General features: G+C 73.7%; 52 protein-coding genes (1 of these 52 only partly in view). 30 read left to right on the top strand and 22 right to left on the bottom strand.

Features of this window, described 5'->3' with window-relative positions; all coding sequences use genetic code 11:
* From ACH9EU_RS11005 to ACH9EU_RS10985, 5 genes are all read right to left on the bottom strand, one after another.
* Positions 1–1,265 carry the 5' portion of a selenium-binding protein SBP56-related protein gene (locus tag ACH9EU_RS11005; protein ID WP_396413976.1) on the bottom strand. 202 nt of this gene lie to the left of the window's left edge, so only the first 1,265 of its 1,467 coding nucleotides appear in the window; the start codon lies at positions 1,263–1,265; its stop codon lies beyond the left edge, outside the window.
* A gap of 75 nt (positions 1,266–1,340) precedes the next feature.
* Positions 1,341–1,673, bottom strand: a complete 333-nt coding sequence (locus ACH9EU_RS11000; RefSeq protein WP_396413975.1) for a carboxymuconolactone decarboxylase family protein — start codon at positions 1,671–1,673, stop codon at positions 1,341–1,343.
* Between the two features lie 46 nt (positions 1,674–1,719).
* Positions 1,720–2,274: an NAD(P)H-dependent oxidoreductase gene (locus ACH9EU_RS10995; RefSeq protein ID WP_396413974.1), complete on the bottom strand. Its 555-nt coding sequence runs from the start codon at positions 2,272–2,274 to the stop codon at positions 1,720–1,722.
* Between the two features lie 233 nt (positions 2,275–2,507).
* Positions 2,508–3,068: a YetF domain-containing protein gene (locus tag ACH9EU_RS10990; RefSeq protein ID WP_396413973.1), complete on the bottom strand. Its 561-nt coding sequence runs from the start codon at positions 3,066–3,068 to the stop codon at positions 2,508–2,510.
* 36 nt (positions 3,069–3,104) lie between these two features.
* Positions 3,105–4,352 (bottom strand): cation:proton antiporter domain-containing protein, encoded by a 1,248-nt coding sequence (locus ACH9EU_RS10985; RefSeq protein ID WP_396413972.1) that lies wholly within the window; start codon positions 4,350–4,352, stop codon positions 3,105–3,107.
* 151 nt (positions 4,353–4,503) lie between these two features.
* Here ACH9EU_RS10985 and ACH9EU_RS10980 point away from each other — a divergent pair, with 151 nt between their 5' ends.
* The 3 genes from ACH9EU_RS10980 (at position 4,504) to ACH9EU_RS10970 (ending at position 8,930) form a co-directional block, all read left to right on the top strand.
* Positions 4,504–5,379 carry an ion channel gene (locus tag ACH9EU_RS10980; protein WP_396413971.1) on the top strand — a complete coding sequence of 292 codons (876 nt, stop codon included), beginning with the start codon at positions 4,504–4,506 and terminating at the stop codon, positions 5,377–5,379.
* Positions 5,380–5,484: 105 nt separating this feature from the next.
* Entirely contained in the window at positions 5,485–7,245 is a 1,761-nt protein-coding gene (locus tag ACH9EU_RS10975) for a dynamin family protein (protein WP_396413970.1), read from the top strand.
* Positions 7,242–8,930, top strand: a complete 1,689-nt coding sequence (locus ACH9EU_RS10970; RefSeq protein ID WP_396413969.1) for a dynamin family protein — start codon at positions 7,242–7,244, stop codon at positions 8,928–8,930. The genes ACH9EU_RS10975 and ACH9EU_RS10970 overlap by 4 nt, the downstream gene beginning before the upstream one ends.
* 60 nt (positions 8,931–8,990) lie before the next feature.
* Here the strand turns inward: ACH9EU_RS10970 and ACH9EU_RS10965 are convergent, their stop codons facing one another.
* Positions 8,991–9,803, bottom strand: coding sequence for an IclR family transcriptional regulator domain-containing protein (locus tag ACH9EU_RS10965; protein WP_396413968.1), 813 nt, complete (start codon positions 9,801–9,803; stop codon positions 8,991–8,993).
* Between the two features lie 112 nt (positions 9,804–9,915).
* On the opposite strand from ACH9EU_RS10965, the gene leuC reads away from it, so the two are divergent.
* The 6 genes from leuC to ACH9EU_RS10935 all read left to right on the top strand — a co-directional run bounded on the left by leuC (position 9,916) and on the right by ACH9EU_RS10935 (position 16,498).
* The gene (leuC, locus tag ACH9EU_RS10960; RefSeq protein ID WP_396413967.1) at positions 9,916–11,400 is read left to right on the top strand and encodes a 3-isopropylmalate dehydratase large subunit; all 1,485 of its coding nucleotides are present in this window, start codon (positions 9,916–9,918) and stop codon (positions 11,398–11,400) included.
* Between the two features lie 31 nt (positions 11,401–11,431).
* Positions 11,432–12,031 carry a 3-isopropylmalate dehydratase small subunit gene (leuD, locus tag ACH9EU_RS10955; protein ID WP_396413966.1) on the top strand — a complete coding sequence of 200 codons (600 nt, stop codon included), beginning with the start codon at positions 11,432–11,434 and terminating at the stop codon, positions 12,029–12,031.
* Positions 12,032–12,188: 157 nt separating this feature from the next.
* Positions 12,189–13,505, top strand: a complete 1,317-nt coding sequence (gene murA, locus ACH9EU_RS10950) for a UDP-N-acetylglucosamine 1-carboxyvinyltransferase (protein ID WP_396413965.1) — start codon at positions 12,189–12,191, stop codon at positions 13,503–13,505.
* A 13-nt stretch (positions 13,506–13,518) separates the two neighbouring features.
* A complete protein-coding gene (locus tag ACH9EU_RS10945; protein WP_396413964.1) occupies positions 13,519–14,265 on the top strand; it encodes a 1-acyl-sn-glycerol-3-phosphate acyltransferase in 747 nt (248 codons plus the stop codon).
* On the top strand, positions 14,262–15,383 hold the full coding sequence (locus ACH9EU_RS10940; protein ID WP_396413963.1) for an NAD(P)H-dependent glycerol-3-phosphate dehydrogenase: 1,122 nt from the start codon (positions 14,262–14,264) through the stop codon (positions 15,381–15,383). The genes ACH9EU_RS10945 and ACH9EU_RS10940 overlap by 4 nt, the downstream gene beginning before the upstream one ends.
* The gene (locus ACH9EU_RS10935; protein WP_396413962.1) at positions 15,380–16,498 is read left to right on the top strand and encodes a D-alanine--D-alanine ligase; all 1,119 of its coding nucleotides are present in this window, start codon (positions 15,380–15,382) and stop codon (positions 16,496–16,498) included. The genes ACH9EU_RS10940 and ACH9EU_RS10935 overlap by 4 nt, the downstream gene beginning before the upstream one ends.
* 19 nt (positions 16,499–16,517) lie before the next feature.
* On the opposite strand, the gene ACH9EU_RS10930 is transcribed toward ACH9EU_RS10935, so the two are convergent.
* Together ACH9EU_RS10930 and ACH9EU_RS10925 are read right to left on the bottom strand one after the other, a co-directional pair.
* Positions 16,518–17,120 (bottom strand): sortase domain-containing protein, encoded by a 603-nt coding sequence (locus ACH9EU_RS10930; protein ID WP_396413961.1) that lies wholly within the window; start codon positions 17,118–17,120, stop codon positions 16,518–16,520.
* An 81-nt stretch (positions 17,121–17,201) separates the two neighbouring features.
* Positions 17,202–18,494 (bottom strand): hypothetical protein, encoded by a 1,293-nt coding sequence (locus tag ACH9EU_RS10925; RefSeq protein WP_396413960.1) that lies wholly within the window; start codon positions 18,492–18,494, stop codon positions 17,202–17,204.
* A gap of 470 nt (positions 18,495–18,964) precedes the next feature.
* Here ACH9EU_RS10925 and ACH9EU_RS10920 point away from each other — a divergent pair, with 470 nt between their 5' ends.
* Both ACH9EU_RS10920 and ACH9EU_RS10915 read left to right on the top strand, forming a co-directional pair.
* Positions 18,965–19,729 (top strand): ATP-binding cassette domain-containing protein, encoded by a 765-nt coding sequence (locus ACH9EU_RS10920; RefSeq protein WP_396413959.1) that lies wholly within the window; start codon positions 18,965–18,967, stop codon positions 19,727–19,729.
* Positions 19,726–21,003, top strand: a complete 1,278-nt coding sequence (locus ACH9EU_RS10915) for an FtsX-like permease family protein (RefSeq protein ID WP_396413958.1) — start codon at positions 19,726–19,728, stop codon at positions 21,001–21,003. The genes ACH9EU_RS10920 and ACH9EU_RS10915 overlap by 4 nt, the downstream gene beginning before the upstream one ends.
* 64 nt (positions 21,004–21,067) lie before the next feature.
* On the opposite strand, the gene ACH9EU_RS10910 is transcribed toward ACH9EU_RS10915, so the two are convergent.
* The 3 genes from ACH9EU_RS10910 to ACH9EU_RS10900 all read right to left on the bottom strand — a co-directional run bounded on the left by ACH9EU_RS10910 (position 21,068) and on the right by ACH9EU_RS10900 (position 22,735).
* Positions 21,068–21,373 (bottom strand): DUF4193 domain-containing protein, encoded by a 306-nt coding sequence (locus ACH9EU_RS10910; RefSeq protein ID WP_396413957.1) that lies wholly within the window; start codon positions 21,371–21,373, stop codon positions 21,068–21,070.
* Between the two features lie 175 nt (positions 21,374–21,548).
* On the bottom strand, positions 21,549–21,971 hold the full coding sequence (locus ACH9EU_RS10905; protein WP_396413956.1) for a hypothetical protein: 423 nt from the start codon (positions 21,969–21,971) through the stop codon (positions 21,549–21,551).
* 269 nt (positions 21,972–22,240) lie between these two features.
* On the bottom strand, positions 22,241–22,735 hold the full coding sequence (locus ACH9EU_RS10900; protein ID WP_396413955.1) for a DUF3515 family protein: 495 nt from the start codon (positions 22,733–22,735) through the stop codon (positions 22,241–22,243).
* Between the two features lie 63 nt (positions 22,736–22,798).
* Here ACH9EU_RS10900 and thiL point away from each other — a divergent pair, with 63 nt between their 5' ends.
* From thiL to ACH9EU_RS10875, 5 genes are all read left to right on the top strand, one after another.
* Complete coding sequence (gene thiL, locus ACH9EU_RS10895; RefSeq protein ID WP_396413954.1) at positions 22,799–23,890, top strand: thiamine-phosphate kinase; 1,092 nt, start codon at positions 22,799–22,801, stop codon at positions 23,888–23,890.
* A complete protein-coding gene (locus ACH9EU_RS10890; protein WP_396413953.1) occupies positions 23,880–24,857 on the top strand; it encodes a DAK2 domain-containing protein in 978 nt (325 codons plus the stop codon). Before thiL ends, ACH9EU_RS10890 begins: the two co-directional genes overlap by 11 nt.
* A 12-nt stretch (positions 24,858–24,869) precedes the next feature.
* Positions 24,870–27,155 carry a helicase-related protein gene (locus tag ACH9EU_RS10885; RefSeq protein ID WP_396413998.1) on the top strand — a complete coding sequence of 762 codons (2,286 nt, stop codon included), beginning with the start codon at positions 24,870–24,872 and terminating at the stop codon, positions 27,153–27,155.
* Between the two features lie 34 nt (positions 27,156–27,189).
* Positions 27,190–27,792, top strand: a complete 603-nt coding sequence (gene rsmD / locus ACH9EU_RS10880) for a 16S rRNA (guanine(966)-N(2))-methyltransferase RsmD (RefSeq protein ID WP_396413952.1) — start codon at positions 27,190–27,192, stop codon at positions 27,790–27,792.
* 89 nt (positions 27,793–27,881) lie between these two features.
* Positions 27,882–29,216, top strand: coding sequence for a nucleotide sugar dehydrogenase (locus ACH9EU_RS10875; RefSeq protein WP_396413951.1), 1,335 nt, complete (start codon positions 27,882–27,884; stop codon positions 29,214–29,216).
* A 220-nt stretch (positions 29,217–29,436) separates the two neighbouring features.
* Here ACH9EU_RS10875 and ACH9EU_RS10870 read toward each other — a convergent pair whose 3' ends face one another.
* Entirely contained in the window at positions 29,437–30,666 is a 1,230-nt protein-coding gene (locus ACH9EU_RS10870; protein WP_396413950.1) for an aminotransferase class I/II-fold pyridoxal phosphate-dependent enzyme, read from the bottom strand.
* Positions 30,667–30,741: 75 nt separating this feature from the next.
* Here ACH9EU_RS10870 and coaD point away from each other — a divergent pair, with 75 nt between their 5' ends.
* From coaD to mutM, 5 genes are all read left to right on the top strand, one after another.
* Positions 30,742–31,209 (top strand): pantetheine-phosphate adenylyltransferase, encoded by a 468-nt coding sequence (gene coaD / locus ACH9EU_RS10865; RefSeq protein WP_396413949.1) that lies wholly within the window; start codon positions 30,742–30,744, stop codon positions 31,207–31,209.
* Between the two features lie 158 nt (positions 31,210–31,367).
* Positions 31,368–31,877, top strand: coding sequence for a YceD family protein (locus ACH9EU_RS10860; RefSeq protein ID WP_396413948.1), 510 nt, complete (start codon positions 31,368–31,370; stop codon positions 31,875–31,877).
* Between the two features lie 2 nt (positions 31,878–31,879).
* Positions 31,880–32,083: a 50S ribosomal protein L32 gene (rpmF, locus tag ACH9EU_RS10855; RefSeq protein WP_031282896.1), complete on the top strand. Its 204-nt coding sequence runs from the start codon at positions 31,880–31,882 to the stop codon at positions 32,081–32,083.
* Positions 32,084–32,088: 5 nt separating this feature from the next.
* A complete protein-coding gene (gene rnc, locus ACH9EU_RS10850; protein ID WP_396413947.1) occupies positions 32,089–32,787 on the top strand; it encodes a ribonuclease III in 699 nt (232 codons plus the stop codon).
* A 14-nt stretch (positions 32,788–32,801) separates the two neighbouring features.
* Entirely contained in the window at positions 32,802–33,743 is a 942-nt protein-coding gene (gene mutM, locus ACH9EU_RS10845) for a bifunctional DNA-formamidopyrimidine glycosylase/DNA-(apurinic or apyrimidinic site) lyase (protein WP_396413946.1), read from the top strand.
* 55 nt (positions 33,744–33,798) lie between these two features.
* On the opposite strand, the gene ACH9EU_RS10840 is transcribed toward mutM, so the two are convergent.
* The 3 genes from ACH9EU_RS10840 to ACH9EU_RS10830 form a co-directional block, all read right to left on the bottom strand.
* Positions 33,799–34,950: an SDR family NAD(P)-dependent oxidoreductase gene (locus tag ACH9EU_RS10840; RefSeq protein WP_396413945.1), complete on the bottom strand. Its 1,152-nt coding sequence runs from the start codon at positions 34,948–34,950 to the stop codon at positions 33,799–33,801.
* Complete coding sequence (locus ACH9EU_RS10835; protein WP_396413944.1) at positions 34,947–37,694, bottom strand: alpha/beta fold hydrolase; 2,748 nt, start codon at positions 37,692–37,694, stop codon at positions 34,947–34,949. Before ACH9EU_RS10835 ends, ACH9EU_RS10840 begins: the two co-directional genes overlap by 4 nt.
* A 72-nt stretch (positions 37,695–37,766) precedes the next feature.
* Positions 37,767–38,792: a 3-oxoacyl-ACP synthase III gene (locus ACH9EU_RS10830; RefSeq protein ID WP_396413943.1), complete on the bottom strand. Its 1,026-nt coding sequence runs from the start codon at positions 38,790–38,792 to the stop codon at positions 37,767–37,769.
* A gap of 234 nt (positions 38,793–39,026) precedes the next feature.
* Here ACH9EU_RS10830 and smc point away from each other — a divergent pair, with 234 nt between their 5' ends.
* Complete coding sequence (smc, locus tag ACH9EU_RS10825) at positions 39,027–42,752, top strand: chromosome segregation protein SMC (protein ID WP_396413942.1); 3,726 nt, start codon at positions 39,027–39,029, stop codon at positions 42,750–42,752.
* Positions 42,753–43,202: 450 nt separating this feature from the next.
* Here smc and ACH9EU_RS10820 read toward each other — a convergent pair whose 3' ends face one another.
* The 5 genes from ACH9EU_RS10820 to ACH9EU_RS10800 all read right to left on the bottom strand — a co-directional run bounded on the left by ACH9EU_RS10820 (position 43,203) and on the right by ACH9EU_RS10800 (position 45,959).
* Positions 43,203–43,589 (bottom strand): hypothetical protein, encoded by a 387-nt coding sequence (locus ACH9EU_RS10820; RefSeq protein ID WP_396413941.1) that lies wholly within the window; start codon positions 43,587–43,589, stop codon positions 43,203–43,205.
* A 248-nt stretch (positions 43,590–43,837) separates the two neighbouring features.
* Positions 43,838–44,533, bottom strand: coding sequence for an HAD-IA family hydrolase (locus ACH9EU_RS10815; protein WP_396413940.1), 696 nt, complete (start codon positions 44,531–44,533; stop codon positions 43,838–43,840).
* Entirely contained in the window at positions 44,530–45,249 is a 720-nt protein-coding gene (locus ACH9EU_RS10810) for a UTRA domain-containing protein (RefSeq protein ID WP_396413939.1), read from the bottom strand. The genes ACH9EU_RS10815 and ACH9EU_RS10810 overlap by 4 nt, the downstream gene beginning before the upstream one ends.
* 6 nt (positions 45,250–45,255) lie before the next feature.
* A complete protein-coding gene (locus ACH9EU_RS10805; protein ID WP_396413938.1) occupies positions 45,256–45,732 on the bottom strand; it encodes a glucose PTS transporter subunit IIA in 477 nt (158 codons plus the stop codon).
* Positions 45,729–45,959, bottom strand: coding sequence for a glucose PTS transporter subunit EIIB (locus tag ACH9EU_RS10800; protein WP_396413937.1), 231 nt, complete (start codon positions 45,957–45,959; stop codon positions 45,729–45,731). The genes ACH9EU_RS10805 and ACH9EU_RS10800 overlap by 4 nt, the downstream gene beginning before the upstream one ends.
* Before the next feature lie 195 nt (positions 45,960–46,154).
* On the opposite strand from ACH9EU_RS10800, the gene ACH9EU_RS10795 reads away from it, so the two are divergent.
* From ACH9EU_RS10795 to ACH9EU_RS10780, 4 genes are read left to right on the top strand one after another with little or no spacing between them, the layout of a single operon-like run.
* Positions 46,155–47,429 carry a PTS transporter subunit EIIC gene (locus ACH9EU_RS10795; RefSeq protein ID WP_396413936.1) on the top strand — a complete coding sequence of 425 codons (1,275 nt, stop codon included), beginning with the start codon at positions 46,155–46,157 and terminating at the stop codon, positions 47,427–47,429.
* Positions 47,419–48,645: an amidohydrolase family protein gene (locus tag ACH9EU_RS10790; protein WP_396413935.1), complete on the top strand. Its 1,227-nt coding sequence runs from the start codon at positions 47,419–47,421 to the stop codon at positions 48,643–48,645. The genes ACH9EU_RS10795 and ACH9EU_RS10790 overlap by 11 nt, the downstream gene beginning before the upstream one ends.
* Before the next feature lie 9 nt (positions 48,646–48,654).
* Complete coding sequence (gene nagB, locus ACH9EU_RS10785; protein ID WP_396413934.1) at positions 48,655–49,425, top strand: glucosamine-6-phosphate deaminase; 771 nt, start codon at positions 48,655–48,657, stop codon at positions 49,423–49,425.
* Positions 49,426–49,475: 50 nt separating this feature from the next.
* The gene (locus ACH9EU_RS10780; protein ID WP_396413933.1) at positions 49,476–50,318 is read left to right on the top strand and encodes a protein phosphatase 2C domain-containing protein; all 843 of its coding nucleotides are present in this window, start codon (positions 49,476–49,478) and stop codon (positions 50,316–50,318) included.
* A 26-nt stretch (positions 50,319–50,344) separates the two neighbouring features.
* On the opposite strand, the gene ACH9EU_RS10775 is transcribed toward ACH9EU_RS10780, so the two are convergent.
* Positions 50,345–50,485 (bottom strand): riboflavin kinase, encoded by a 141-nt coding sequence (locus ACH9EU_RS10775; protein ID WP_396413932.1) that lies wholly within the window; start codon positions 50,483–50,485, stop codon positions 50,345–50,347.
* Positions 50,486–51,115: 630 nt separating this feature from the next.
* On the opposite strand from ACH9EU_RS10775, the gene ACH9EU_RS10770 reads away from it, so the two are divergent.
* Positions 51,116–51,304: a hypothetical protein gene (locus ACH9EU_RS10770; protein WP_396413931.1), complete on the top strand. Its 189-nt coding sequence runs from the start codon at positions 51,116–51,118 to the stop codon at positions 51,302–51,304.
* Between the two features lie 348 nt (positions 51,305–51,652).
* Here ACH9EU_RS10770 and ACH9EU_RS10765 read toward each other — a convergent pair whose 3' ends face one another.
* A complete protein-coding gene (locus ACH9EU_RS10765; protein ID WP_396413930.1) occupies positions 51,653–52,885 on the bottom strand; it encodes an MFS transporter in 1,233 nt (410 codons plus the stop codon).
* Between the two features lie 77 nt (positions 52,886–52,962).
* Here ACH9EU_RS10765 and ftsY point away from each other — a divergent pair, with 77 nt between their 5' ends.
* The 3 genes from ftsY (at position 52,963) to ACH9EU_RS10750 (ending at position 56,042) form a co-directional block, all read left to right on the top strand.
* Positions 52,963–54,108, top strand: a complete 1,146-nt coding sequence (gene ftsY / locus ACH9EU_RS10760; RefSeq protein WP_396413929.1) for a signal recognition particle-docking protein FtsY — start codon at positions 52,963–52,965, stop codon at positions 54,106–54,108.
* A gap of 230 nt (positions 54,109–54,338) precedes the next feature.
* Positions 54,339–55,652 (top strand): ammonium transporter, encoded by a 1,314-nt coding sequence (locus tag ACH9EU_RS10755; RefSeq protein ID WP_396413928.1) that lies wholly within the window; start codon positions 54,339–54,341, stop codon positions 55,650–55,652.
* 51 nt (positions 55,653–55,703) lie between these two features.
* On the top strand, positions 55,704–56,042 hold the full coding sequence (locus ACH9EU_RS10750) for a P-II family nitrogen regulator (RefSeq protein WP_396413927.1): 339 nt from the start codon (positions 55,704–55,706) through the stop codon (positions 56,040–56,042).
* Positions 56,043–56,064 lie beyond the last annotated feature (22 nt).

Here is a 56,064-nt window from a genome sequence, read left to right as displayed (position 1 = left end):
AGGGAGTTGGTCACGTACACGCGTGCCCCGTCGCGGCTGGTCTCGACCATCTGCGGACCCCCGGCCAGACGCTGCCCCGGCGCCGAAGGGTGCGGCACCCGGCCGGCCACGCCCCCCAGGCGCACCGAGCCGGTCTCCCGGGGACGGGCCGGATCGGACACGTCGTACTGCTTGAGCTCCCCGGTGCCCCAGCAGGAGACGTAGAGCCATCGGTCGTCCACGGACAGCGAGATGTCGGTGACCAGCGGCGGCACGGCCCCGAACGGGCGCAGGGCCGGGGGCAGGTCCTCCTCCGCGGCGGGTTCGGCCGGGATGCTGATGACCTTCTCCACGGCCCACGTGCCGTCCTCCTCGCGCCACCAGCGGAAGACGGCGGCGGAGAGGTCCTCGGTGGAGACGACCGAGTCCACGAAGCCCCAGCTCGCCGCGGGGTCGTGGGCCGGGCGCAGCTCCAGGACCATCTGGTGCTCGGGCCCGCACTCGACGCGCTGCAGGTGCTTGCCCTCGGCGAGGTCCCAGAAGTGCACGGCGTGCCCGTACTCCTGGTTCAGCAGCTGCTCGGGGACCAGGCCGTTCTCGACCATGGCGGGCGTGCCCCACTCGCTGGTGACGAGGGTGTTCTGCATCAGGTGCCACCACGCGTCGTAGGACAGGTGCTGCGGGCCCCGGTCGGTCTCCCACCTGCCGACCACGTCGAAGGTGTCGTGGTCCAGCACCGCGATGCCGCCCGGCCCCCCGTCCCCCTCGGCCGTGCCGAGGCAGGAGAGGTAGATCCCGTCCGGGCCGCAGTGCAGCGTGTGGGGGCGGGAGTACCCGGCCTTCCGCGCGAGTTCCCCGGCGGTGATCGTCTTGACCACCCGGGGGTTGCGGGGGTCGGGGTGGGTGTCGGCGACGTGCACGTTGGAGGACCGCAGTCCCGGCAGCAGGAGGTAGCGGCGAGCCAGTCCCTCCATGTCGTGACCCTCGTGCATGAGCGCGCTGCTGCAGGCGTTCCAGCCGAAGTGGTGCAGCTCGTCGCCCGTGGTGGGCATGTCCGCCCAGCCCACCACGGTGCCGTAGGACTCCGAGGCCGGGTCGAGGTCGACGACCGTGAGGGCGTCGGGCCGTCCCGCGGCGCGGTCGAAGGCCACCACGTAGGCCAGTTTCTCCCGCGGCGCGGCGGCGGCCTCGGCCGGGGAGCGGTAGAAGGTCGGGTCGGGCGGCTCCGTGCCGGCGGACCCGGCTCCGTGGTCGTGGTCGTGGTCGTGGTGGTGCTGGGAGTGCATGGCGTCTCCTGGTCTCGCGGTCGCAGGCTCGGACGTGGTGCCGGGCCGGTGCCCGGGCGGGGCACCGGCCCGTGGTCAGGACTCGTCGTAGATCCGGAAGGCCATGGTGCCGTGGGTCACGGCGGCCCCGGCCCCCAGGGCCGCGGCGACCAGGGTGGCCTCGGCGATCTGGGCCTTGCTGGCCCCGGCCTTCTTGGCCTGGATGACGTGGATCTGGATGCAGTACGGGCACTGGGAGGAGATGGCCACGCCCACGGCGATGAGCTCGCGGTGGAGGTGGTCGATGGCTCCGCCCTCGTGGCCGAGGGTGCCGTCGAACTTGGCGAAGGCCTGGAACTCGTGCGGGGCGAGCTCCTTGAACTCGGCGAGCCGCTCCAGGTCCTGCGGGGTGTGGTAGTGCTTCGTCACGGTGCTGTCCTCTCGGGTCGGTGGGACGGAAGGCGGTGCTCGTGGGTCAGCCGCGCAGGCTCCGCAGGGCGCCGGCCCAGGCGACGACCTGGTCGAAGACCGTCTCCAGGTCCTGTGCGGCGGCCTCCGTGGGCGCGAAGTAGTTCCCGTCGAACTCCGAGCCGAACGGCAGGAACACCTGGGCCCGGACGTCGGCCATCTGCAGCTCCGCGGCGACCAGCCGCCAGGCCTCCACGGCACGCGTGCCCCCGGCGCTGCCGTAGCTGACGAAGCCGATGGACTTGTTGTTCCACTCCGCGTAGAGGTAGTCCACGGCGTTCTTCAGCGCCGCCGGGACGGAGTGGTTGTACTCCGGGGTGACGAAGACGAAGCCGTCGTAGGACGCGATCTTCTCCGACCAGGCCTTCGTGTGCTCGTTCGCGTACCGGCCCATGGACGGGGGCACCGGCTCGTCCAGCAGGGGCAGGCCCTGCTCGGCGATGTCCACGAGGTCGTACCGCGCATCGGGGCGGCGCGACGCGTGCTCGTGCACCCAGCGCGCCACGTCCTCCGCATTGCGGTTCGGGCGGGTGCTGCCGACGACGATCGCTATGCGGGTCATGACGTGCCTCCTCCGGTCTCGGCTCGTGCCGGCCCCGGTCGGGGGGAGCGGCCGCGGACCGCGCGGGACAGTGGTGCCGCTCTCAGGGTACTGAGAGGACCGGCGGGGAGGACACCCCCGGGCCCCGTTTTACGGACGACGGTGCACGTCCGGCGGCCCGGGTGATCAGGCGGCGTCGGCGCCTGCTGGGGGCGTCCCGTGCGCACGCGGGTCGACGACGCACTGCCCGGTGCTCAGCCCGGATCCCGCCCCCGGCCGGGACCGTCCCTGCGGCCGCCGTGGGCGTCGTGGCCCCGGAGCTCCGCCAGGGCGGATCCGTCGCCGTACCGGTCGCAGGTGATGACGCTGAGCTTGCCGTTGGTCTCGAGCACGACGGCCCGCACCCGGGAGAGGTCGCCGATGCCTTGCATGCGCACGGCCTGGCGCAGCTCGGACGCGGTGAGCCGGTTGCGGTGCAGGGCATCCCAGCGGATCTCGCCGTCCCCGAGCAGCAGCGCAGGTTCCGAGGTGAAGACCCCGCGGGCGCGTGGCCACCGGGCGGAGATCCAGGCGACCAGCAGCTGGAGTCCGGCCAGCAGGGCGAGCGCGGTGAGGCCCTCCGACCAGGAGACGTCCGAGCTCAGGAAGATCGTGGCCAGGGTCGAGCCCAGGGCCACCGTCACCACGAAGTCGAAGACGTTGAGCTGTCCCAGGGTGCGCTTGCCCGAGAGGCGGAGCACCACGACGAGTGTGGTGTACGAGGCTGCCCCGACGAGGACGATGCGCAGGATGTCGGTCCAGGAGTCGAACCACATGGGCGTTTCCCTTCGTGATGGCGGGCCGGCGGCAGTTCAGACGACCGCGTCGTGCTCTTCCTTCGGCTCCGGCTCCCGGTGCCGCAGCCAGGCGCTGAGGGGCGCGGAGGTGAGGCCGTGCAGCAGCACGGAGGCGGTGATGGCCAGGGTGGTCAGGACGAAGATCTCGTGGTTCCCGGTGTGGCGCTCGGCCATCGTGGCGTAGAACAGGGCCGAGACCCCCACCGGGGCGAACCAGCTGAGGAAGAACGTCTCCGGGCGGTCGTGGAGGTCCTTGATGAGCGGGCGCAGGGCCCACACGGTCACGAGCCGGCGCACGAGCACGGCGGCGGCCACCACCACGGCAGCGGGCCAGCCGAGCCGCGCCCACTCGACGATCGGCAGGGCCATCCCCAGCAGCACGAAGACCGGCAGCAGGAAGAGCCGGGCGACGGCGTCGTGGACCTTGTCCTCCTCCGCCTCCTCCCGCTGCGGAATGACCTGCCCGAACACGGCCACCCCGACGAACACCACGAGGATGTCGTCGGTGCCCAGCAGCTTGCCGACCCCGAGCAGCAGCAGGGCGAGCGGCACGATGAACGCGAGGTACGAGCTCTCCTCCATGAGGCCGTGCCTGCGCACGAGCACGAACAGCTTGCCCAGCCCGAAGCCGGCCACGAGACCGATGCCGGCGGCGCCCAGGACCTCCCACAGCAGCACCGTGGTCAACAGCTCGTGCCACGCCCGGTCCGGCTCGGTGAGCAGCAGCACGGGCAGCATGACGAACAGGTAGCCGAGGCCGTCGTTGAGCCCGCTCTCGGCGGAGAGGTTGTGACGGACCCGTTCGGTCACCCTCTCCTCGGCCAGCGACCCGGTGACGATCGGCGTGGTGACCACGGGGTCGGTCGGTGTGACGACGGCGGCGAGCAGCAGGGCGGCCACGAACGGCAGCCCCAGGCCCCACCAGAGGACACCCGTGGCGACGACGAGCATCAGAGCCATGCCCACGCCGATGATCGCCAGCAGCCACCGCACGTTGTCGCGCCAGTAGCCGTGCGGCAGGCGCAGCGCCACCCCGGCCAGGCCCACGCCCAGGGTGATCCGGGCGGCCTCCTCCAGGAGCGTGCCGGCGGGCACCCGGAAGTCCGCGATCCGCAGCAGGTCGAGGGCGTGGGGCCCGATCAGGACCCCGAAGGCCAGGCACAGCAGGGGTCCGGGAAGGCTCGCCCGCTGCAGCACCGTGGAGAAGGCCGAGAACACGAGCATCGCCCCGGCGAACAGCGCCAGGACCAGGTTGATCTCCACGGGGTGCTCCCTCCTCCGGATCCGCCGGGGCGATGGTTCGTGACTCCTCGGTCCCTACCGTAATCCTGCTGATGGTAGAACGGACAAGGGCGAGGACCGCCGCAAGGGCCGCGCCGGACGGGCGCGGAGGCCGGGAAGAAGGGGGAACGGCGTGGACGTGGTGCTGACACTCGCGGGGATCGCCCTGATCGTGATGGGGCTGCTCGACATCTTCCACGGCCTGCTGCACCCCAGCGGCAAGGGAGCGCTCGGCCACGCCGTCCTGGTGGGGGCGTGGCGGCTCTCGAAGGCCACGGGCCACCGGGCCGGCTCCGTCGTCGGTCCGGCGGCGATGGTCGCGGTCGTCCTCGTGTGGGTGGGGCTGCAGGCGCTGGGGTGGGCCCTCGTCTACCTTCCGCACGTGCCCGGCGGGTTCAGCTACTCTCCGGGGGTCGACGCGTCCGACTACGGGGACCTCGCCGAGGCGCTCTACATCTCCCTCGTCACACTCGCGACGCTCGGCTTCGGCGACGTCGTGGCCGTCGATCCCGTCCTCAGGCTCGCGTCCCCGATCGAGGCCCTCACCGGGTTCGCCCTGCTGACCGCGGCCCTGACCTGGTTCACGCAGGTCTACCCGCCCCTGTCCCGGCGCCGCTCGCTGGCCCTGGAGCTGAAGTCCCTCGCGGACGAGGGCTGGGCCGGATCGATCCCGCAGCTGGATCCGGTGGCGGCCGCAGGCGTCCTCCACACGCTCGCCGCCGAGGTGGACAAGGCCCGCATCGACCTGACCCAGTACAACGAGAGCTACTACTTCCAGGAGGAGGACCCTGCGCTGTCCCTGGCACGGCAGCTGCCCTGCACCCTGCTCCTGCGCGACGCGGCGGCAACCGCACCCACGGCCGACGTCCGGCTCGCCGGAGCCCGGTTGGGCGGCGCCCTCGAGCAGCTCGCGCACAAGCTCCGGAAGGACTTCGTGCGCTCCGGTCCGTCGCCGGAGGAGGCCTTCGCCGCCTACGCGGAGGACCACCGGCGCCATGGCCGCCGCTGAACGCCCGACCGGACGGCCCACCAGGTCCTCGGCCGGCTCGTGGACCGGGGCACCGGTCGGTCGACAGCACGCTGACTGGGACAAGCCGGCTGGCACAATGGGCACGTGACCGACCAGACCGAGATCCTCAGCGCCCTCCAGGACGTGCGGGCGCTGCTCGCGGCGTCGAGCCTGCCGCTGTCCACCACCGACGTCCTGCGCGAGCGGGAGGAGATCGGCCGGGCCGTCGCCCAGCTCGACGACTACGTCCTGCCGCGCGTGCGCCGCCTCGACGCCCCGCTCCTCGCGGTCGTCGGCGGGTCCACCGGGGCGGGCAAGTCCACGCTCGTGAACGCGGTCGTGGGGCACCCGGTGACCCGGGCCGGGGCCATCCGCCCCACCACCCGCCAGCCCATCCTGATCCACCACCCACGCGACGCCGAGGCCTTCGCGACGCAGCGGGTGCTCCCGCACCTGAGCCGGATCCACGCGCAGAAGGTCCCGGGGGCGGCCGTGGCGGGCAGGGCTCCCGCCCCGGCGGCGCTGCCCGGCACGGCGGACGGACAGGCCCTGGTGCTCCTGGCGGAGGAGCGCATCCCCGAGGGCGTCGCGCTGCTCGACGCCCCGGACGTCGACTCGATCTCGGACGACAACCGCCGGCTCGCCGGCCAGCTGCTCGCGGCCGCGGACCTGTGGCTGTTCGTCACGACCGCCAACCGCTACGCCGACGCCGTCCCGTGGCGGCTGCTCGTCGAGGCCGCCCAGCGGGAGATCACCGTGGCGGTGGTCCTCGACCGCGTCCCGCAGGGTCTCGAGGGGGAGATCGAGGAGGACCTGCGGCGGATGCTCGCCGACCGGGGGCTCGGCGAGGCCCCGGTGTTCGTGGTCCCGGAGTCCCCGCTCAACGAGACGGGCATGCTCCCGCCCCACGTCGTGGCCCCGGTCGCCGACTTCCTCGCCGAGCTGGGCCGGGACGCCGCCGCCCGGTCGGAGATCGCCCGGCGCACCGTCGGCGGGGCGGTCCGCGCCGTGGCCGACCGCACGGATGCCGCGGGGGACGCGGTGCTCGTGCAGCAGCGCGTCGCCGCGCAGCTGCGCACCGACGTCGAGCGGGCCTTCGACGAGGCGCTGGAGGCCGTCGTCGACTCCACCCGGGACGGGACGCTGCTGCGCGGAGAGGTCCTGGCCCGCTGGCAGGACTTCGTGGGCACCGGGGAGTTCTTCCGCGGCCTGGAGTCCGGGATCGGGCGGGCACGGGACCGCGTCACCGCGTTCTTCACCGGCAGGCCGGCGCCAGAGGTGCAGGTCGAGGAGGCCATCGAGACCGGACTGCAGACCGTCGTCGTCGAGGAGGCCGCCCGCGCCGCGGAGACGGCCGAGCGGCGCTGGCAGGACGAGCCCGCCGGCCGGGTGCTGCTCGGGGGCAGCGACCTCGGCTCCCTGCCCCCCGACTTCCGGGAGCGCACCGCGGAGCAGGTCCGGGCCTGGCAGGGCGACCTCATGGAGCTCATCCAGCGCGAGGGCGCCGACAAGAGGACCCGCGCCCGGGCCCTGTCCCTGGGACTCAACGGCCTCACCGTGCTGCTCATGATCGGCGTCTTCTCCATGACCGGCGGGCTCACCGGGCTCGAGGTCGGCATCGCCGGCGGGTCCGGCGTGGTCGGCACCAAGCTGCTCGAGGCCGTCTTCGGCGAGGACGCCGTGCGGCGCATGGCCGAGGACGCCCGGAGGAACCTCGAGTCCCGCATCTCCACCCTCATGGACCAGCAGGCGGCCGTGTTCCTGCGGCGCCTCGACGTCCTGGACGGGCACCCCGAGGCCCACGAGCTCAAGGCCGGGGCCCAGCGCGTGCGAGCCGCGGCCGGGAGCCTGGGGGAGGGCCGGTGACCCCCGCCCGCCAGGCCGCCCCGACGCTGTCCGAGCGCCTGGCCGCGCTCGCCCGGGCCACCGACCTCGCGGCCGGCCGGCTCGACGACGACGCCGTGGCCGCGTCCCGCAGCGTCCTGGACCGGGCCGCCGAGCGCCGCGCCCTGTCCGCTGACCACACCGTGGTCGGGTTCTTCGGGGCCACCGGGTCCGGCAAGTCCTCGCTGTTCAACGCGGTGGTGGGCCGGGAGATCGCCCGTGCGGCCCCCCGCCGGCCCACCACCTCCGAGCCCCTGGCCGCGGTGTGGGGCGAGCCCGGCAGCGAGGCCCTGCTGGACTGGCTCGGCGTCGCCCAGCGCCACCACGTGGACACGCCCCTGCCCTCGGGCCAGGAGGAGCCCGGCCGGTGGACGCGCGTCAAGGACCGGATCACGGGCGCGAGCGCGCCCGAGGGGCCGGGCGGCCTCATCCTGCTCGATCTGCCCGACTTCGACTCCGTGAGCCTGCACCACCGCACCATCGTGCAGCGCCTGGTGGGAATGGTCGACGTCGTGGTGTGGGTCGTCGACCCGCAGAAGTACGCCGACGCGATCATCCACCAGGAGTTCATCGCGCCGCTGGCCCGGCACGGGGCCGTGACCATGGTCGTGATGAACCAGGTCGACCGGCTCCCCGCGGCGGAGGTGCCCGCCGTGATGGCCTCCCTCGAACAGCTCGTGACCCAGGACGGGCTGCCCGTCTCGGGGCTGTCGAAGCCCGTGGCCGTCTCGGCCGTGACGGGGCAGGGGGTGGAGGCGCTGCGCTCGCGGATCCGTCAGGTGGCGGACTCCCGGGCCGCCGCCGGGGCGCGGCTCGACGCCGACGTCACCGACGCCGCCGAGCTGCTCGCGGCCGCGTCGGGCGAGACCCGGCCCGCCGGGATCACCGAGGAGGCGCAGGAGCGGCTGGCCGGGGGGCTGGCGCAGGCGGCGAACGTTGCCGGCATCGCGCGCGCCGCGGGCAGGTCCTACGCCCTCCACGCCGCCGGGCACACCGGATGGATCGCCACCCGCTGGCTGCTGAAGTTCCGCAAGGACCCGATGCGCCGGCTCAACCTGGACCGCGGGGACTCCGTCGCCCCCGAGGTCAACCGGACCTCCCTGCCGCCGATGGGCGCGGCCCAGCGGGCCGCCGCCGACTCCGCGGTGCGCACGTTCGCCCACGACGCCGCCGCCGGCGCCTCGGAGCCGTGGACCCGGTCGGTGCGCCAGGCCGCGCGGACCCACCAGGAGAAGCTGCCGGACGCGATCGACCAGGCGATCGCCCGCACGGACTTCCGGGCCCGCAGGAACTCCTGGTGGTGGCTCGTCTTCGACGTGCTGCAGTGGATCGCGATGCTCGCGGTGGTGGCCGGCCTCCTGTGGCTGCTCGGGCTGTTCCTGCTGGAGTGGTTCCAGGTTCCCGTGCCCCCGCCCCCGTACGTGGAGGGCTTCCCGCTGCCCGTGCCCACCCTGCTCGTGCTCGCCGGCGTGGTGAGCGGAGTGTTCCTGGCGCTGACCGGGCGCGTCCTCGCGGGCTTCGGCGCCCGGATGCGGGAGCGCTCCGTGCGGCGGAGGCTGCGCGTGTCGGTCGCCGAGGCGGGTCGGCGCACCGTCGTCGAGCCCGTGCGGGCGGAGCTCGAGACCTTCGCCGCCTTCCGGGAGGCGCTCGCCGTCCTGCGCGGCTGAGCGCGACGGCCGCAGGCAGCCGTGGCCGGGGCGGACCGCCGCGCCCTCGTGCGGACGGGACTACTGCGCGGTCGCGCGGACCGCCTCCGTGAGCTGCCGCGCCGCCTGCACCACGACCTCGGCGTGCAGGCGCCCGGGCTGGCGGGTGAGCCGCTCGATCGGGCCGGAGATCGACACCGCCGCGATCACCCGGCCGGAGGGTCCGCGCACGGGAGCGGAGACGGAGGCGATGCCCGGCTCGCGCTCGCCGAGCGACTGCGCCCATCCGCGGCGCCGGACCCCGGCCAGCACGGTCGCGGAGAACCGGGCGTGGCGCAGGCCCTCCAGCAGCCGGTCGTGGTCCTCCCAGGCCACCAGCACCTGCGCGGCGGAGCCCGCCTTCATGGACAGCTGGGTGCCCACCGGGATGGTGTCCCGCAGCCCGATGGGCCGCTCCGCGGAGGCGACGCACACGCGCCACTCGCCCTGCCGCCGGAAGATCTGGGCCGACTCCCCGGTCGCGTCGCGCAGATTGACGAGCACCGGGCCGGCGGCGGCGATCAGCCGGTCCTCGCCCGCGGCGGAGGCCAGCTCCACGAGCCGTGAGCCCAGCACGAAGCGGCCCTGGATGTCCCGGCCCACGAACCGGTGGTGGGCGAGGGCCACCGCCAGCCGGTGCACCGTCGGGCGGGCCAGCCCTGTGGCGCCGACCAGCTGGGCGAGCGTCGCGGGGCCGGCCTCGAGGGCGTCGAGGATCATCGAGGCCTTGTCGACCACCCCCACGCCGCTCGGGGAGGAGGCGGGGTGCAGTTCGAGCGCCTCACCCGTCCCCTGCCCGCCCAGGGGGGTGCCCAGCAGGGCGCCGGACGGGTCCATGTGTCCAGATGTGTCCATGTTTCGATACTGCCGTCTCAGAATGTGAGAAGCAAGCCGAAAAGCTGGCCTCCGCCGAACGCGTGCGACGACCATGGACCAAAGACCGACAGGCAGCACGGAAGGATCCGCCATGCCGGACTACCAGTCCACGACCCCCTCCACGACTCCCGCGGCGCCCCGGGCCGGTGGGCGCACGCTCGCCGAGAAGGTCTGGGCGGACCACCTCGTTCGCCAGGGCGAGGACGGACGACCGGATCTGCTCTACATCGACCTGCACCTGCTCCACGAGGTCACCTCCCCGCAGGCCTTCGAGGGGCTGCGTCTGGCGGGCCGGCGGCTGCGCCGCCCCGACCTCACGATCGCCACCGAGGACCACAACACGCCCACGCAGGACATCTTCTCGCGCATCGCCGACGACACCTCGCGCAAGCAGATCGAGACCCTCCGCGCCAACTGCGAGGAGTTCGGCGTGCGCCTGCACCCGCTGGGCGACGCCGAGCAGGGCATCGTGCACGTGGTCGGCCCGCAGCTGGGCCTGACCCAGCCGGGCACGACCGTGGTGTGCGGTGACTCCCACACGTCGACACACGGCGCGTTCGGGGCCCTGGCCTTCGGCATCGGCACCTCCGAGGTCGAGCACGTCATGGCGACCCAGACCCTGCCGCTGGCCCCCTTCCGGACCATGGCGATCAACGTCGAGGGCACGCTGCGCCCGGGCGTCACGGCGAAGGACATCATCCTGGCCGTCATCGCCAAGATCGGCACCGGCGGCGGGCAGGGCTACGTCCTGGAGTACCGCGGCTCGGCGATCCGGTCGCTGTCCATGGAGGCCCGGATGACGATCTGCAACATGTCGATCGAGGCCGGCGCCCGTGCGGGCATGATCGCCCCGGACGAGACCACGTTCGACTACGTCCAGGGCCGCCCGCACGCGCCCGAGGGCGCCGACTGGGACGCGGCGGTCGAGTACTGGCGGACCCTGCGCACCGACGACGACGCCGTCTTCGACGCCGAGGTCTTCCTGGACGCCGACGAGCTCGAACCGTTCGTCACCTGGGGCACCAACCCGGGGCAGGGCGTCCCCCTGTCCTCGGCCGTGCCCGACCCCGAGGACCTGGGCGACGAGAACGACAAGGCCAACGCCCGCCGGGCCCTCGAGTACATGGACCTGGAGCCGGGCACGCCGATGAAGGAGATCAGGGTCGACACGGTCTTCCTCGGCTCCTGCACGAACTCCCGGATCGAGGACCTGCGCGCCGCGGCGGAGATCGTCAAGGGCCGGACGAAGGCCGAGAACGTGCGCATGATGGTCGTGCCCGGCTCCGCGAAGGTCCGGCTGCAGGCCGAGGCCGAGGGGCTGGACCGGGTGTTCACGGAGTTCGGGGCGGACTGGCGCTTCGCCGGGTGCTCGATGTGCCTGGGCATGAACCCGGACCAGCTGGCCCCGGGGGAGCGGTGCGCCTCGACGTCCAACCGCAACTTCGAGGGCCGGCAGGGCAAGGGGGGGCGCACCCACCTGGTCTCCCCGCTCGTGGCCGCGGCCACCGCCGTGCGCGGCACCCTGTCCTCCCCGTCCGACCTCGACGCCCCCGGCGCCGTCGCCGCGGCGGCCTGACCGGCGTCCCGAACCCCAGGAAGGCCCTCCCATGGAGAAGTTCACCACGCACCGGGGCGTCGGCGTCCCGCTGAAGCAGTCCAACGTGGACACCGACCAGATCATCCCCGCCGTCTACCTCAAGCGGATCACCAAGACCGGTTTCGAGGACGCGCTCTTCGCCGCGTGGCGCAAGAACGAGGACTTCGTGCTGAACCAGGAGCCCTACCGCCACGGCACGGTGCTCGTGGCCGGTCCGGACTTCGGGACCGGCTCCTCCCGCGAGCACGCCGTGTGGGCGCTGCGCGACTACGGCTTCCAGGTGGTCATCTCCTCCCGGTTCGCGGACATCTTCCGCGGCAACTCCGGCAAGCAGGGCCTGCTGGCCGCGCAGGTGGACCAGGCCGACGTCGAGCTGCTGTGGAAGCTGATCGAGGAGCACCCCGGCACCGAGATCGAGGTGGATCTCGGGACCCGGACCGTGACGTGCGACACCGTCACCGTTCCGTTCACCATCGACGACTACACCCGCTGGCGGCTCATGGAGGGGCTCGACGACATCGGGCTCACGCTCCAGCACGAGGCCGAGATCGAGGAGTTCGAGGCCTCCCGGCCCGCGTTCAAGCCGACCACGCTGCCCGCCCGCAGCTGAGCCCCTCCGGTCCGGCGGCGCCCGCCCGGCCCGCCGGACCGTGCGCTGTCCCGGACACGCACGACACCGTGCTGTCCGGAGCTGCCCGCCGGGGAACCTACACTGTACGGGTGCCGTTCCCGCCCGGGGCGGTCCGGCAAGAGCAGATCGGAAGGTCATGAGCAGCGCACTGCACATCACGGGCGGCGTCCCCCTGTCCGGGCAGGTCACCGTGCGAGGGGCGAAGAACCTCGTCCCCAAGGCCATGGTCGCCGCCCTCCTGGGGTCGACACCGTCCGTCCTGGCCAACGTGCCGGAGATCAAGGACGTCCAGGTGGTCACGGACCTGCTGTCCCTGCACGGCGTGGAGGTCTCCCGCGAGGACGGCCGCCTGGCCCTGGACCCCTCCAACGTGACCACGGCGCGGCACGCCGACATCGACGCCCACGCCGGGGACTCCCGCATCCCGATCCTGCTGTGCGGACCTCTCCTGCACCAGATCGGGGAGGCGTTCATCCCCGACCTCGGCGGCTGCCGGATCGGCGACCGGCCCATCAACTACCACCTCGACGTGCTCCGCCACTTCGGGGCCCGCGTGGAGAAGCTCGAGTCCGGGATCCGGATGAGCGCACCGCACGGCCTGCACGGGGCCAAGGTGGAGCTGCCGTACCCGTCGGTGGGCGCGACAGAGCAGGTGCTGCTCACGGCGACCCGCGCCGACGGCCACACCGAGCTGCGCGGGGCCGCGACCGAGCCCGAGATCCTCGACCTCATCGCGATCCTGCAGAAGATGGGGGCGATCATCACGGTCCAGACGGACCGCGTGATCCGCATCGAGGGCGTTCCCGAGCTCACCGGCTACCGGCACCGGGCCATGCCCGACCGCATCGAGGCGGCCTCCTGGGGCTCCGCCGCGCTGGCCACCGGCGGCGACATCTTCGTGTGCGGCGCCCGCCAGGCCGACATGATGACCTTCCTCAACACCTTCCGGAAGATCGGCGGGGGCCTGGACATCGCCGACGACGGCATCCGCTTCTACCACCCGGGCGGCGACCTCAACCCCCTGATCGTGGAGACCGACGTGCACCCCGGTTTCATGACCGACTGGCAGCAGCCGCTCGTCGTCGCCCTGACCCAGGCGAAGGGCGTGTCCATCGTCCACGAGACGGTCTACGAGAACCGCTTCGGCTTCACCGGCGCCCTCAACGGGATGGGCGCGACGATCCAGCTCCACCGCGAGTGCCTCGGCTCCGTGCCGTGCCGGTTCGGGCAGCGCAACTTCGTGCACTCCGCCGTGATCTCGGGGCCGACCCCGCTGCGGGCCGCCGAGATCAACATCCCGGACCTGCGCGGCGGCTTCTCGCACCTGATCGCCGCCCTGGCCGCCGAGGGCACGTCCCACGTCACGGGCGTCGAGCTCATCGAGCGCGGCTACGAGCGCTTCACGGAGAAGCTCGCGGGTCTCGGGGCGTCGTTCGAGCTCGACGGCGCGTGAGCCGGGCCCGCCGATGAGCCGTACCTCCGACCGCAGCTTGTTCCGCGTGCTCGCCGGGATCGTGAAGCCGGCCTACCGGCTGGTGGCCCGGCTGCGCTGGACGGGGGAGGAGCACTTCCCCGCGGAGGGCGGGTTCATCGTGGTGCCCAACCACCTGACGGAGCTCGATCCCCTCACGGTCGCTCTCGTGCTCTACGACAACGGGGTCATGCCCCGCTTCCTGGCCAAGGCCTCCCTGTTCCGCGTTCCGCTCCTGGGGTCCACGCTGCGGGCCACCGGCCAGGTGCCCGTACTGCGGGGAACGGCCGACGCCGCCGCCGCCCTCACCGCCGCCCGCGCCGAGCTGGAGTCCGGCGGGGCCGTCGTCGTCTACCCGGAGGGCACCCTCACCCGGGACCCCGACCGGTGGCCCATGTCCGGGCACACGGGCGCGGCCCGCCTCGCGCTGGCCACGGGCCTTCCGGTCGTCCCGCTGGCCCACTGGGGCGACCAGGAGGTCCTGGACCGCGGGCCCTCGGGCCGGCGGTCGTTGAGCCTGTTCCCGCGCAAGGACGTGCGCGTGCGGATCGGCGCGCCCGTGGACCTCACCCCGTGGCGCGGCCACGTCACCGACCTCGCCCGGCCGGTGGGCGGCGAGGCGGAGGCGCTCGAGGAGGCCACGGACGCGATCATGCGGGCCGTGAGCCGCGAGCTGGCCGCGCTGCGCGGCACCGAGGCCCCTGCCCGCCTGTGGGACCGCCGCCGAGGAGGCCGCCTGTGACACAGCCCCTGACCGCGCCCGGAACCACACCGGCACGGGACCCCTCGGGACCACGCAAGGTCGCCGTCCTCGGCGCCGGCTCCTGGGGCACGACGTTCGCGAAGATCCTCGTCGACAGCGCCCGGGAGACCGCCCACGCCCACGGGACGCCGCTCGAGCGGACGGTCGTGCTCTGGGGCCGGGACCGCGCCGCCATGGAGCACACCGCGCGGACGAGGGTCAACGACCGGTACGTCCCCGGCATCAGGCTCCCGGAGCCGCTGGTGATCACCGCCGACCTGGAGGCCGCAGTGCGCGGGGCGGACCTCGTGGTCCTCGCCGTTCCCGCCCAGTCGCTGCGGCCGCAGCTCGCCGCCGTGGCCCAGCTGCTGGACCCGGACGCCGTCGTGCTGTCCCTGGCCAAGGGGCTCGAGCGGGACACGGGGCTGCGGATGAGCGAGGTGGTCGCGGAGGAGCTGGGCCGGGCCACCGGCCGCGGTCCCGGCCACTGGCGGGAGCGCACGTGCGTGCTCTCCGGCCCCAACCTGGCCATGGAGATCGCCGAGGAGCAGCCCACGGCCTCCGTGGTGGCGGCACCGGACACGGAGCTCGCCTCCTGGGTCGCGCACGCCTGCCGGACCCGGTACTTCCGCCCGTACACCAACACCGACGTGGTGGGCACCGAGATCGCGGGCGTCGTGAAGAACGTCATCGCGCTGTCCGTGGGGATCGCCGACGGCCGGCACTTCGGGGAGAACTCGAAGGCGTCCATCATCACCCGCGGCCTCGCCGAGACGACCCGGCTGGCGCTGGCCCTCGGCGGGAAGCTCGAGACCCTCTCGGGGCTCGCAGGGATGGGCGACCTCGTGGCCACCTGCTCCTCGCCGCTGTCGCGCAATCGCACGGCCGGCCGGCTGCTCGGCCTGGGCAAGAGCCTCCGGGAGGTCCAGGAGGAGATGACCCAGACCGCCGAGGGCATCAAGTCGGCACCGGCCGTCCTGTCCCTGGCGCGGCACCACGGCGTGGACATGCCCATCACCGAGGCCGTGGTGGCGATCCTGCGCGAGCGGATCACCATCGACGACCTGGCCCCGCTCCTGCTGGGCCGTGAGATCAAATCGGAAGGGACCGCCCCATGACCCCCCGCCCCTGCGTCGCCGTGCTCTTCGGCGGTCGCTCCAGCGAGCACTCCATCTCCCTGATCACCGCCCGCGGCGTGCTGCGCGCCCTCGACCGGGAGAAGTGGGACGTGGTGACCGTCGGGATCTCCAGGTCCGGGGAGTGGTTCCTGTACTCGCAGGAGGAGCTGGAACGGCTCCTGGACGAGAACCCGATCGCGGAGCTGCCCGTCGGGCCGGAGCTCGTGAGCCTCCCGCTGAAGGTCGGCGAGAACGAGCTCATCGTGCGCCACGACGGGCCCTGCGGGGCCACCGTCAGCCGGGACCGGCACATCGACGTCGTGCTGCCGCTCCTGCACGGCCCGTTCGGCGAGGACGGCACGCTCCAGGGGATGCTCGAGCTCGCGGGCCTGCGCTACGTCGGGTGCGGCGTGACCGCCTCGGCCGTCGGCATGGACAAGCACTTCATGAAGCTCGCCTTCGAGGCCGCGGGCATGGAGGTGGGCCCCTACACGGTGGTGACCGACCGACAGTGGCGCCTGGACCCCGCCGCCGTCCGTGCCCGGATCGAGGAGCTCGGGTTCCCCGTGTTCGTGAAACCGGCCCGCGCCGGCTCCTCGTTCGGGATCACCAAGGTGGACGGCCCGGAGGGGCTGGCCGAGGCGGTCGAGACGGCCCGGGAGCACGACCGCAAGCTCGTGGTGGAGGCCGGGATCGAGGGCCGGGAGATCGAGTGCGCCGTGCTGCAGGGCCGGGGCACGGAGCCGCCCCGCACATCCATGCCGGGAGAGATCGAGATCGTGGACGAGCACGCCTTCTACGACTTCGAGGCCAAGTACGTCTCCCAGGCCGCCGCACGGCTCAGCTGCCCCGCCGACCTCCCCCGGAAGGCGGCCGACGCGGTCCGCGCCGGAGCCGTGACGGCCTTCGAGGCGGTCGAGGGCGAGGGTCTGTGCCGGGCGGACTTCTTCTACACCCCCGACGGCCGGGTGGTGATCAACGAGATCAACACGATGCCCGGCTTCACCCCGATCTCCATGTACCCGCGGATGTGGGCCGAGTCCGGCCTCGACTACACCCGGCTGATCGACGAGCTGCTCGAACTGGCCCTCGAGCGCCCCGTGGGCCTGCGCTGAGCCCGGCGGGCCCACGGCCCTATTCCGGTCGTGCCGGCGAGGCGGTGACGACGATGTTCTTCTCGACGGCGTCGCGCGTGTAGCAGCTGATGAGGACGATGCGGTGCGGAGCGACCGCCCAGATCGGGCTGTCCTTGAGCCCTTCCTTGTCGTAGGTGGTCACCGAGTCCACGACGTAGTCGAGGGTTCCGTCCACGGTCTCCACCTCGAGCTCCCGGCCCACGAGCCCGGGCTCGCTCAGCCGGTTGAACGGCAGCTCGATCTGGTCCCAGCTGTGCCCCGCGATGTACGTCGTGTTCTCCGACCCCTCCCCGGGCATCCCGTACGGGGTGAGCCAGTAGCCGTTGTACGTCTGCGGAGGCACCACGGACGCCTCCGCGTACTGGTCCTCCGACGGGGTGTAGGGCAGGACGTCCGCGTCGAAGCCGATGGCGTCGATCCGCAGTCCCACGGGTGCGGCCGCCTCCGGCGTGTGTCCGAAGTACTCCTGGAGGACGAACCACTGGTTCATCAGCGCGATCCACAGCACCGCGGCGCACAGCGTCACGACGGCGGCCGAGCGGGCGTGCGGATCGCGGGCCCGGTCGGGGCGCGGCCGGGCCGGCTGGGCTTTCGCGGTCATGCTGTCCTGTCGGTCACGTCGTTCAGGGGGAACGGGGCGGTGCCGCCCTGCGGGTGGCACCGCCCCGTTCCATGGCTCGCCTCAGGCGCGGCCGAGCCGTCGGGCCCGGAGCGCCACGGCTCCGGGCAGGGCGACCGCCGCGGCCAACAGCGCCGTGAGCAGGCCGGCACCGGCGGGCTGCTGCATCGGCCCCATCTCCAGGAACGTGTCCACGTTGAGGCCGTCGTTCAGGAGCGACTCCACCGCGACCTGCGCGGCGACCTTCCGCGCCGCCGGCTCCTCGACGACCGCGGGTGCGGCCTTCTCGAAGACGGATGCCGTCGGTTCCTGGACGACCGCGGGTGCGGCCTTCTCGAAGACGGATGCCGTCGGTTCCTCGACGACCGCGGGTGCGGCCCTCTGGAGGACGGATGCCGTCGGTTCCTGGACGACCGCGGGTGCGGCCTTCTGGAGGACGGATGCCGTCGGTTCCTGGACGACCGCGGGTGCGGCCTTCTGGAGGACGGATGCCGTCGGTTCCTCGACGACCGCGGGTGCGGCCTTCTGGAGGACGGATGCCGTCGGTTCCTCGACGACCGCGGGTGCGGCCCTCTGGAGGACGGATGCCGTCGGTTCCTCGACGACCGCGGGTGCGGCCTCCTCCGGGGCGACCGGTGCCTGCTGGACGACCGGTGCCTGCTGGACGACCGGTGCCGGTTCGAGCACCGGTGCCGGCGGTGGGACGACCGGTGCAGGCTGGACGACCGGTGCCGGCTGGACGACCGGTGCCTGCTGGACGACCGGTGCCGGTTCGAGCACCGGTGCCGGCGGTGGGACGACCGGTGCCGGTTCGACGACCGGTGCAGGCTGGACGACCGGTGCCGGTTCGAGGACCGGTGCCTGCTGGACGACCGGTGCCGGTTCGACGACCGGTGCAGGCTGGACGACCGGTGCCGGTTCGAGGACCGGTGCCTGCGGTGGGACGACCGGTGCAGGCTGGACGACGGGTGCCGGTTCGAGCACCGGTGCAGGAGGCGGCGCCTCCTGGACGACGAGTGCCGGCTCCGGAACGACCGGTGGCGGCGGTGCGAGGACCGGTGCCTGCTCGAGCACCGGTGGCGGCGGTGCGAGGACCGGTGCCTGTTCGAGGACCGGTGCCGGAGGCGGCGCCTCCTGGACCTCGAGTGGCGCCTCCTGGACGACCGGTGCCGCCGGCACGACGTCCGGGACGGCGGGTGCCGGATTCCCGTCCAGCGGGGCGGCTGCGCCGGGTGGAACTCCGCCCGGCGGTGCGTCGACCGGTGCGGCGACGGCGGCCGGGGCACCCAGGAACAGGCCCCCAGCCAGCACGGTCGTCGAGACGCCGGCGACCACTGACCTTCTCGTAGCAGTCATGTCGATGTGTCTCCTGTATTCGGTACTCGGCCCGGGTACACCCCGGGGCCGCCAGCCCACGGCCCGACCCCCATCGGCGTCCTCCCGCACCCCCGCGCGGACAGGACGGGACGCGTCGTACCGCTGGCCGCCCGCAGCTTCCGGGCCCCGGTGACGGAGCCCCGGCACCGCCGGACGACTGCTGTGCTCCATACCTATGACGTCACGGCGGCCATAGCAAGAGTGAACGCCTTCGTGACGGGATGAGGCGTCGCCGACGGTGCCGCCGGGCACCCGTCCGGACGGACCTCTCCGCGTCCGGATCCGCGCCCCTGGCGCCCCTGCGACGGGGCGCAACCCTGCACTAGTGGGGACAGTCGTCCCGTTCCCGGGGTCCTGTGCGTCCGCACATGATGAGGGAAGGGACCGAGAGCGGTCCCGGGACCGGCGTCGGGGGACGGTGGCCGGGAGGACGAGGGAAAGGACCATCAATGGCCGGGTTGGTGCTCGAGGCCGAGGACCTGGTCCGGGTCTACGGCCGCGGCGACACCGGATGCGCCGCCCTGCGCGGTGTCGACGTGCGCGTCGAGCACGGCGAGTCCGTGGCCGTCGTCGGCAAGTCCGGCTCCGGCAAGTCCACGCTGATGCATCTACTGGCGCTCCTGGAGGCACCCACCCGCGGGAGGGTGGCCCTTCAGGGCCGGTCCTCGGCGTCGATGACGGCGCGGGAGGTCAACGCCCTGCGCAACGCCATGTTCGGCTTCGTGTTCCAGCAGTTCTATCTCGTGCCCGACCAGTCGGTCCTGGACAACGTCATGCTGCCCCTGAAGATCGCGGGCGTCCGGGCCGGGACGCGGCGGCGCCGTGCGCTGGAGGTCCTCGAGCGACTGGAGATGGCGGAGAAGGCGCCCGGTCGGGCGGTGGACCTCTCCGGCGGGCAGAAGCAGCGCGTGGCGATCGCCCGGGCCCTGGTGAACGAGCCGGCCGTGATCTTCGCCGACGAGCCCACGGGCAACCTCGACTCGGCCACAGGGGCGGTGGTCCAGGACATCCTGTTCGACCTCAACAGGGAGCGGGGCATCACGCTGGTCGTGGTCACCCACGACGAGGACCTCGCGGCCCGCTGCGACCGCCGGGTGCACCTGCGCGACGGGCTCGTGGTGGACGGTCCGACCGGTGTCGGAGGCCGGGCCGGGGCGGACGGCCCGGGTGCCGACGGCGGGATTCCGGTCGGCGTGTCCGGGGGTGTCCTGTGACCTGGTCCGACCTGCTCGGCGCGGCGGTCGCCAACACCCGGCGGGGGAGGATTCGCACGCTCCTGACCGTGGTGGCCGTCTTCATCGGCGCGCTCGCGCTGACGCTGACCTCGGGCATGGGCACCGGCGTGAACCGGTACATCGACGAGACCGTCGCGGCCTTCGGCGACGACGACGCGCTCTACGTCCAGAAGTCCCAGCCGCTCGTCGAACTGACCGCGGGCGCGGGGCCGCGGGAGTACGATCCGGAGACCACCAGGATCCGGACGGGTTTCGGGATCTCCTTCGAAGGACTGTCCGCGGACGACGTCGCCTACGTGGAGGGCCTCGAGGGGGTGCGCTCGGTGAAGCCGATGTACGCCGTGGCCCCCACCTATCTGGAGTCCCCGGAGGGCCGGCGGTTCCAGCTCTCCCCGGGCATCCCGGTCGACGCCGTGGGCCTGAAGATGGTGGCCGGCCGGACTCCCGCCGCCGGGCGCGACGAGCTCGTCGTCCCCGACAGCTGGGTCGGGGACCTCGGGTTCGCCTCGGCCCAGGACGCCGTCGGCGGGGTCGTCCAGGTCGTCATGACGAACCGGGCGGAGCAGGACCGGGCGTTCGCGGCCACGGTCTCGGGCGTGACCCAGTCCAGCCTGGCCGGGACGTCGCTGAACCCCATCCCGTCCGACTCGTTCAACCGACGGCTCTACGAGTACCAGTCGGGCGGCGGACCCGAGTCCGTGCCGGAGAGCTTCGCCATGGCCACGGTCACGGTGGACATGAGCCGGGCGGTGGAGATCCAGTCGCGTCTCGAGGACGAGGGGCTGCTGGGCCTGACGGTCGAGGACCAGCTCGGCATGTTCCGGGCCGTCATCAACGCCATCGTCTGGATCCTCAACGCCTGCGCGGTCATCGCCCTGCTCGCTGCCGGGCTCGGGATCATCAACACGCTGCTGATGTCCGTGCAGGAGCGCACCCGGGAGATCGGGCTGATGAAGGCGATGGGCATGAGCGGGGGCAAGGTCTTCGGACTGTTCTCCCTCGAGGCCGTGGTGATCGGCGCCGCGGGTGCCGTGCTCGGCGCCGCGGCCGGGGTCGTCGGCGGTTCCGCGCTGACCCGGGTCCTCGCCGAGGGGTTCCTGTCGGGGCTGCCCGGGCTGTCCCTGTTCGCGTTCGAACCGTGGCGGGTGGTCGCGATCCTGCTCTCGGTGATGGCCATCGCCTTCCTGGCCGGCACGGTCCCGGCCGTCAGGGCGGCCCGCAAGGACCCCATCACGTCCCTGCGCCACGAGTAGCGGGACGAGCGGCGGAACCGGAGGGCTCCCCCGGCACAGCCGTCGCCCCGGGGGAGCGGTCGGCTCAGCCCTCGCACTCCACGCAGTACCGGGCGCCGTTCTCCTCACGCGCCAGCTGGCTGCGGTGGCGGACCAGGAAGCAGGACATGCACGTGAACTCGTCCTCCTGCTGCGGCACCACCTGGATCAGCAGCTCCTCCTGGGAGAGGTCCGCCCCGGGCAGGTCGATGCCCTCCGCCGTGTCGGTGTCGTCGACGTCCACGTCCGGGCTCTGGGTGGTGGCGCTGCGCTGCGCGCGGATCACCTCGAGGGACTCGTTGGCGGGCTCGTCCTCCGGCTTGACGCGGGGCTCGTCGTAATCGGTTGCCACGGGGGCTCTCCTCCTGGTCGCTGTCGTGGGCTGTGTGTCCCCGCCACAACCGGCCCGCGATCGGCCCTATTCCCGCTCCGGGCGCGCAGTGCCCGGAGGGGTTCCCGGCTGATCGCGCACGGCACCGGACAGGGGCGCCGCCGCGTCCGTCGGCCGGCGACGGCGGCGCCGCCGGTCACACCCGGTCGGTGAGACCGCCCACGCCGGCGTGCTCCGCGCAGTGCGCGCAGCAGTAGATCCGGTTCCCGGACTCCACCCCGTGGCCCAGGACCCGGCAGCCGCAGTGCTCGCAGGTCGGGGCCATGGCGTGGGCGGCGCACTCGAAGCTGTCGAAGGTGCCCCGCCGGTCGCCCTGGGTCACGGTGAAGGTCTTGTCGTAGTCGTTGCCGCAGGTGTCGCAGGTGTCGCAGGTGGCCATGACGTCGTCTCCTGATCGGTGATGTGCTCCGGTGCCGGGACGTGCGGTGCGGGCCGTCCGGCCGGTGCCGATCGCCAGGCACCGGGCCACGATGTCGCGGTCGGTCACCACGCCCTGGAGCCGGTCGTCCTCCCCGATGCACTGCGCTCCGGGGGTCATGATCTCGCGTGCCGTCGTCATCGCCGCTCCTCGTTGGCCGGTTCCGTGCCGGCTCCGGGCCGGCCTCGTGCGCTGGGTCCGGGCCCGCACACCGCCCGGCCGGACGAGGTGCAGGCCGTTCCCCGGTCCTGACCGGGTCTCCCACGATAGTGATCCGGCTCACGCAGGAGAACCCGCGGGTGGGTCGCGATCCGTCACACTGCGTGGACCCCGGCGCGCGTGCGCGCCGCCCCGTGCGGCTCACGCCGCCGGGCCGGGCGCGGTGGGTCCGCCGGCCCTCCCGCCAACGATCAGGGTGCGTCGAGGGCGTCCTCCAGCGCGAGGCAGCGCCGCTCCGCGGGGATCTGCTCCACGGCCGAGCCCAGTTCCACGAGCAGTGTCGAGGAGGCCACGGCCGAGCTGTCGAAGACGACCTCCACCGCCGGGTCCCGGCCGTAGGTGGTCGCGGTCCACAGGGACCCGTCCTCCTCGCTCCGGCGGATCAGCCAGTCGACGCCGTTGACGGAGGAGCACGCGTCCGTCGTCGGCCCCGGGGGCGTGACCCCGCAGCGCACGACCGCCGCCGTGGGGTCGCCGTAGGCGGTGGTGCCCTGGCTCGTCGTCTCCCGCCGCTCGTGCTCACCCACGCCCTCCGGCATGGCCAGCATCGCGGGCGCGCACCCGGGGTCCGCGGCGTTCTCGGCCGGGTCCACGGTGACCGCGGGGGCGCACCCCGTCAGGACCGCGGCCAGGACGGTGGCCGCGAGGAGGGCGCGGGAGGGCAGGGGAGGGAGGGGCGAGGGCATGCCCCCAGCGTAATCCGCGGCCCGCGCCGTACCGCGTCGGGGGCCGTCGCTAGGATGAGCGGCATGAGCCGAGCCCCCACGGACCGCACCCCCGTGCCCGACGCGCCGCCCGGGACGGGACCGAGCGTCGGGGACCTCTCGGAGTCGGAGCTGCTCGCCCGCGTCCTGCCGCTGCTGGACCGCCCCGGAGCCGGTCCGGTGCTCGTGGGCCCCGGCGACGACTGCGCCGTGGTCCCGGCCCCCGACGGGCGGTTCGTGATCACCACGGACACCCAGGTCCAGGACCAGGACTTCCGCCTCCGCTGGCCCAGCGGCGTGGTCACCACGGGCTTCGACACCGGTGTGAAGTGCGCCGCCCAGAACCTCGCTGACGTCGCCGCGATGGGCGCGGTCCCCACGGCCGTCGTGGTCTCGCTGACCCTGCCGCCGGGAACCCCGGTCACGTGGCCCGAGGACTTCGCCCGCGGCCTGGTGGCCGGCCTGGAGTCCATGGGCGCCCACCGGTGCGCCGTCGTCGGCGGGGACCTGGGCGCCGGCCGGGAGCTGTCCGTCACGGCCACCGTCACCGGTGACCTCGAGGGGAGGGATCCCGTGCTGCGCGCGGGGGCAGTGGCCGGCGGCGTGCTGGCCCTGGCCGGGACCACGGGCCGGGCCGCCGCCGGCGTGGCGCTGCTCGACGACGCCCGCTACCGCCCCGGGTCGGACGAGGCCCTCGACGCACTGGCCGGGGCCCAGCTGCGCCCGTGCCCGCCCGTGCCCGCGGGCGCCGTCGCCTCCCGGGCCGGGGCGACCGCCATGATCGACCTCTCCGACGGGCTGCTGCGCGACGCCGGCCGGCTGGCCGCGGCCAGCGACGTCGTCGTGGACCTCGACGGCGCCGCCGTCGCCGCCCTCGCCGAACCCCTGCGCCCTGCCGCCCGGCTGCTCGGGCAGGACCCCCGGGACTGGGTGCTGACCGGGGGCGAGGACCACGGGCTGCTCGCCGTGTTCCCCCCGGGGGCGCCGCCGCCGCTCCCGTACCGTGCGATAGGCTCGTGTGCGCCCGCGCCACCCGCGCGCGGCGGCTCCCGGCCCCGGGTGCTGCTCGACGGACGACCGCCGGCCCGTGCCCTCGGGCACCCGGTCGGCGAAGGATGGGATCACTTTGAACCATAGGATCGGATCGAACGCGGCCGTCATGCGGCGGTGGCTCGAGCTGGCCCACCGTGATCTCGTGCGGCACAGCACCGTCCTCAACGCGCTCAACGTCTTCCCCGTGGCGGACTCCGACACCGGGACGAACCTCGCGACGACCGTGCGCGCCGCCGCGGACGCCGCCGGGGTGCTGGAGACGGGCGACGTCGGCGAGCTGCTGGCGCTGGCCGGGCAGGCCGCCCTGGAGGAGGCCCGCGGCAACTCGGGGACGCTCTTCTCCGTGTTCCTCACCGCGATGGGCCAGTCCCTCGAGGGCAGCACACGGCTGACCGCCGAGACCGTGCGGCTGGCCCTGCACGCCGGGCACGTGCGGGCCTGGAGCGTCCTCTCGGACCCGGTGGCCGGGACGATGCTCTCGGTCCTCGAGGCGGCCGCGGCCGTGCCGGTGCCGCAGGACGTGGAGGACCGCTCCAACCAGCAGCTCAAGCACTTCCTGGCCGGGGTGAGCGCCGCCTCCCGCGCCGCCGTCCTGGCCACGCCGGACCAGCTCGAGATCCTGCGCGAGACCGGAACGGTCGACGCCGGCGCGCTCGGGACGCTCGTGGTCCTGGACGCCCTCGCGCGCACGGTCGGCGGGGACGACGCCGGCGACGAGGTCGAGCTGGACCGCCTGGTCGACGCCGCGGCCGCGCGGGCCGCCGGGACACAGGACGCCCCGCACGCCGTCCACGGCGGGGTCGAGGTGATGTGCACGGTCGAACTGTCCCCGCTGGAGGCCGCCGAGCTGCGCCACGAGCTCAGCGAGGTCGGCTCGAGCGTCATCATGAGCGCGGTGAGCGAGACGGGCGAGGGCTACCGGTGGCGGGTGCACGTGCACGTGGCGCGCCCCGAGGACGCCCTCGCGGTGATCGGTGAGCGCGGCAGGATCGTCAACCGCACGGTCACCTCCCTGGCCGAGCCGTCCGGGGCGGACGGGAAGCAGTCGTGAGTCGTGGCTGACATGGCATGGGCCTCCGGGGCGTTCCCCGAGCCGGTTCCCGAGCTCGACCAGCCGCTGGAGAGACTGATCGGGAAGAAGTCGGCCGACCAGCTGGCCCGTCACCTGAGGATCACCACGATCGGCCAGCTCCTGGACCACTTCCCCCGCCGGTACATGCCCCGGGGGGAGCTCACGCCGTTCTCCGAACTGGTCATCGGCGAGGACGTGACCATCGTCGCCGAGGTCGTGAAGGTCACCACCCGGAAGATGCGCACCCGCCGCGGGTCCATCACCGACGTGGTGATCACGGACCGCGCGTCCGCCGGGCCCCGCCGCCCGGCCGGGACCACCGGGACGGGCCGGCTCATCAAGCTGAGCTTCTTCAACGCGTACACGGCCGCACGGGACCTCCCCCGGGGCACCCACGCCCTCTTCTCGGGGAAGGTCGGGTTCTACGACAAGGACCTGACCATGACCAACCCGCATTACGCCGTGATCGACCGGGACGACCCCGCGGACGAGCAGACCGACGAGGAACTGGTCGACCGGCCCATCCCCATCTACCCGGCCGCGGCCAGACTGCGCACCGACACGATCGCCGGCATGGTCCGCGCCCTCCTGCCCGTCGTGGACTTCGGGGCGATCCCGGAGCCGCTGCCGGACGGCGTCCTGGAGCGCGAGCACCTCATGGGGCTCGAGGAGGCCTACCGGCAGATCCACCGGCCACGGGACACCCGCGCCCACCGCGAGGCCCGGCGCCGGTTCCGCTTCCAGGAGGCGTTCCTGCTCCAGTGCGCACTTGCCCGCCGCCGGGCCGAGCTCGCGGCGCACCCCACCACGGCCCGCCCGGGCGTGCCCGGGGGGCTGCTGGACCGTTTCGACGCGGCGCTGCCGTTCGAGCTCACCGCCGGCCAGCGCACCGTGGGGCACGAGCTCGCCGCCGAGCTCGCGGGCACCCACCCCATGAACCGGCTGCTCCAGGGCGACGTCGGCGCCGGGAAGACCCTCGTGGCCCTGCGGGCCATGCTGCAGGTCGTGGACTCGGGCGCGCAGGCGACGCTGCTGGCGCCCACCGAGGTCCTGGCGGCGCAGCACCACGCCTCCGTGCTGCGCTCCCTCGGCCCCCTCGCCCGGGCCGGTCAGCTCGACGGCGACCCGGACGGCACGCAGGTCGTGCTCCTCACCGGCTCCATGGGCGCCGCCGCGCGCAAGCGGGCGCTGCTGCAGGCCGCCTCGGGGGAGGCCGGCATCGTCATCGGCACCCACGCACTGCTCTCGGAGGTCGTGCAGTTCGCCGACCTCGGGCTCGTGGTCGTGGACGAGCAGCACCGGTTCGGGGTCGAGCAGCGCGACCGGCTGCGGGACAAGGCCGGGCGGCCCCCGCACCTGCTCGTGATGACGGCCACCCCCATCCCGCGCACCGTCGCCATGACCGTGTTCGGCGACCTGGACGTCTCGGTGCTCGACCAGCTGCCGGCCGGCCGCCGGCCGATCGCCACGCACGCGGTGGGCCTGGTCGAGCACCCCGCGTGGGAGCAGCGGCTGTGGCTGCGTGCCCGGGAGGAGATCGACGCCGGCCGGCAGGTCTACGTGGTCGCGCCCAAGATCGGCGACGACGACGGCCCGGCGCCCGCCGGCTCGCTCGCGGAGTCGGCCCGCGCGGCCGTGACGGAGGACGACGACGCCGAGCTGCCGCTGGCCTCCGTCACGTGGCTGGCCGAGCTGGTGGCCCGGGAGCCCGCGCTGGCCGGGGTCCGGACCGCGGTGCTGCACGGGCGGCTCGACCCGGCCGAGAAGTCCCGGGTCATGGCGGAGTTCGCCGCGGGCGAGGTGCAGCTGCTGGTGTGCACGACCGTGATCGAGGTCGGGGTCGACGTCCCCAACGCCACCCTCATGGTCGTCGTCGACGCGGACCGGTTCGGCATCTCCCAGCTGCACCAGCTGCGCGGGCGGATCGGCCGCGGCGAGCACGCCGGGACCTGCCTGCTCGTGACCCGCCGCACGCCGGACCACCCGTCCCGGGCGCGGATCGAGGTGGTGGCCGGCTCGACGGACGGCTTCGAGCTGGCGCGGGCGGACCTCGAGCTGCGCCGGGAGGGCGACATCCTCGGCGCCGCCCAGTCCGGAGGCCGGTCCACCCTGCGGCTGCTGCGCGCGCTCGACGACGCCGAGCTCATCGAGCGCGCCCGCCGGGACGCGGTCTCGGTCCTCGCCGAGGACCCGCAGCTCGTCGAGCACCCCGAGCTCGCCGAGGCCATCGAGCGCTACCTCGACCCGGACGCCGAGGCGTTCCTGGACCGGGGCTGAGGCCCGTGGCGGGGCCGAGGGGAGGAGCGGGCACGTGAGCAGGATCATCGCGGGGGCCGCCGGAGGGCTGCGCCTGCGCTCGGTGCCCGGAGCGGGCACCCGGCCCACGACCGACCGGGTCAAGGAGTCGCTCTTCGCCCGGCTCGAGGCGTGGGGCATGCTCCACGAGGCCCGGGTGCTGGACCTGTACGCGGGTTCCGGGGCGCTGGGCTGCGAGGCCGCGAGCCGCGGGGCCGCCCGCGTGACCCTGGTGGAGCGCCACCCGCCGGCCGTGCGGGTGTGCAGGGACAACGCGGCCGTGGTGCACCGGGCCCTCGGGCGCGACGACGCCGTCGCCGTCCACCACGGAACGGTGGTCTCCTACCTCGCCGACACCGCGGCGGGCCCGTGGGACCTCGTGCTCGCGGACCCGCCCTATCCGCTGTCCGAGCAGGAGCTGACCGCGGCGCTCGCCCCGCTCGCGGGGCGGCTCGGCGAGGGCGGGGTCGTCGTCGTCGAGCGCTCCTCCCGCTCCCCGGAACCGAACTGGCCGCCGGGGCTGGCCCGGTTCGAGCACCGGCGGCACGGGGAGACCACCCTGTGGTTCGCCGAGACGGCGGCCGCCCCGTCCGGGACGCCGCGCGGCACGCCGCGCTGAACTCCTGCACGGGTGCGCGCGGGCGCGCTGACAAGATCGACTGGCAACATCGAGCACGGGCCGCGGCCCGGGAATGACGGAGGACGTCCATGAAGATCACGGTTCTGGGCACGGGGTATCTCGGGGCCACCCACGCCGCGTCGATGGCGGAGATGGGGTTCGAGGTGCTCGGGCTGGACGTGGACCCCGCGAAGGTGGACGCGCTCTCGCGCGGGGAGCTGCCGTTCCACGAGCCGGGTCTGGCCGAGCTGCTGGGCGAGCACGTGGACTCCGGCCGGCTGCGGTTCACGACCTCCTACGAGGAGGCCGGGGCGTTCGGGGACGTGCACTTCGTGGGCGTGGGCACCCCGCAGCGGCCGGGCTCGTTCGCGGCGGACATGCGCTACGTGGACGCCGCGGTGGGCTCGATCGCCGCGGCGGCCACGAAGGACTGCGTGATCGCGGGCAAGTCCACGGTCCCGGTCGGCTCCGCCCGCCGGCTGGCCGACCTCGCGAGGGCCTCGGCCCGGGACGGGGTGGAGGTCTCCCTGGTGTGGAACCCGGAGTTCCTGCGCGAGGGCTACGCCGTGGCCGACACCCTGACCCCGGACCGGATGGTCCTGGGCGTCGACGGCGCCGACGGCGGGTCCGGGGAGACGGTCATGCGCGCCGTCTACGCCCGGCAGCTGTCCGCCGAGGTGCCGCTGATCGTGACCGACTACGAGACCGCGGAGCTGGTGAAGGTCGCGGCCAACGCGTTCCTGGCCACGAAGATCTCCTTCATCAACGCCCTGTCGGAGCTCACGGAGGTCGTGGGCGGGGACATCCGGACCCTGGCGGACGCGATCGGGCTCGACGAGCGGATCGGGCGGAAGTTCCTCAACGCCGGGGCCGGCTTCGGCGGGGGCTGCCTGCCCAAGGACATCCGGGCGCTGCGGGCCCGGGCGGCGGAGCTGGGCGTGGAGCAGGCGGTGCGCTTCCTGGCCGAGGTCGACGACATCAACACCCGCCGGCGCGGGCACACCGTGGACACCGTCACCGAGATGCTCGGCGGGTCCGTGGTCGGCAAGCACGTGGCGGTGCTGGGGGCGGCCTTCAAGCCCGACTCCGACGACGTGCGCGACTCCCCGGCCCTGGACATCGCCGCCCGGCTGCACTCGATCGGCGCGGAGGTCGCCGTCTACGACCCGCAGGCCAACGCCAACGCCGCCAAGCGCTACCCCCGGCTGGACTACGTCGACTCCCTCGAGGCCGCCGCCACCGGAGCCCAGGTCGTGGTGCTGCTGACCGAGTGGGCCGAGTTCAAGGCCCTCACCCCGGACCGGCTGGCCCCCCTCGTGGCCGCCCCGCAGATCCTCGACGGGCGCAACGTGCTCGACCCCGGGCAGTGGGCCGCCGCCGGGTTCACCTACCGGGCGCTGGGCCGCCGCGCCCTGTCCGCCTGAGCGGCGGGCGAGCCGCCTTCCGACGCGGCTTCGACCGCTGCCTCACCCGCCGGCCGAGGGGTCGCATGCCGCCGTGCCCCCACTGAGGAGGCGCGTTCCACCGTTCCGTCTCGCCGAGGAGGCGCGTTCTGTCACCAGAAGTGCTCCGCGGCGTTCGAACGGGCCCCGTCGGGCGTGGTGCGGTGCTGAACGCGACTCCTCGGGGGTGGTGCGAGGCTGCTCAGGCGGCCAGGCGGCGGGCCGCCTCCTCCAGGACCTCCGGGCGCTTGCCGAAGGAGAAGCGCATCCACGAGGCGTAGAGGTCACGGTGTCCGGCGGAGGCGAGCGCGGCGACGGGCACGCCCACCACGCCGGCGCGCTCGGCGAGGACCGGGGCGAGGGCCTCGGCGTCCCCGACCCCGTGCCGCTCGCACAGCCGGCCCACGTCGGCCACGACGAAGAACGTGCCCTGGGGCTCGAAGGGCTCGGCGCCCGCCGCGGCCAGGCCCGCCACGAGCACGTCGCGGCGCCGCCGGAAGTCGGCCTCCAGCCCCGCGTAGAACTCGTCCGGCAGGTCCAGCGCGGCCGCCGCGCCGAGCTGCAACGGCGTGGCGGCGCTGTGCGTGAGGTAGGCCTTGGTGGCGCGCACCGGCCCGACCAGGTGCGCCGGACCGCTGACCCAGCCCACGCGCCAGCCCGTGGCCGAGAAGGTCTTGCCCACCGAGGAGACCGTGAGCGTGCGCTCGAAGGCGCCCGGCAGCGCCGCGAGCGGGCGGTGCCGGCCCGGGTAGCACAGGTGCTCGTACACCTCGTCGGTCACCACCACGCAGTCGTGCTCGGCGGCGAGGGCTGCCACGCGGGCGAGCACGGCGTCGTCGAGCACGGTGCCGGTGGGGTTGTGCGGATCGTTGAGGACCACCGCGCGGGTGCGCGGCCCGAAGGCCGCCGCGAGACGGTCCGGGTCCGGGGTGAAGTGCGGGGGCTCGAGCGGAACCGGGACGAGCCGTGCCCCCGCGAACTCGACGACGGCCGCGTAGAGGTCGTAGTGCGGCTCGAGCACCACGACCTCGTCCCCGGGCTCCACGAACGCGAGCAGGCTCGCGGCCAGGCCCTCCGAGGCGCCCACGGTGACGACGACGCCCGTGGCCGGGTCCAGCTCGATCCCGTAGAAGCGGCGCTGGTGCTCCGCCACGGCCTCCTGCAGCCGCGGGAGCCCGGCCACGGGGGAGTACTGGTTGCCGCCCTCGCGCAGCGCGGCCGCGGCGGCGTCGAGCATCTCGGGCGGGCCGTCGACGTCGGGGAAGCCCTGGCCGAGGTTGATCGCTCCCGTGCGCGCGGCCAGGCGGGACATCTCCTCGAAGACGGTCCCGGAGAGCCGGCCGTCCGGGCCGAGCAGCCCGCCGCCGCGAGCCATGCGCTCCCACGGGGGCCGGTCGGTGGGCGTGCTGGTGGCGGGGTCCGCGGAGTCCATGCCGGCCAGTCTAGGTCCCGGCGCCCGCCCGGCCGCGGGACGGGCGCCGCGGGCGGCGTGCCTAGGATGGGGTCCATGCACCGCGCCATCTGCCCCGGTTCCTTCGACCCCATCCACAACGGCCACGTCGAGGTCGTCGCCCGCGCGGCGGCGCTCTTCGACGAGGTGGTGGTCGCGGTGTCCACCAACCCGAACAAGCGCTACCGCTTCGACCGGGACCGGCGGCTCGCCCTGGTGGCGGAGTCCCTGGCCGGCGTCGCCGGCGTCGTCGTCGAACCCATGGGGGAGGGCCTGCTCGCGGAGTACGCCGCTCGCCGCGGGGCGGTGGCGCTGGTCAAGGGTCTGCGCTCGGGGGAGGACTACGCGTACGAGGTGCCCATGGCCACCATGAACCGGGACCTCACCGGCGTGGAGACGGTGTACCTGCCGGGGGACCCCCGGTTCCTGCACCTGTCCTCGACCCTCGTCAAGGAGGTCGAGGGGCTCGGCGGGGACGTCTCCGGCTTCGTGCCGGCGCCGGTGCTGCGCGCCCTCGGCCGGTGAACGGGCGGCACGCCGGACGGCCTCCCGTTTGAGAACGTGCGGCGCGGCACGCTAACATGATCTGTCGGTCAGAATTTCACCAGGAGTCAGTCATCAGCCGCGAGAACAGTTCGCCCCTCATCGTCGGTGTTCGGGACCTCGAGCACCGACCGGGGTCGATGCGACGCCTGGAGGAGGTTGTGCCCGCGCCGAAGGACTTCGGCAACGCACTCATCGGCGCCCCGGAGGGCTCGGACATCGACCTGGACCTCCGGCTGGAATCCGTCCACGACGGGATCCTGGTGTCCGGCACCGCCGTCGTGGCCATCCACGGCGAGTGCAGCCGGTGCCTCGACCCGATCGACTACGATCTGGACGTCGACGTGCAGGAGCTCTACGTCTTCGACTCCGCCACCGACGCGACGGAGTCCGAGGACGACCAGATGTATGACGTTCGGGACGAGACGATCGACCTCGAACCCATGCTTCGGGACGCGGTGATCACGCAGCTGCCGTTCCAACCGGTGTGCCGGGAGGACTGCCGGGGATTGTGCGCCCAGTGCGGCGCGCGCCTGGAGGACGACCCGGGGCACCACCACGAGGTGCTCGATCCGCGCTGGAGCGCCCTGTCCGGGCTGCTCGAGCAGGACACCTCGACCGAGACGACCGAACCGAGAGAAGAGAGATAGCCGTGGCTGTTCCCAAGCGGAAGATGTCCCGTGCCAACACCCGTGCACGCCGTTCCCAGTGGAAGGCGACCGCGCCGAAGCTGGTCAAGACCGTGGAGAACGGCAAGGTCACCTACAGCCTGCCGCACCAGGCCAAGGTCGTGACCGACTCCGCCGGTACCGCGCTGTTCCTGGAGTACAAGGGCCGCAAGGTGGCCGACGCCTGACCACGGTGAGCACCACCGCGGATCCTCAGGACCTGCTGGAGCGTCTCGGCGTCGACATCGACGCCGGGACGCTCCGTCTTGCCCTCACGCACCGTTCCTACGCCTACGAGCACGACGGCCAGGCGCACAACGAGCGGCTCGAGTTCCTCGGGGACTCCGTGCTCGGCCTGGCCGTGACGGACGAGATCTTCCACCGCTACCCGGACGACTCCGAGGGAAACCTCGCGAAGATCCGCTCGGCCGTGGTGAGCACCCGCACCCTGGCCGACCTCGCGCGGTCCCTGGAGCTGGGCCCGCACATCCGTCTCGGCAAGGGCGAGATCCGCACGAACGGCCACGAGAAGGCCTCGATCCTCGCCGACACCATGGAGGCCCTGATCGGGGCCGTCTACGTGTGCTCCGGCCTGGCTGCCGCCAGGGCCTTCGTGCTGCGCCTCGTGGTGCCGCTGCTCGAGGACGGTTTCGTGATGACCGAGGGCCGGGACTGGAAGACCGAGATCCAGGAGTTCGCGGCTGCCCACGGTCTCGGCGCCGTCCGCTACGCCGTGGAGGGGACGGGTCCCGACCACGAGCGCCGCTACGAGGCGCACCTGCTGATCGGTGGCCAGGACCACGGCACGGGGACCGGGACCACCAAGAAGGAGGCCGAGCGCTCCGCCGCGGCGCAGGCCTACGCCACGCTCGCCGCCCGCCACGGTGCCTGAGCCCGCCCCGCCCCGTGCCTGAGCTGCCCGAGGTCGAGGTGGTCCGACGCGGCGTGGAGCGCTGGGTCGTCGGCCGCACCGTCGAGGCCGTGGACGTCCTCGACCCCCGGTCCGTGCGCCGGCACGCGGCCGGGCCGGTGCACTTCGCCCACGAGCTCGCCGGGGCGGTGGTCGCGGACGCCGTGCGCCGCGGCAAGTTCCTCTGGCTCCCCCTGGACCGGCCGGACGGGACGGTGCCGCAGGAGGCGCTGCTGGTGCACCTCGGGATGAGCGGACAGCTGCTCGTCGAGGACGCGGGACGCCCGGCCCAGAAGCACCTCAAGGTCCGCCTGCGGCTCTCCGGGCGCCCGGGCACGCCCGCCGAGCTGCGGTTCGTCGACCAGCGGATCTTCGGCGGGATGGTCCTCGACGACCTCGTCCCCACCGACGACGGCGCCCCTGGCGGGCGCGGTGCCACCGACCTGCCCGCACTGCCCGCCCGGGCCGCGCACATCGCCCGGGACCCGCTGGACCCCGCCTTCGACGCCGACGCCCTCCACGACCGGCTGCGCCGCCGGCGCACCGGGCTCAAGCGCGCCCTGCTGGACCAGGGGCTCGTGTCGGGGATCGGGAACATCTACGCCGACGAGGCGCTGTGGCTCGCGCGCCTGCACTGGGCCCGTCCCACGGACACCCTCCGGCGGCCGGAGACCCACCGGGTGCTCGCGGCGGTGCGCGAGGTCATGGCGGCCGCCCTGGCGGCCGGCGGCACGAGCTTCGACTCCCTCTACGTCAACGTCAACGGCGAGTCGGGGTACTTCGCGCGCTCCCTCAACGCCTACGGCCGCGCGGGGCGGGCCTGCAGCCGCTGCGCCGGGGAAGGGCGGACGGCGCTGATCGTGCGGGAGCAGTTCATGAACCGCTCCTCCTACCGCTGCCCGGTGTGCCAGCGCACGCCCCGCAACGTCCGGTCCTGAGACCCGGCCCACCGCGTCCCGGTGCTGGGCGTCCCGGTGCTGGGTGTCCCGGTGTTCAGCGACCGCCGTCCGCGGCCGGCGCGCGGAACGGGTGCTCGCGGTAGTGCTCCGCGAGGCGTTCCATGCCCTCCTCCAGGCCGACCTCCGGGGCCCAGCCGAGGACCTCACGGGTGGTCCGCTGGTCGAACCAGTGGGCCGTGGACAGCTGCTCGGCGAGGAAACGGGTCATGGGCGGCTCGCCGTCCCCCGGCCGCAGGGCCCACGCCTTCTCGATGACCGTGCCCGCCAGCCGCGCGGCCCAGCCCGGGACCCTGCGTGCGGGGGGCTCGACGCCCGCTGCCCGGCACATCCCGGCCACGATCTCGGCCACGGTGCGCGGCTGACCGTTGGTGACCACGAGGGCACGTCCGTGGGAGTGGTCGATGCGCTCGAGGGCCCGGACGACCGCCTCGGCCGCGTTGTCGACGTAGGTCGTGTCGATGAGGGCGGCGCCGTGGTCGAGCAGCGGCAGCCGGCCCCGCGCGGCGCGGTCCACGATCCGCTCCACGAGCTGCGTGTCCCCGGGGCCCCACACCACGTGCGGGCGCACGGCCGTGACGCGCAGGCCCCGGCCGTCGGCCTCCAGCGCCAGCAGCTCGGCCGCGGCCTTGGAGCGGGCGTAGTGGCCGCGGGCGTGCACGGGGTCGGCGGGCCGTGCGGGCTCGCCCACGATCGAGACGCCCGTGTGGGCCACGGAGGGGGAGGAGACGAACACGACGTTCTCGGCCCCGGCCCGCCGGGCGCTCTCCAGGACCACCCGGGTCCCGGTCACGTTGGTCCGCACGAACTCCTCCCACTCGCCGGTGAAGGAGACCTTCGCGGCGAGGTGGACGACGTCGTCGACGCCCTCCACCGCCCGGGCGACGGCGTCCGGGTCGGTCACGGAGCCCAGCACCTCCTCGACGCCGGGGCGGTCGGCGAGCCGGGCGTGCCGGCGCTGGAGCAGGCGCACGGTCCAGCCGCGCTCGGCGAGCCGGCGGGCCACGTGCTCGCCCAGCATCCCGGACGCCCCGGTGACGAGGACCGTGCGCCCGGAGCCGTCGAGCTCCCGCGGACCGGCGGACACGCCGTGGCTGCCGGAGCCGGGGGGCGGGGCGCCCTCCACGGGTGCGGCGTCGACGGCGGGGGCTCCGTCCCCTCCGGGGGTGCTGGGCTGCTCGGCGTTCACGGGTTGCTGATCCTTCCCCCGGCCAGGGCGGAGTCCGCCCATCCGGCCAGCAGGGCTCGGTCGATCTTGGAGTTGTGCCGGACGTCCGTGGGGTGCTCCGGCAGCACGAGCACGGCCGCGAGGTCCGTGCCCGTGGCTTCCCGCACCGCGTCCCGGACGGCGCCGGAGAGCAGCGGGTCGGCGAGGCCGGGGGCCGGAGCCGCCGGGACGGTCTCGACGACGGCCACGGCCACCTGCGCCCCCGCGGGCCCGACGCCGACCACGGCGGCCCGGCCGACCCCGGCCACGGTCTGCGCGGCGTGCTCGGCCGACACGGGCGTCAGCACGCCCTCGGCGGCGAGGACCACGTGGGCCAGGCGGCCCTCGACCCACAGCCGGCCCGCGGCGTCGACGTGGCCCACGTCGCCGGTGCGGTGCCAGCCGGGCAGCTGCGTGCTGAGGTGCTCGGTGTACCAGAGCCGGTCGTAGCGGTCCTTCAGGTGCGGGGCGCGGGCCACGATCTCGCCGGTGACCCCCGGCTCGGTGGTGATCTCGTCCCCGGGCGTCCCGTCGGGGCGCAGGGCCGTGACCCCGAGCTCGGCGCCGTGCACGGCGGTGCCCACGCACACCCCGCCGGCCGTGCCCTCCGGGGCGTTCGCGCTGTCCCGGCGGGCCCGGCGGATCTCCTCCAGCGTCACGTCCGTCAGGGGCAGTCCCTCGGTCATGCCGTAGGGGGTGTGCACGCTCGCCGCGGGGACGAGCTCCTGGAAGCGCTCGAGCAGCCGCTCCGGGAGGGGCGCACCGGCGGAGAGGACGGTCTCCACGAGGCCGAGGGCCCGCCGCTGCCCGGCGTCCAGGTCGTCCTGGGTGTCGATGACGTTGGCGATGGCGGCGGGGGAGAGGAACAGGGCGGTCGCCCGGATCGCGGCCGCGGCGTCGGCCAGGGCCCGGGCGGTGAGCGTCTTCGGCGCGGTGACGTCCATGTCCGGGGTGACCGAGGTCGCGCCCAGGGCGGGCCCGAGCAGCGCGAAGGGGGCGAAGCCGGCGACGAGCGCCGTGCCGGGGGAGAGCCCGCAGGCCTCCCGCACGGCGTCGCGCATGGCCGCGAGCTGACGGTGCGTGTAGACCACGCCCTTGGCCGGTCCGGTGGAGCCGGAGGTGAACAGCACCACGGCGTCCGCGTCGGGGTCGGGCCCGGGCAGGTCCGGCCGCGGCGCGGCGCCCAGCAGGCCGGGCACGTCGTGGGCCACGCCGAGGGCCCTGCGGGTCACCGGGTCCAGCCGCTCGACGGCGATCCTGGTGCCGGGCCACCCCAGCGCCCGGGCCGCCACGAGAGCCTTCCGGACGCCCACCAGCCACGCGGGGCCGGCGCCCCGGAGGGCCCGCGTGAGCCCCCGGGGGCCGAGCCCGCTGTCCGCGACGACGACGACCGCGCCGATCCGCAGGCACGCGTAGAGCAGCGCCGTGAGGTCGGAGCCCGGCGGGACCATGAGGTTGACCCGGTCGCCGCGACGGACACCGGCACCGGTCAGGCCGGCCGCCAGGCGGTCCACCCGCTCGGCGAGCTCCGCCCAGTTCAGGCTCGCCCGCACCGGTGGCACGCGCGCCCCGGCCTGCGGGTCCCCGGGGGAGGGGGCCATGTCGACGACGGCCGGGTCCGTGTCGGCGCGCCGGTCCGCCAGCTGCGCGGTGAAGGGGACGTGGGCCCCGCGCGCGGTGGCCCGCCGCCGCAGGTGCAGCTCGCGCCGGGTGGGGCCGGGGCCGAACTGGTCGGCGAGCCACGCCATGACCGGCCCGGCCACGTCCCGGGCCTCGGGCAGCAGGTGCCGGGCACCCTCGAAGCGGTGGACGTCGGCGTGCGGCATCCGCCGCACGAGGTCCTGCAGGTAGCGCTCCTGGAACACCGGGTCGCCTGTGCCCCACAGCAACAGCGCGGGGACCTCGAGACCGGCCACGCCGGCGGCGATCTGCTCGTAGCGTTCGTGCGAGGGGTGCTCCGGGGGCGCGGGGATGTCGGCCACGAAGTGGCGGATCGCCTCCCGCCGTGCCCGGGTCGTGTAGGGGGCCCGGTAGGCGGCGCGGACCTCCGGCGGCGGCGCCGGGTCGGCGAGCGCCAGCGCCGCGTCGAGGAAGGCGGTGGTCCGGTCGGTGAGCAGCCCGTGCGCGGCCGGGGCCAGGGCCAGGCTCAGCGCCGCGGGGATCCGCTCCCCGCCGTCGTGGTGGACGGCCGTGTTCGTCATGACCGTGCCGCGGTGGACCCCGAGGTGCTCCAGCGCCCACCCCGCGGAGATGAGCCCGCCCCAGTCGTGGGCGAGGGTCACCACGGGACCGGTGGAGGTGTCCAGGCCGAGCTCCGCGGTGAGGTCGCCGAGGTCCGTGACCCGGTCGTCGAGGCGGCGGAAGAGCCCGGTGCGCTCCGAGAAGCCCATGTCGAGCTGGTCCACGGCCACGACGCGCCACGGGTTGTCGGGGTCGAGTCCGGCGGCGAGGACGGAGCGCCACAGGTAGGACCACGTGGGGTTACCGTGCACCGCCAACACGGTCCCGCGCGGGGTCAGGCCGGCGGCCTCGAGGGAGGCCAGGTTGTCCAGCAGGTGCCACCGGCGCGGCCGGCCCCGGACGGGCTCCACCCCGGCGGTCGAGGGCACGGCGAGCGTGCGCGACCATGCGGGGTCGACCCCGGGCAGGGGGACCGGCGTCAGGTGCCGCAGCGCCGCGCCCGGCCCTGCGTGCCGCTCGGTCGTGGACGGTCGGGTGCGTGCCATGGGCGTGGGGCTCCTCGGGGTGCGGTCGTGCGGGGCGTCTCGGGCGCGGCGCGGATCAGCGGATCACGCGGATCACCAGTCGATCTCCATGTACGTCGAGTTCAGCCCCGAGCCGACGCCGAGCAGCAGGACGCGCTGGCCCGCCTCGAGCCGCTCCGCCTCCAGGGCCAGGGTCATGGGCAGCGCCGCCGCAGCGACGTTGCCCCAGAACGGGAAGGTGACGGGGAACCGCCCGGCGTCGATCCCGACGTCCTCCAGCATCTTGTTGGTGTGCGACGTCGAGACCTGGTGGGCGATGTAGCGGTCCATGTCGGTCCAGTCCCAGCCCTCCTCGTGGGCGTCGTGCCAGGCGTCCACGAGCAGTCCCACCCCGTGCTTGAGCAGCCCGGTGGCGTCGGTGTACATGCCGTCGAAGCCCCCGATGCACAGCCCGTGGTGCTGGGTGGCGGAGCGGGCCACGGACCCCACGACCCGGTGGCCCTCCGGGTGCCGGTCGGCGGGCCCGACCACGGCCGCGGCGGCGCCGGCGCCCAGGGTCAGGGTCGCGAACTCGCGGACCACCTGCTCGCGCGTGACGTCCGGGGCCTGGAGGCGGTCGTAGGTCTCCCGGTGCCACGGGCTCGGGTCCTCCCCGGCGATGACGACGGCGTAGTCGACCGCGCCCGAGTCGATCATCGAGGAGGCGATCGTGAGGCCGTTGACGAAACCCAGGCACGCGTTGGTCACGTCGAAGTTCAGGGCGGAGGGGGACAGTCCCAGCCGGTGGTGGGCGGCCACGGACACCGCGGGCTCGTAGCCGTCCCGCGTCACGGACGCGTTGATGAGCAGGCCCACCTGGTCCGGTCGCACCCCGGCCTGCGCCAGGGCGGCCTCGGCCGCCTCCACGGCGCCGTCGGTGAAGTGGCGCCCCGGGGCCCACTGGCGCCGCTCCTTGACGCCCGCGAGCCGCTCCAGCAGTCCCTTCGGCATCTTCAGCCGCGTGAAGGTGTCCTCGAGGATCTCGTCGGCGCGCGACGACGGGACCACCTCGTCGGCCTCGACCTTCGTGATGGCCAGGAGGGAGGCGTTGCGGTGGCGGATCGTGGAATTACCGGTCAAGGTCTCTGGCTTTCGTTAGGGCTCGCCCAGCGCCCGGCCGGCCCCGGAAGGGCGCGGCTGCGGGGCGGGCGGGACGTGGTGGTCCCCGCCAGTCTACCGGCCGGTCCCACGGCGGTCGCCGGGACCGGTCCGTTTCTCTGTAGGCTTATCGTTCGTCCCGGCCGCTGCCCGCCGGAGCCCGCGAGTACAGTGGTGCCGATCCCCGTCCCGCCCACCCCAGGAGACCGGCAGCCCGTGCACCTGAAGACCTTGACCGTGCGCGGGTTCAAGTCCTTCGCCTCGGCCACCACCTTCGAGTTCGAGCCCGGGGTCACCGCCGTGGTGGGCCCCAACGGCTCGGGCAAGTCCAACGTGGTGGACGCCCTCGCCTGGGTGATGGGGGAGCAGGGGGCGAAGTCGCTGCGCGGCGGGACGATGGAGGACGTCATCTTCGCGGGGACGTCCGGACGTGCGCCGCTGGGACGCGCCCACGTGGCCCTGACCATCGACAACACCGACGGCGCCCTGCCGATCGAGTACTCCGAGGTCACCATCGCCCGCACGCTCTTCCGCTCCGGCGGCTCCGAGTACGCGATCAACGGCCGGGCCTGCCGGCTGCTCGACATCCAGGAGCTGCTCTCCGACTCCGGCCTCGGCCGGGAGATGCACGTCGTCGTGGGCCAGGGACAGCTCGACCGCATCCTGCACGCGTCCCCCGAGGAGCGCCGCGGTTTCGTGGAGGAGGCCTCCGGCGTCCTCAAGCACCGCCGCCGCAAGGAGCGCACGGTGCGCAAGCTGGAATCCATGCAGGCCAACCTCGACCGGCTCGAGGACCTCACCGCCGAGATCCGCCGCCAGCTCACCCCGCTGGGCCGGCAGGCGAAGGTGGCCCGCCGCGCCCAGCGGATCCAGCACGACGTGCGCGACGCCCGGGCCCGGCTGCTCGCCGACGACCTCGTGCAGGCCCGCACGACGCTCGCGGTCGACGAGGACGCGCAGCGCCGGCTGCGGGCCGAGCGGACCGCGACCGAGCAGGCCCTCGACGCCGGCCGGGCCCGGCAGGCCGACGTCGAGGCCCGTGCCGCCCGGGCGACCCCGGCGCTCAACGCCGCCCGCGACACCTGGTACCGGCTCACCGCCGTCCAGGAGCGCTACCGTTCGCTCGCGTCCCTGGCCGCCGAGCGCCGCCGACTGCTCGGCACCGCCACGGAGCCCACCGGACACGGGCGCGATCCGGACCGGCTCGACGCCCAGGCCCGGCGCACCCGGGCGGAACAGGCACGGCTGCTCGAGCTCGTGGAGGACGCCACGGACGCCCTCGCCGAGGCCATCGAGGACCGCGAGGACGCCGAGGCCGCCGCGCGCGAGCAGGACGCCGCGGTCACCGGACTGCTCCGGGCCGCCGCGGACCGCCGCGAGGGCCTGGCCCGGCTCACGGGCGCGGTCACCGCCGCCCGGTCCCGGGTGGAGGCGGCCGAGAACGAGCTGTCCCGCGTGCACGCCACGCACGCGGCGGCCGGCGAGCGCCGGACCCGTGCCGCCGCGGAGGCGGACGGCCTGGCCGTGACCGCCCAGGACGCCGCCGGGGCCGCCGAACGGGCCCGGGTCGCGCACCGGGGCGCGGAGGCGGCCGCGGAGCGGAGCCGGGTCGCGGCGCAGGAGGCGGAGCGGGCGTCCCAGGAGCGGCTGCGCGCACACGACGCCCAGCGTGCCCGCGCCGAGACCCTGCGCGCGGCGCTGCGGCAGCCGGACGGCTCGGCCGCCGTCCGCGACCGCCACGCCGACGCCGTGCTGGGCGCCGTCGTGGAGCTCGTGGCGGTCGAGCACGGCTGGGAGCGGGCCGTCACCGCGGCTCTCGGCCCGGTGGCGGGAGCGCTCGCGGTGCGCTCCCACGGCGCGGCGCTGTCCGTGTTCGAGACGCTGCGCACCGACGGCGTGGGCCGGGTGCACCTCCTCGTCGCCGGGACGGACGCGCCCGGGGACGCGCCGGGGGACGCCCGGGGAGATTCCGTGCCGGAGGGGTCCGTGCCGGAGGAGGCGGCGCCGGCCGGTGCGAGGCCCGCAGCGTCCGTCCTGGGCGACGGCGCCGGGGACGAGGACTCCCGGCGAGCGTCGGCCGCGGTCCGGCGGCTGCTGGCCCGGACCGTTCTGACCGAGGACGCGGCCACGGCGGCCCGGATCGTGGCCGCCCGGCCGCGGCTGACCGCCGTGAGCCGGGACGGTGACGTGTTCACCGGCACCAGCGCCTGGGGCGGTGCGGCCGAGGCGGCCGGGGGTCTCGAGACCCGTGCCGCCGCCGAGGCGGCCGAGGCCGAGCTCGCCGACCTGGCCGCGGCCCTCGACCGGGCGCGGGCGGAGGCCCGGACGGCGGCCGCGGAGCGGGACGCCGACCGGCGGCGGGCCGACGGAACCGCCGCGGCCCTGCGCGAGGCCGAGCGCGCGGCCGACCGGGCGGCCTCGGAGCTCGCCGGTGTCCGTGCCGTCCTGGCCTCCGCCGAGGCGGAGACCGGGCGCTTCGACGACCAGCTCGCCGCGGCCCGCGAGCAGCTGTCCCGGGAGCAGCGGCGCCTGCGGGAGGCGGCCGAGCGGCTCCGGGCGGCCGAGGACCCGGGCGAGGAGGACGACGAGGAGGCGCACCTCGCGGCGGCGGCCCGCCGCGACGAGATGCACCGGGTGGCCACCTCGGCGCGAGCCGCCGAGACCGAGGCCCGGCTCGCCCTGCGCTCCCTCGAGGAGCAGGCCCGCGCCCTCGGCGACCGGGCGCAGTCCCAGGAGCGGGCCGCCGCGACGGAGCGCCGGGCACGGGAGGAGGCCGAGCGGCGGGCCGTGCGCCGCCGCGCCCAGGCCCGCAACGCGGAGGCCGTGCGGGCGGCGGCCCAGCAGCTGCTCGCCCGCGCCGAGGCCTCCACGGACCGTGCCGCCGAGGAGCGGGACCGGGCGGAGTCCGTGCGCGCCGGTCTCGACGCGGACCTGACGGACCTGCGCGAGGCCACCGACCGGCTCGCGTCCCGTCTCGCCGAGCTCACCGACTCGGTGCACCGCGACGAGCTCGCCCGCACCCAGCAGCGCGCCCGCGTGGAGGCCCTCGAGGCCCGCTCCCTGGAGGAGCTGGGCCTCACCCCGGACGCGCTCGTGGCGCACTACGGGCCGCACCTTCCCGTCCCCGGCCCCGGGACACCGGACGCGCGCACCGCCCCGGACGACGGGGACGCGCCCGACGGCGAGGACGCGGCGTCGGGCGGGCGGGCCGTGCCGGAGGCGGCCCCCTGGGCGGTCCCCGGCGGACAGGACCCGCTCTTCGGGGATCCCGAGGGCGTCCCGTACGTGCGCGCCGAGCAGGAGCGGCGGCTGCGCCGGGCCGAGAAGGAGCTCTCCGCCCTGGGCCGGGTCAACCCGCTGGCTCTCGAGGAGTTCGCCGCCCTCGAGGAGCGGCACCGCTTCCTCGCCGAGCAGCTCGAGGACCTCAAGCGCTCGCGCCAGGACCTGCGCAGCATCATCCGTGACGTCGACGAGCACGTGGAGCGGGTCTTCGCGCAGGCCTACGCCGACACCGCCCGGGAGTTCGAGCAGGTCTTCGCGACCCTCTTCCCCGGCGGCGAGGGCCGGCTGCGGCTCACCGACCCCACGGACATGCTGACCACCGGGATCGACGTCGAGGCGCGCCCCGCGGGCAAGAAGATCAAGCGGTTGCAGCTGCTCTCCGGCGGGGAGCGCTCCCTGACGGCGATCGCCCTGCTCGTGGCGATCTTCCGGGCGCGGCCCTCGCCGTTCTACGTCATGGACGAGGTGGAGGCGGCCCTCGACGACCGCAACCTCGGCCGCCTGCTGGGCATCTTCCGGCAGCTGCAGGAGACGTCGCAGCTGATCATCGTCACGCACCAGAAGCGCACGATGGAGATCGCCGACGCCCTCTACGGCGTGGCCATGCGCGGCGACGGGGTGACGACCGTCGTGGGGCAGCGGCTCGCCGAGCTGCGCTGAGCCTGCATCCGCCGACGCGGATATCCGGGTGAGCCGATCGGCATGGAGTCGGCGTTCTCTGGTTTCGGGCGTGGTCGGCCACACGCGCCGGGACGTTGACGAGCTGGGCGCGGATCGTGGCGGTGCGGGCCCGTCCGTGCCGGTTCGAGGCGATCACCTCGGCCGCGCACACCAGCCGGGCGGCGTTGGCGGTGCACACCGCGTGATGACGATTGCCGGCCGGCAGCCCGGCCCGCCCGGCGGGGGCCGTGGCGGGGTTCGGGCGCCTGGCCCGGCGCACGATCAGCCGTGCGGTGACGTGCTCGGCCTTCCGGTGGGAGGTGATCGCGGTGTAGGGAATCTCGGCGACCTCCGCATCGGAGATCCACCGGCCCTCGTCCTCGTCGAAGACCGCCTGCGGGTACTCGATGCCCACCCGCTCCTGCTCCGGGATCCGGCTGATCGCCGCGGTCACGGCCGGATCCATCCGCGCGGTGATCGAGTACCGTGCCCCGCCCGCTCGTGCTGCCGCGACCACGTCCCGGTTGCGGTACGCCGGGTCGGACCGTGATCGTGGCGGTGGACAGGGTCGCCGGCTGCGCGTTCGGTCCCCGCACGCCCGCTGTAGCCGTATCCGGCGCCCCGCTCGGCGTAGCCGTGGGTCTCACGGATGGTCTCGTCCAGGTCGAGGTGGGCGACCTCCTCGGCCCCGGCGAGCATCCCCGCCACCAGGGCCGGGACCTTCGCGGGCGCGTCCGCCCCGGCCGGACCCGGCACCGTGAGGCGGTCGGAGACGAGATCGTGCGGCCCGGCCTCCTCGGCCGGGTCCGGCACCGGGAGCGGTCCGGCGGTGGACACGAGGTCGGGATCATCGAGATCAGCGGAAAGCGTGTGAGAGAGACCCGTACTGCCGGGGGCCCTTCTGCCGGGTGACGCGGATGCTTCGAGAACTCCCATCGTCCCGAGCAGGAAAAGCATCCGTCCGTCAGGGCTCACCCACCGCACCTCTCGACATCGGCGCATCCAGGCCCAGGCTGACGTGCCATCGGTCCAGCAGGGCGCCCCGTACCCCTCCAGCAGCCGACGGCCCGAGGGCGGGAGCCGTCCTACGGGTGGCGGAAGCGCCGTGCACCTCGGCCGGACGTCGCGGGGGAGACGGTCATGGCGGTGTAGTCGGGGATGCGCGGAAGCCCGGCGGTCGCACTGGAGGCGTGGCTCCCGACGACGACGGTGTGGGCGGTGGAAGCGACGGCCGCCCTGATCCCGGCCTCGGCGTCCTCGAAGGCGAGGCAGTGGTGAGGGTCGACACCCAGCAGGGTGGCGGCACGACGATAGCCCTCGGGCGAGGGCTTGCCCTCCACGACATCCTCGGCGGCGACGAGCGGACCGGACACCGGCAGACCGGCGGCACGCAGACGCCGGCGGGCCATGTCCCGCGGGGACGAGGTGACCACAGCTACAGGCATGCCCGTCAATTGCTCGAGGAAGGAGGCCGCCCCGGGGACCTCCACGATGCCGTCGGTGCAGGTCAGTGCCCGGGCCTGGAGGTCGGCGGCCACCGAGCGAGCGTCCCGCCCGTCGGGCAGGAAGTGGCGCACGGAGTCGAGTGTCTGCCGGCCGTGGGTGTAGCCCAGCACCTCGTCCGCGTCCAGTCCGTACCGGTGGGCGAAGTCGGCCCAGATCGCCTCGTCCACGGCGATGGAGTCCACCAGGGTGCCGTCCATGTCGAACAGCACCGCGTCGGCCTCCATCGCCAGGATCGGCGTTCCGGTCCGGGATCGTCCCGGCGGTGTGGGATTCATGCCTGCACCAGGCGCATGGACAGTTGGTAGCGGTCCGAACGGTAGGTCGAGACGGAGTACTCGATCGGGACGTCCTGGTTCTCCTCGCCGGAGAAGGAGCGGCGGTGGAACACCAGGACCGGGGATCCCGGAGGCACTTCCAGCAGCTCGGCGATGTCCTCGGTCACCGCGCCGGCCTCCACGGTCTGCTCCACCTGCCGCACCGGGTGTCCAGCGGCGGCGAGGATGGCATAGAGGGAGCCGGTGAGCTCCTGGGAGAGCAGGTCCGGCACGAGGTCCGGGGCGACCCACGACTCGTCCACGCTCACCGGGGCATCGTTGGCCAAGCGCAACCGGCGCAGCAGGTGGGCCGGCTCGCCGGCGCCCAGACCCAGGTGCTGGGCCGCCGGCCCCGGGGGCACCGCCGAGACAGCGGTGACCACCCGGGTGCTCGGGATGAAGCCGGCGGCGCGCATGTCCTCGTTGAAGGACGCCAGGTGCAGGTCGGAGCGCACCCGCCCGTGGGAGACGAAGGTGCCCTTGCCCTTGACGCGCACCAGCACGCCCTCACGCACCAAGTCGGAGATCGCCCGGCGCACGGTGATGCGCGAAACACCGAACTGCTCCTCCAGCTGGCGCTCCCCGGGCAGGGCGTCCCCGGGCCCCAGCCGCCCCTGGGCCAGGGTCTGCAGCTGCAGTCGCACCCATTCGTGCTTCAGCCCTCCGCGCGTCTCCATGGGTCACTATTCTGGCAGGTCGAACAACGGGGCGCCTGCGGCCACCTGCGAACCAACATCCGAGGGGGTGACCGCGTCGGGGGCGGTGTCCAGCACGACCACGGGACTGCACGCGCTCAGCCCCTTGGCCCGCACCAGGGCGACGTCGACCTCGACCATCGGGTCCCCGGCCCGGACCTGGTCGCCCTTGGCGGCGTGGACCGTGAAGCCCTCCCCCTTCAGGTTGACGGTGTCGATGCCCACGTGCACCAGCACCGCGGCCCCGGAGGGGTGCTGGACGATGTAGGCATGGGGCATCACCTTGATCACCCGCCCTTCCAGCGGGGCGATGGCCGTGAGCCGGCCCGCGTCCCGGTCAGGCTCCACGGCCGCCCCGCCGCCCACCAGTCCCTGGGAGAAGACCGGATCCGGCACCCGGCTCAGCTCGACGCACCGACCGGGCAGCGGCGAGAGCACCGCCACGGACTCGTGCCCGCTCCTCACATCAGGTCCTGGATGTCTTCGGCCAGGCTCTCCGCCTCGGGCCCGACGACCACCTGCACGACCGTGCCGGCGGCCATCACGCCGTGGGCGCCGGCGGCCTTCAGCGCCTCCTGGTCGACCAATGAAGCATCGGCCACCTCCGTGCGCAGCCGGGTGATGCAGCCTTCGACTTCTTCCACGTTGTCCGCCCCGCCGAGTGCGGCCAGGATCTTCTCTGCCTTGGACATCTCCAACTCCTCACATGTTCGTTGCCGTCACGGTGATCTGTTCGCCCGCTTCCTCGCTCCGACACCGGGCCGGTTGACAAGTGCGTCTGCGACACCTCACAGTGATTGTCATCACTGGTTATAACCAGTTGGCACGACTGTACTGACTTCCCCCGGCTCCGCACAAGAACCACCGACTTCGAAACGAGGCACCTCATGTCCACGGAGAACACACCACCCCCGGAGGCAAGCGGCGCAACGACCGCCCCGCCGGCGGGCAAGACGAAAAGCAGCGGCAAGTCCCTGCAGAACCTGCAGCGCTTCGGGCGCAGCCTCATGCTGCCCATCGCCGCCCTGCCGGCCGCGGCCCTGTTGCTGCGCCTGGGGCAGGACGACCTGCTGGGCAGGTTCGAGGCGCTGACCACGGTCGCCCACGTCATCGGCGCCGCCGGCGGGGCCCTGTTCGAGAACCTGCCACTGCTGTTCGCGGTGGGCATCTCCTTCGGCTTCGCCCGCAAGGGGGACGGCTCCACGGCCTTGGCCGCGGTGGTCGGCTACCTGGTGCTGACCAATGTCTTCACCGCGATGGCGCCACTGGTGCTGGGGGCCGCGCCGGAGGGCGGGGAGGAGCCGGTGATCAACTACGGGGTGCTGGCCGGCATCGTGATGGGCTTGACGGCCGCGCTGCTGTGGCAGCGCTTCCACCGCACGAAGCTGCCGGACTGGTTGGGCTTCTTCGCCGGGCGCCGGCTGGTACCCATCCTCACCGCCGTGGCCGCCATCGTCATCGGCGTGGTCATGGCCCTGATCTATCCGTTCTTCGACCGGGGACTGACCTCTGTGGGAGAGGCGGTCTCGGAGAACGCGGTGGTGGGCAGCGGGGTCTACGGCTTCCTGAACCGGATGCTCATCCCGATGGGCCTGCACCACATCCTCAACTCCATCGTGTGGTTCATCATCGGCGACTACGAGGGCGCGAGCGGCGATCTCAACCGGTTCTTCGCCGGTGACCCCACCGCCGGCGTGTTCATGACCGGCTTCTTCCCCGTCATGATGTTCGCCCTCCCCGCGGCGGCGCTGGCCATCTGGCACGAGGCCAAGCCGTCCCAGAAGAAGCTCGTGGGCGGGATCATGCTTTCCACCGGGCTCACGGCCTTCCTCACCGGGATCACCGAGCCCCTGGAGTTCTCCTTCATGTTCGTGGCCTGGCCGCTGTATGTGATCCATGCCCTGCTCACGGGCACCTCCATGATGGTCGTCAACGCCCTCGACATCCACCACGGGTTCGGGTTCTCCGCCGGGGCCATCGACTACATGCTCAACTTCGGCATCGCGGAGAAGCCCCTGCTGCTGATCCCGATCGGATTGGGCTACGCCCTGATCTACTACGTGCTGTTCCGCTTCGTGATCCGTCGCTGGAACCTGCGCACCCCGGGCCGGGAGGAAGAAACCGATGACGCCCCGTCGATGGTGAAGCCCGATGCCGGCTGAACCTCGCGTCCACCCCACCGGCGAGGGCTGGGCCGTCCGCGGCCGGGTCCTCACCGGTCGGCCCGGGGAGCCGGTGATCGAGGACGGGATCGTGGGAGTGGCCGAGGGGCACGTCCAGTGGTGCGGCCCCGCCGCCGCCGCGCCGGACGACGTCACGAAGCTGGCCCGCCCGGTGCCGGTGATCCTGCCCGGGCTGGTGGACGTGCACTGCCACGGCGCCGTCGGACACACCTTCTCCGCCGACGCCGACGGGGCCCGTCGGGCAGCAGGTCACCACGCGGCCCAGGGCACCACCTCCGTGATCGCCTCCTTGGTGTCAGCCCCCTCGGAGGTGCTGCTGGAGCAGATCACCGTCCTGCGGGACCTGGTGCACGAAGGGACTCTGGCCGGTCTGCACCTGGAGGGGCCGTTCTTGAGCGGAGCCATGTGCGGGGCCCAGGACCCGGCCGCCATCATCGACGGCGACCCGAACCTGCTGCACCAGTGGCTGGAGGCCGGGCGGGGAACGGTGCGATCGATCACCCTGGCCCCGGAGACTCCACACTTCCCCGAACTCGTGGCACTGTGCCGCGCCCACCGTGTCGTCCCGTCCCTGGGGCACACCCTTGCCACCGCGACCCAGACCCGGCAGGCCCTCGCCGAGGCCTCCATCATCGGTGAGGGGCCGTGGGCGGCCACGCACCTGTTCAACCGGATGCTGCCGGTGGACCACCGTCGGCCCGGCCCGATCCCGGTGCTGCTGGAGGCGGCCCGGAACGACCCGGGAGGAATGGTGCTGGAGCTGATCGCCGACGGGGTCCACCTCGATCCGGAGATCGTCCGCATGGTCTTCGCCCTGGTCGGGCCGGCCTCCATCGCACTGATCACTGACGCCATGGCCGCCGCCGGGATGACCGACGGCCGCTACACCCTGGGCCGCCTGCAGGTCGTCGTCGCCGACGGCACCGCCCGCCTCGCTCCGACCGGCTCCGGCGACACCGCCGGGGCGATCGCCGGGAGCACCAGCCGGTTGCTGGAGAACGTGCGCCGCTGTGTCGAGTGGGGCGTTCCGCTCCCCGATGCCGTGGCGGCGGCCACTCGGACCCCCGCCCAGCTGATGGGCCTGACCCACCTGGGCGTCCTGGCCCCCGGGCGCCGCGCCGATCTGGTGAGCACCACCGAGGACCTGGAGGTGCTGGCGGTCCACCGTGCCGGTGCCGCCGTGACAACAGAGTAAGGACTGAGAATGCAGATCATCTTGTGCGACACCGCGGCCGAGGTCGGAGTCCGGGCCGCCGACATCATCGAAGCCCGGGTCCGTCAGGGACCGGCCGTGCTCGGCCTGGCCACCGGGGGCTCCCCGGAGTCGACCTACCAGGAGCTCATCCGCCGCCACCGTGAGCAGGGCCTGAGCTTCGCCGACGTCACGGCCTTCACCCTGGACGAGTACGCCGGGCTGGCCGCCGACCACGAGCAGTCCTACTGTTCGACCATCCGCCGCGAACTCGTCGATCACGTCGATCTGCCCCTGGACCAGCTGCACACTCCGCGGGGTGATGCCGCGGACCTCGTGGCCGAGGCGGATCGATTCGATGCGTCGATCGCGGCCGCCGGCGGGGTGGACGTACAGATTCTGGGCATCGGAGCCAACGGGCACATCGGCTTCAACGAACCCACCTCATCGCTGAGTTCCCGCACCCGGGTGAAGACCCTGGCCGGGAAGACCCGTGCGGACAACGCCGGCTACTTCGCCGAGGGGCAGGTGCCCCGGCTGTGCCTGACCCAGGGTCTGGGCAACATCGGGGAGGCGCGGCGCGCGGTCCTGGTGGCCCTGGGGAAGAACAAGGCCGCCGCCGTACGGTCGATGGTCGAGGGCCCGGTCAGCGCGTGGTGCCCGGCTTCGGTGCTGCAGCTGCACCGTCGGGCGGTGGTCGTCCTCGATCCCGGAGCCGCCTCCGAACTGGCGCTGCTCGACTACTACCGGGAAGCCCAAGACCTCAATGACCAGCTCGCATGAACCCCGGCGCCCTCCATCGTGCACCGGACGGGCGGGCGTGGCGGAGAGCCGTGTGGGCCACCCGTGCAGGTCACCACATCAACGAGGACGCCGTGGCGGTGACCGACCACGCCTTGGTCGTCATCGACGGCGCCACCGGGCTGCTCAGTGCCCACGTCACCGGGTGGCCCAGCGACGCGCAATGGTTCTCTCACCGTCTGACCGCGCTGCTGGCCGAGAGGCTCGAGGATCCGAGCACCTCCGTCCCGGACATCCTCCGACGTTGCCTGCACGCTCTCCGCACGGAGTTCACGAAGATGTCCCCCTCCCCGGCCACGGCGCCGGAGGCCGAACCCTCGGCCTCGGTGATCATCGCCCGCGTCAATGGACCGGTCCTGGAGGTCTTCTCCCTCGGCGACTGCCAGGCCGTGGTCGAACACCACGACGGGAGCGTGAGCGTGTGCCATGACCGCACCGTGGAGGAGCTGGACAGCGCGGTGGTCGAGACCATGTGCGCCTGGGCCCGGGAGCACCGGGCCACGAACAAGGACGCCCGCGCACAGGTCACCGGTCACCTGCTCAGCAACCGACGACTGAAGAACACCGACGGCGGCTACTGGATCGCGGACCTCAGCGCCGCCGGCGTTCATCACGGCCGTCTGGAGACCTTCGACGCCGAGGCGGTGTCCGACCTCGCGCTGATGACCGACGGCTTCACCGCGACCCGGTCCCTGGTGCACCTCTTCGACACCCCGGCCCAACTGATCCGCGCCTTGCGCACGACCTCCCCCGAGCGCATCATCGATGTCCTCTCCGCCCTCCTGGACGCCGATCCCGACTATGCGACCTATCCCCGCCTGAAGCACATGGATGACAGCACCGTCATTCACGCGACCTTGCGGTCCGGATCGTAGGCGACCGGAACTGCGCACCCGGCGCATCAGATCCGGGCGGGCCGGGCGGGGTGCTCGTGCGGAGACCGAGCGGGGCCGGCGCCGGGGAGCGCGAGGGCGGTGGTGGGGAACCCGATGGTCCCGCCACGGGCGTCCCCGTGCTCGACGGGGCCTTCGACGACCGTCATGTCGTGGTGCTTCTCCTGGTGAGCCGTGGTGGACGGTCGGTGAGGTGCGGGCCGGTCCCCGGGACCGAACCGCACCGGGTGCGGACACCTTGCCGGACGGCATGCAGCGACCGACCGGGTCCGCTGCGGGGTTGCGATGGACCTCCTGGAAGGAGACCACACCGAGGCGGGAGACGACGGCGGCGATGCACGCCCCGGCGTGCCAGTCCCGCTGGGGCGAGTCTGCCGGCCCGCCGGCCCACTCCGGCTTCCGGTTCTCGAGCGCCCGGACATTCCAGGCGGCGGGAAGGTGGCGTCGGGCCGCCGCCCGCGAAGCGCGATGGGCGCCACGACCGGGACGGGACGGAACCTGATGCGCCCAGCTCCGAGCGATCTCCCCGTGCCGGTCACCCCCGGTGCTCGTGGTCTTTCCAGGAGGTGGGCGAACTTCCGGCGGGGCAGGACGCTCCGGCCGTGTCCGCGGGGTTCCGGGTTCGCCGGCCCCTGCCGGCGCTCAGCGGCAGCAGTCGAGGCCCCGCCGGCCACGCCACCGGGGCCGGCGGCTGCAACGATGCCGCAGTCGGTCCTGTCGCTTCGTCCCAGGTCGGCGAGCGCGCAACGCAGAGCTTCCCCGGGGAGCGGAGGTCACCCGTGCTGGTTCCGCGAAACGTCTCCCACGACAGGCCTGTGGTCGAGACGTCGCACTCCACCGTGGGCAACGCTTTCGGGAACGAGCCCACGGCACCCGTGACGTCCCTGCTCGTGATCGGTGTGGTGCCTGTCGTCCTGGCCGTGGTCCTCGGGGGCAGGTCGACGGAAGGTGGCACACGGTCGTGGTGAGCGCAGGGTGCAGCCTCCTCACCATCGGCGTCGTCGGGCTGGTCCCCGAGAACGGTCTGGCCCGCCTCCGGGAGATCCGCAACCACTACGGTCCGTCCACCACGGACCTCCGGCGCGGTTTCGACACCTTGTGCCGCCGGCTCCGGAACCTCGCGGACATCGACGGCCTCGTCCTGGGGAACCTCGACGTCGGAGCCTACGACGGACTGCCCGGGGCGCCGATGTGCCTCGTCGTCCGGCAGGCCGAGCAAGACGGAGCGATCGTCCCCGAAGTGGTCCGGTCGTTCAGCAGCTACTGCCTGCTCGATGCCGGTCGCGACATGTCGTACCTGGCACGGGGAACTACACCTAGGCCGGCCGCGGAGCGGAGTGCGGCCCCGGCCGTTCCATCGTGTCCCGTACGGGCAGCCACGCCAGTGCGGCCACGAGCATCAGGGCGCCGGAGACGCCGAAGGCCCAGCCGAAGCCCGCGGCCTCGGCCAGCGCGCCCGCCACGAGGGGGCCGAGGATCTGGCCGCCGTCCGCGCTCATCTGGTAGCGCGCCAGGACGGGCCCGCCGGAGCGGTCCGGGCCGATCACGTCCGCCACGGTCGCCTGCTGGCCCGGGTTCAGCGTGCCGGAGCCCATGCCCGCGACCAGGGACAGCGCCAGGAACCACACCACGTCCTGGGAGAGGCCCAGCGCCCCCGTGGCCAGGCCGTTGACCACGAGCCCCGTGAGCACCAGCGGACGGCGTCCGAACCGGTCGCTGAGCCGGCCCGTGACCGTCAGGGCCAGGGCGTTGCCCGCCGCGAAGACCGCCAGCGCGAGCCCCGCGACACCGGGGCCGGCCCCCAGGACCGCGAGCGCGAGGAGGGGCACGAGGGCCACGCGGATCCCGTAGGACGTCCAGCCGTTCGCGAAGTTCGAGGCCACGGCCGCGCGGTAGGCGCCCACCGACCAGGCCTCGGCCACGGTCATCACGGGCCGGACCCCCCGGTCCCCGCCGGCCGAGAGGTCCTCGTCCCGCAGCCGGAAGTGCACCACGGCCACGGCCACGAGCAGGGCGGCGGCGTAGATGAGGAACGGCGCCTGGAGCCCGAAACCGGCCAGCAGCCCGCCCACCACGGGGCCGAGGACCCCGCCGACGAGGAACGCCGAGGAGTAGTACCCGGAGACCCGCCCGCGCATCCGCGGCGGCGCCAGCCGCACGATCAGCCCCATCGCCGAGATCGTGAACATCACGGAGCCGATCCCGCCCAGACCCCGGAAGACCAGCAGCTGCCAGTAGCTCTGGGCGAAGGCCGTGGCGGCGGAGGACAGGGCCACGACGAGCACGCCGACCACGTAGGTGGGGCGCTCGCCGATCCGGTTCAGGACCCGGCCCCCGGCCGGGGCGAAGAGCAGCCGGGCCAGGGCGAAGGCGCTGACCACGGCGGAGGCGGCCCCCACGCCCACGCCGAACGTCGTGGCGAACTGGGGGAGCACCGGGGCCACGATCCCGTAGCCGATCGCGATGACGAACGCCGCGGCGATGAGCACCGTGATCTGCTGCGGGACGCGCTCACGGTCGGGGACGGGGGCTGTGGGCTGGACGGGCACCCGACGAGTCTAGGGCCCGCACCGGGCACCGGTGCCGCCAGGGCCCGCGGGGGCTCTCGTGTGAGAAGCTGGGGCACGTGGATTCGATACCCGTTCTCGTGTACGTGCTCATCGCCGTCGCGGTCCTCGGGCTGCTCGGCCTGGTCCTGCTGCGCGGGCCGAAGGCGCCCCGCGGCGGCTACTCCTCGACCCGGGACGCCGACGACCTCGAGGGTGCTCCCGCCGAGGCCCCCGGGGACCTGAGCCCGGGGACCGCCCCCGCACCGCCGGAGGAGACCCGTCCCGCCCTCGACCGCCCCGAGTCGGCGTCCTCACGGATGGCGCGGCTCCGCGGACGGCTGGCGCGCTCCGGCAACGTCCTGGGCAAGGGGCTGCTGGCGCTGCTCTCCCGCGACCGCATCGACCAGGACGTGTGGGACGAGATCGAGGAGACGCTGCTGCTCGCCGACCTCGGCACCGAGGCGACCACCGAGCTCGTCGAGGCCCTCCAGCGCCGGGTCAAGGTCGAGGGCACCAGCGACCCCGTCCACGTGAAGGCGATGCTCCGGGAGGAGCTCGTCGCCCTCGTCGACCCCGGCATGGACCGCTCCCTCGCGGTGGAGCGCAAGGGGCCCGTACCCGCGGTCGTGCTCGTCGTGGGCGTCAACGGCGTGGGCAAGACGACCACCGTGGGCAAGCTCGCCCGGGTGCTCGTGGCGGAGGACAAGGACGTCGTGCTCGGCGCCGCGGACACGTTCCGGGCCGCCGCCGCCGACCAGCTCGCCACCTGGGGGGCCCGGGTCGGCGTGCCGACCGTGCGCTCCGACGTCGAGGGCGCGGACCCGGCGTCCGTGGCCCACGACGCCGTGCTCGCGGGCATCGAGCACGAGGCCGACGTCGTGATGATCGACACGGCCGGACGGCTGCAGAACAAGGCCGGGCTGATGGACCAGCTGGGCAAGATCAAGCGGGTGGTGGAGAAGGCCGCGGAGGTCGACGAGGTGCTGCTGGTCATCGACGCGACCACCGGTCAGAACGGCATGACGCAGGCCCGGGTCTTCTCCCAGGCCGTCGACGTCACCGGCATCGTCCTCACGAAGCTGGACGGCACCGCCAAGGGCGGAATCGTCGTGGCGATCCAGAAGAGCCTCGGGGTGCCGGTGAAGCTGATCGGTCTCGGCGAGGGGCCCGACGACCTGGCCCCCTTCGAGCCCGCCGCCTTCGTGGACGCCCTCCTGGACTGAGCCGTCCCCCGGAGTGCGGTGGTCCGTCCCCCGGACGGCGGGCAGGCACGCGGCAGTTCACGAGCCCGTAACAGTGGGGGCCCGGGCGAAACATCCTCGCAACCGGGCGCGGCGGCGGACGAAACATCTCTCTCGGAGACTCGAAGGGAACGGTGAGCACCGGACGGCCCCACGGGGAACGGGCCAGTGGCACCGGTGACCGACCTGATCCCGAGAGAGAGGTGCACATCGTGGAAATCACCGCTGGACACGTGTGGACGATCGTCGCGGCCGCCCTGGTCTTCTTCATGACCCCCGGCCTGGCCCTGTTCTACGGAGGAATGACCCGCGCCAAGGGCGTCCTCAACATGATGATGATGAGCTTCATCTCCATCGCGATGGTCTCCATCGTGTGGGTGCTGTGGGGCTTCTCGATGAGCGGCGGGGACCCGCTCCTGGGCGGGATCACGGGCAGCCCCGTCCCGTCGTTCGCGCTGGGCGACATCATGGGCACCGAGGATCTGCTCGGCGCCGCCTTCGGCGGGACCTTCGCCATCATCACGGTCGCCCTGATCTCCGGGGCGATCGCGGACCGGGCCAAGTTCGGCGCCTGGGTCCTGTTCGTGCCCGTCTGGGCGACCCTCGTCTACGCCCCGCTGGCCTACATGGTCTGGGGCGGGGGCCTGCTGACCGAGGACGGCGCCATCGGCGCCGCGCTCGGCGAGGCCATCGACTTCGCCGGCGGGCTCGTCGTGCACATCAACGCCGGCGTCGCCGCGCTGGTCCTGATCACGATCATCGGCGCCCGCCAGGGCTTCGGCAAGGACCCGAGCCAGCGTCCGCACAACCTCCCGCTGGTGATGCTCGGCGCCGCCATCCTGTGGTTCGGCTGGTTCGCCTTCAACGCCGGCGCCGCCGGCACCGCCGAGCAGGCCGGGCTCATCTGGATCAACACCCTCGTGGCCCCGTCCGCCGCGATGCTCGGCTGGCTGCTCACCGAGCGGATCCGCGACCAGCACGCGACGTCCCTGGGCGCCGCCTCCGGCGCCGTCGCCGGGCTCGTGGCCATCACCCCGGCCTGCGCCAACGTCTCCCCCGTCTGGGCGATCGGGATCGGCTTCGTGGCCGGCATCTGCTCGGCCCTGGCCGTGGGCCTGAAGTACCGCACCGGCATGGACGACTCGCTGGACGTCATCGGCGTCCACCTGGTCTCCGGGATCGTCGGGACGGTCGCGCTGGGCTTCGTGGCCCTGCCCTCGGAGGGCACGGCGGGACTGTTCTACGGCGGCGGCTTCGCTCTGCTCCTGACCCAGGTGGTCGCGGTGCTCGTCTCCGTGGTCTACTGCGCGGTCCTGACTTTCGTCATCGCCTTCGTGATCGACAAGACGGTCGGCTTCCGGATCCCGGTCCGCGACGAGATCGACGGCATCGACATCACCCAGCACGCGGAGACCGGCTACGCGCTGGCCGGGGATGCGACGGGCTCCTTCACCCCGGGCCGGCACACGGCGGAGGGCGAGGGCGCGTCCTTCGAGCCCGGCCGCTCCGAGCCCGTGGCGCACTGACCCGTGCGCCGACCGCCAAGCCAGAGATTCCCTACGAAAGGCAGGCCCGCCATGAAACTCGTGACCGCGATCGTGCGCCCGGAGAAGTTCAAGGACATCAAGTCCGCCCTCGAGTCCTACGGCGTGCAGGGCATGACCGTCCAGAACGTGCACGGCTACGGTCAGCAGCGGGGCCACACGGAGGTCTACCGGGGTGCAGAGTACACGGTGGACCTGCTCGAGAAGGTCCGCGTCGAGATCCTCGTGGACGACGACCAGGCCACGGACATCGTCGACGTCATCGTCTCCTCCGCCAACACCGGCCGAGCCGGTGACGGCAAGGTGTGGGTGACCGACGTCCACCAGGCCGTGCGGGTGCGCACCGGGGAGCGCGACGAGACGGCGCTCTGACCGAGCCCGCACCGGCGGCCGG

Source organism: Kocuria rhizosphaerae (assembly GCF_044462265.1).
GTDB classification, from domain to species: domain Bacteria; phylum Actinomycetota; class Actinomycetes; order Actinomycetales; family Micrococcaceae; genus Kocuria; species Kocuria rhizosphaerae.
Note: the sequence above shows the minus strand (reverse complement) of the source record. Positions and strands in the feature narration are given on the sequence as shown.

What these genes read in the sequence shown, in the direction of transcription:
- ACH9EU_RS10995 (WP_396413974.1), bottom strand. Translation starts at nt 2,274, where the DNA reads ATGACCCGCATAGCGATCGTCGTCGGCAGCACCCGCCCGAACCGCAAT.
- ACH9EU_RS10990 (WP_396413973.1), bottom strand. Translation starts at nt 3,068, where the DNA reads ATGTGGTTCGACTCCTGGACCGACATCCTGCGCATCGTCCTCGTCGGG.
- ACH9EU_RS10965 (WP_396413968.1), bottom strand. Translation starts at nt 9,803, where the DNA reads ATGGACACATCTGGACACATGGACCCGTCCGGCGCCCTGCTGGGCACC.
- leuC (WP_396413967.1), top strand. Translation starts at nt 9,916, where the DNA reads ATGCCGGACTACCAGTCCACGACCCCCTCCACGACTCCCGCGGCGCCC.
- leuD (WP_396413966.1), top strand. Translation starts at nt 11,432, where the DNA reads ATGGAGAAGTTCACCACGCACCGGGGCGTCGGCGTCCCGCTGAAGCAG.
- murA (WP_396413965.1), top strand. Translation starts at nt 12,189, where the DNA reads ATGAGCAGCGCACTGCACATCACGGGCGGCGTCCCCCTGTCCGGGCAG.
- ACH9EU_RS10945 (WP_396413964.1), top strand. Translation starts at nt 13,519, where the DNA reads ATGAGCCGTACCTCCGACCGCAGCTTGTTCCGCGTGCTCGCCGGGATC.
- ACH9EU_RS10935 (WP_396413962.1), top strand. Translation starts at nt 15,380, where the DNA reads ATGACCCCCCGCCCCTGCGTCGCCGTGCTCTTCGGCGGTCGCTCCAGC.
- ACH9EU_RS10930 (WP_396413961.1), bottom strand. Translation starts at nt 17,120, where the DNA reads ATGACCGCGAAAGCCCAGCCGGCCCGGCCGCGCCCCGACCGGGCCCGC.
- ACH9EU_RS10925 (WP_396413960.1), bottom strand. Translation starts at nt 18,494, where the DNA reads ATGACTGCTACGAGAAGGTCAGTGGTCGCCGGCGTCTCGACGACCGTG.
- ACH9EU_RS10920 (WP_396413959.1), top strand. Translation starts at nt 18,965, where the DNA reads ATGGCCGGGTTGGTGCTCGAGGCCGAGGACCTGGTCCGGGTCTACGGC.
- ACH9EU_RS10905 (WP_396413956.1), bottom strand. Translation starts at nt 21,971, where the DNA reads ATGACGACGGCACGCGAGATCATGACCCCCGGAGCGCAGTGCATCGGG.
- ACH9EU_RS10900 (WP_396413955.1), bottom strand. Translation starts at nt 22,735, where the DNA reads ATGCCCTCGCCCCTCCCTCCCCTGCCCTCCCGCGCCCTCCTCGCGGCC.
- thiL (WP_396413954.1), top strand. Translation starts at nt 22,799, where the DNA reads ATGAGCCGAGCCCCCACGGACCGCACCCCCGTGCCCGACGCGCCGCCC.
- ACH9EU_RS10885 (WP_396413998.1), top strand. Translation starts at nt 24,870, where the DNA reads ATGGCATGGGCCTCCGGGGCGTTCCCCGAGCCGGTTCCCGAGCTCGAC.
- ACH9EU_RS10875 (WP_396413951.1), top strand. Translation starts at nt 27,882, where the DNA reads ATGAAGATCACGGTTCTGGGCACGGGGTATCTCGGGGCCACCCACGCC.
- ACH9EU_RS10870 (WP_396413950.1), bottom strand. Translation starts at nt 30,666, where the DNA reads ATGGACTCCGCGGACCCCGCCACCAGCACGCCCACCGACCGGCCCCCG.
- coaD (WP_396413949.1), top strand. Translation starts at nt 30,742, where the DNA reads ATGCACCGCGCCATCTGCCCCGGTTCCTTCGACCCCATCCACAACGGC.
- ACH9EU_RS10860 (WP_396413948.1), top strand. Translation starts at nt 31,368, where the DNA reads ATGCGACGCCTGGAGGAGGTTGTGCCCGCGCCGAAGGACTTCGGCAAC.
- ACH9EU_RS10835 (WP_396413944.1), bottom strand. Translation starts at nt 37,694, where the DNA reads ATGGCACGCACCCGACCGTCCACGACCGAGCGGCACGCAGGGCCGGGC.
- ACH9EU_RS10815 (WP_396413940.1), bottom strand. Translation starts at nt 44,533, where the DNA reads ATGAATCCCACACCGCCGGGACGATCCCGGACCGGAACGCCGATCCTG.
- ACH9EU_RS10810 (WP_396413939.1), bottom strand. Translation starts at nt 45,249, where the DNA reads ATGGAGACGCGCGGAGGGCTGAAGCACGAATGGGTGCGACTGCAGCTG.
- ACH9EU_RS10800 (WP_396413937.1), bottom strand. Translation starts at nt 45,959, where the DNA reads ATGTCCAAGGCAGAGAAGATCCTGGCCGCACTCGGCGGGGCGGACAAC.
- ACH9EU_RS10795 (WP_396413936.1), top strand. Translation starts at nt 46,155, where the DNA reads ATGTCCACGGAGAACACACCACCCCCGGAGGCAAGCGGCGCAACGACC.
- ACH9EU_RS10790 (WP_396413935.1), top strand. Translation starts at nt 47,419, where the DNA reads ATGCCGGCTGAACCTCGCGTCCACCCCACCGGCGAGGGCTGGGCCGTC.
- nagB (WP_396413934.1), top strand. Translation starts at nt 48,655, where the DNA reads ATGCAGATCATCTTGTGCGACACCGCGGCCGAGGTCGGAGTCCGGGCC.
- ACH9EU_RS10775 (WP_396413932.1), bottom strand. Translation starts at nt 50,485, where the DNA reads ATGACGGTCGTCGAAGGCCCCGTCGAGCACGGGGACGCCCGTGGCGGG.
- ACH9EU_RS10750 (WP_396413927.1), top strand. Translation starts at nt 55,704, where the DNA reads ATGAAACTCGTGACCGCGATCGTGCGCCCGGAGAAGTTCAAGGACATC.